This window comes from Neobacillus niacini (genome assembly GCF_031457145.1).
Classification (GTDB): Bacteria; Bacillota; Bacilli; order Bacillales; family Cytobacillaceae; genus Neobacillus; species Neobacillus niacini_J.
Genome location: NZ_JAVDVZ010000002.1, coordinates 288,358 through 346,028, shown reverse-complemented (window position 1 = coordinate 346,028; position 57,671 = coordinate 288,358). Strand labels below are relative to the sequence as shown.

Annotated in this window: 52 protein-coding genes (1 of these 52 running past the window's edge); all 52 read left to right on the top strand. The window is 37.8% G+C overall.

Features of this window, described 5'->3' with window-relative positions; all coding sequences use genetic code 11:
- Positions 1–902: the 3' portion of an FADH(2)-oxidizing methylenetetrahydrofolate--tRNA-(uracil(54)-C(5))-methyltransferase TrmFO gene (gene trmFO / locus J2Y03_RS06450; RefSeq protein WP_132086076.1), read on the top strand. The gene continues 406 nt to the left of window position 1, outside the view; only the last 902 of its 1,308 coding nucleotides appear in the window; its start codon lies off the left edge, out of view; the stop codon is at positions 900–902.
- Between the two features lie 349 nt (positions 903–1,251).
- Positions 1,252–1,794 carry an ATP-dependent protease subunit HslV gene (gene hslV, locus J2Y03_RS06445; protein WP_132086078.1) on the top strand — a complete coding sequence of 181 codons (543 nt, stop codon included), beginning with the start codon at positions 1,252–1,254 and terminating at the stop codon, positions 1,792–1,794.
- A gap of 16 nt (positions 1,795–1,810) precedes the next feature.
- Complete coding sequence (gene hslU, locus J2Y03_RS06440; RefSeq protein ID WP_132086080.1) at positions 1,811–3,214, top strand: HslU--HslV peptidase ATPase subunit; 1,404 nt, start codon at positions 1,811–1,813, stop codon at positions 3,212–3,214.
- A gap of 57 nt (positions 3,215–3,271) precedes the next feature.
- Positions 3,272–4,051: a GTP-sensing pleiotropic transcriptional regulator CodY gene (gene codY, locus J2Y03_RS06435; protein ID WP_310192055.1), complete on the top strand. Its 780-nt coding sequence runs from the start codon at positions 3,272–3,274 to the stop codon at positions 4,049–4,051.
- Positions 4,052–4,244: 193 nt separating this feature from the next.
- Entirely contained in the window at positions 4,245–4,949 is a 705-nt protein-coding gene (gene rpsB / locus J2Y03_RS06430; RefSeq protein WP_132086084.1) for a 30S ribosomal protein S2, read from the top strand.
- 124 nt (positions 4,950–5,073) lie between these two features.
- On the top strand, positions 5,074–5,955 hold the full coding sequence (gene tsf / locus J2Y03_RS06425; RefSeq protein ID WP_132086086.1) for a translation elongation factor Ts: 882 nt from the start codon (positions 5,074–5,076) through the stop codon (positions 5,953–5,955).
- A 104-nt stretch (positions 5,956–6,059) separates the two neighbouring features.
- Positions 6,060–6,785, top strand: a complete 726-nt coding sequence (gene pyrH / locus J2Y03_RS06420) for a UMP kinase (RefSeq protein WP_132086088.1) — start codon at positions 6,060–6,062, stop codon at positions 6,783–6,785.
- Positions 6,785–7,342, top strand: a complete 558-nt coding sequence (gene frr / locus J2Y03_RS06415) for a ribosome recycling factor (protein ID WP_310192050.1) — start codon at positions 6,785–6,787, stop codon at positions 7,340–7,342. Before pyrH ends, frr begins: the two co-directional genes overlap by 1 nt.
- A 247-nt stretch (positions 7,343–7,589) precedes the next feature.
- Positions 7,590–8,369, top strand: coding sequence for an isoprenyl transferase (locus J2Y03_RS06410; protein ID WP_132086092.1), 780 nt, complete (start codon positions 7,590–7,592; stop codon positions 8,367–8,369).
- Between the two features lie 230 nt (positions 8,370–8,599).
- Positions 8,600–9,388 carry a phosphatidate cytidylyltransferase gene (locus J2Y03_RS06405; protein WP_132086094.1) on the top strand — a complete coding sequence of 263 codons (789 nt, stop codon included), beginning with the start codon at positions 8,600–8,602 and terminating at the stop codon, positions 9,386–9,388.
- 30 nt (positions 9,389–9,418) lie between these two features.
- Entirely contained in the window at positions 9,419–10,561 is a 1,143-nt protein-coding gene (gene dxr / locus J2Y03_RS06400) for a 1-deoxy-D-xylulose-5-phosphate reductoisomerase (protein WP_310192041.1), read from the top strand.
- 18 nt (positions 10,562–10,579) lie between these two features.
- Positions 10,580–11,839 carry an RIP metalloprotease RseP gene (gene rseP, locus J2Y03_RS06395; protein ID WP_132086098.1) on the top strand — a complete coding sequence of 420 codons (1,260 nt, stop codon included), beginning with the start codon at positions 10,580–10,582 and terminating at the stop codon, positions 11,837–11,839.
- Positions 11,840–12,003: 164 nt separating this feature from the next.
- Entirely contained in the window at positions 12,004–16,326 is a 4,323-nt protein-coding gene (locus J2Y03_RS06390; protein ID WP_310192037.1) for a PolC-type DNA polymerase III, read from the top strand.
- A 212-nt stretch (positions 16,327–16,538) separates the two neighbouring features.
- The gene (rimP, locus tag J2Y03_RS06385) at positions 16,539–17,009 is read left to right on the top strand and encodes a ribosome maturation factor RimP (RefSeq protein ID WP_310192033.1); all 471 of its coding nucleotides are present in this window, start codon (positions 16,539–16,541) and stop codon (positions 17,007–17,009) included.
- 37 nt (positions 17,010–17,046) lie between these two features.
- Positions 17,047–18,168, top strand: coding sequence for a transcription termination factor NusA (gene nusA, locus J2Y03_RS06380; RefSeq protein WP_310192032.1), 1,122 nt, complete (start codon positions 17,047–17,049; stop codon positions 18,166–18,168).
- A 19-nt stretch (positions 18,169–18,187) separates the two neighbouring features.
- The gene (gene rnpM, locus J2Y03_RS06375; protein ID WP_132086106.1) at positions 18,188–18,472 is read left to right on the top strand and encodes an RNase P modulator RnpM; all 285 of its coding nucleotides are present in this window, start codon (positions 18,188–18,190) and stop codon (positions 18,470–18,472) included.
- On the top strand, positions 18,469–18,771 hold the full coding sequence (locus J2Y03_RS06370) for a YlxQ family RNA-binding protein (protein WP_132086108.1): 303 nt from the start codon (positions 18,469–18,471) through the stop codon (positions 18,769–18,771). The genes rnpM and J2Y03_RS06370 overlap by 4 nt, the downstream gene beginning before the upstream one ends.
- Before the next feature lie 19 nt (positions 18,772–18,790).
- Positions 18,791–21,061: a translation initiation factor IF-2 gene (infB, locus tag J2Y03_RS06365; protein ID WP_310192028.1), complete on the top strand. Its 2,271-nt coding sequence runs from the start codon at positions 18,791–18,793 to the stop codon at positions 21,059–21,061.
- A complete protein-coding gene (locus tag J2Y03_RS06360) occupies positions 21,058–21,339 on the top strand; it encodes a DUF503 domain-containing protein (RefSeq protein WP_132086112.1) in 282 nt (93 codons plus the stop codon). The genes infB and J2Y03_RS06360 overlap by 4 nt, the downstream gene beginning before the upstream one ends.
- A gap of 16 nt (positions 21,340–21,355) precedes the next feature.
- On the top strand, positions 21,356–21,727 hold the full coding sequence (gene rbfA, locus J2Y03_RS06355; RefSeq protein ID WP_132086114.1) for a 30S ribosome-binding factor RbfA: 372 nt from the start codon (positions 21,356–21,358) through the stop codon (positions 21,725–21,727).
- A gap of 58 nt (positions 21,728–21,785) precedes the next feature.
- Positions 21,786–22,706 (top strand): tRNA pseudouridine(55) synthase TruB, encoded by a 921-nt coding sequence (gene truB, locus J2Y03_RS06350; RefSeq protein WP_310192025.1) that lies wholly within the window; start codon positions 21,786–21,788, stop codon positions 22,704–22,706.
- Positions 22,707–22,738: 32 nt separating this feature from the next.
- On the top strand, positions 22,739–23,686 hold the full coding sequence (ribF, locus tag J2Y03_RS06345) for a bifunctional riboflavin kinase/FAD synthetase (protein WP_310192023.1): 948 nt from the start codon (positions 22,739–22,741) through the stop codon (positions 23,684–23,686).
- A 164-nt stretch (positions 23,687–23,850) separates the two neighbouring features.
- Complete coding sequence (gene rpsO, locus J2Y03_RS06340; protein WP_095247643.1) at positions 23,851–24,120, top strand: 30S ribosomal protein S15; 270 nt, start codon at positions 23,851–23,853, stop codon at positions 24,118–24,120.
- A 206-nt stretch (positions 24,121–24,326) separates the two neighbouring features.
- Positions 24,327–26,450 (top strand): polyribonucleotide nucleotidyltransferase, encoded by a 2,124-nt coding sequence (gene pnp, locus J2Y03_RS06335; RefSeq protein WP_132086118.1) that lies wholly within the window; start codon positions 24,327–24,329, stop codon positions 26,448–26,450.
- Positions 26,451–26,595: 145 nt separating this feature from the next.
- Positions 26,596–27,543, top strand: a complete 948-nt coding sequence (locus tag J2Y03_RS06330; protein ID WP_310192021.1) for a polysaccharide deacetylase family protein — start codon at positions 26,596–26,598, stop codon at positions 27,541–27,543.
- Positions 27,544–27,609: 66 nt separating this feature from the next.
- Positions 27,610–28,848, top strand: coding sequence for a M16 family metallopeptidase (locus tag J2Y03_RS06325; RefSeq protein WP_310192019.1), 1,239 nt, complete (start codon positions 27,610–27,612; stop codon positions 28,846–28,848).
- A 104-nt stretch (positions 28,849–28,952) separates the two neighbouring features.
- Positions 28,953–29,207 carry a YlmC/YmxH family sporulation protein gene (locus J2Y03_RS06320; RefSeq protein WP_132086124.1) on the top strand — a complete coding sequence of 85 codons (255 nt, stop codon included), beginning with the start codon at positions 28,953–28,955 and terminating at the stop codon, positions 29,205–29,207.
- Between the two features lie 165 nt (positions 29,208–29,372).
- Entirely contained in the window at positions 29,373–30,275 is a 903-nt protein-coding gene (gene dpaA / locus J2Y03_RS06315; protein WP_132086126.1) for a dipicolinic acid synthetase subunit A, read from the top strand.
- Positions 30,272–30,871: a dipicolinate synthase subunit B gene (dpaB, locus tag J2Y03_RS06310; protein ID WP_310192015.1), complete on the top strand. Its 600-nt coding sequence runs from the start codon at positions 30,272–30,274 to the stop codon at positions 30,869–30,871. The genes dpaA and dpaB overlap by 4 nt, the downstream gene beginning before the upstream one ends.
- 184 nt (positions 30,872–31,055) lie before the next feature.
- Entirely contained in the window at positions 31,056–32,114 is a 1,059-nt protein-coding gene (asd, locus tag J2Y03_RS06305) for an aspartate-semialdehyde dehydrogenase (protein WP_310192012.1), read from the top strand.
- Between the two features lie 32 nt (positions 32,115–32,146).
- On the top strand, positions 32,147–33,391 hold the full coding sequence (gene dapG / locus J2Y03_RS06300; RefSeq protein WP_310192009.1) for an aspartate kinase: 1,245 nt from the start codon (positions 32,147–32,149) through the stop codon (positions 33,389–33,391).
- Between the two features lie 81 nt (positions 33,392–33,472).
- Positions 33,473–34,348 (top strand): 4-hydroxy-tetrahydrodipicolinate synthase, encoded by an 876-nt coding sequence (dapA, locus tag J2Y03_RS06295; RefSeq protein WP_310192007.1) that lies wholly within the window; start codon positions 33,473–33,475, stop codon positions 34,346–34,348.
- A gap of 222 nt (positions 34,349–34,570) precedes the next feature.
- Positions 34,571–36,238 (top strand): ribonuclease J, encoded by a 1,668-nt coding sequence (locus tag J2Y03_RS06290; RefSeq protein ID WP_310192005.1) that lies wholly within the window; start codon positions 34,571–34,573, stop codon positions 36,236–36,238.
- Between the two features lie 120 nt (positions 36,239–36,358).
- Positions 36,359–37,114 (top strand): ClpP family protease, encoded by a 756-nt coding sequence (locus J2Y03_RS06285; protein ID WP_310192003.1) that lies wholly within the window; start codon positions 36,359–36,361, stop codon positions 37,112–37,114.
- Positions 37,111–37,350: a YlzJ-like family protein gene (locus tag J2Y03_RS06280; protein WP_132086139.1), complete on the top strand. Its 240-nt coding sequence runs from the start codon at positions 37,111–37,113 to the stop codon at positions 37,348–37,350. The genes J2Y03_RS06285 and J2Y03_RS06280 overlap by 4 nt, the downstream gene beginning before the upstream one ends.
- Before the next feature lie 153 nt (positions 37,351–37,503).
- Positions 37,504–39,855, top strand: coding sequence for an FtsK/SpoIIIE family DNA translocase (locus J2Y03_RS06275; RefSeq protein ID WP_310191997.1), 2,352 nt, complete (start codon positions 37,504–37,506; stop codon positions 39,853–39,855).
- 245 nt (positions 39,856–40,100) lie between these two features.
- The gene (locus J2Y03_RS06270; protein ID WP_310191994.1) at positions 40,101–40,826 is read left to right on the top strand and encodes a GntR family transcriptional regulator; all 726 of its coding nucleotides are present in this window, start codon (positions 40,101–40,103) and stop codon (positions 40,824–40,826) included.
- A gap of 86 nt (positions 40,827–40,912) precedes the next feature.
- A complete protein-coding gene (locus tag J2Y03_RS06265; RefSeq protein WP_310191991.1) occupies positions 40,913–42,013 on the top strand; it encodes a BMP family lipoprotein in 1,101 nt (366 codons plus the stop codon).
- A 214-nt stretch (positions 42,014–42,227) separates the two neighbouring features.
- Entirely contained in the window at positions 42,228–43,751 is a 1,524-nt protein-coding gene (locus tag J2Y03_RS06260) for an ABC transporter ATP-binding protein (RefSeq protein WP_310191987.1), read from the top strand.
- Positions 43,748–44,827: an ABC transporter permease gene (locus J2Y03_RS06255; RefSeq protein WP_132086146.1), complete on the top strand. Its 1,080-nt coding sequence runs from the start codon at positions 43,748–43,750 to the stop codon at positions 44,825–44,827. Before J2Y03_RS06260 ends, J2Y03_RS06255 begins: the two co-directional genes overlap by 4 nt.
- A 1-nt stretch (position 44,828) precedes the next feature.
- Positions 44,829–45,779, top strand: a complete 951-nt coding sequence (locus J2Y03_RS06250; RefSeq protein ID WP_132086148.1) for an ABC transporter permease — start codon at positions 44,829–44,831, stop codon at positions 45,777–45,779.
- A 197-nt stretch (positions 45,780–45,976) separates the two neighbouring features.
- The gene (gene yfmF / locus J2Y03_RS06245) at positions 45,977–47,257 is read left to right on the top strand and encodes an EF-P 5-aminopentanol modification-associated protein YfmF (RefSeq protein ID WP_310191978.1); all 1,281 of its coding nucleotides are present in this window, start codon (positions 45,977–45,979) and stop codon (positions 47,255–47,257) included.
- Positions 47,257–48,546: an EF-P 5-aminopentanol modification-associated protein YfmH gene (yfmH, locus tag J2Y03_RS06240; RefSeq protein WP_310191975.1), complete on the top strand. Its 1,290-nt coding sequence runs from the start codon at positions 47,257–47,259 to the stop codon at positions 48,544–48,546. The genes yfmF and yfmH overlap by 1 nt, the downstream gene beginning before the upstream one ends.
- A 74-nt stretch (positions 48,547–48,620) precedes the next feature.
- On the top strand, positions 48,621–49,343 hold the full coding sequence (gene ymfI, locus J2Y03_RS06235) for an elongation factor P 5-aminopentanone reductase (RefSeq protein ID WP_310191973.1): 723 nt from the start codon (positions 48,621–48,623) through the stop codon (positions 49,341–49,343).
- A 72-nt stretch (positions 49,344–49,415) separates the two neighbouring features.
- Positions 49,416–49,673, top strand: coding sequence for a DUF3243 domain-containing protein (locus J2Y03_RS06230; protein WP_179161182.1), 258 nt, complete (start codon positions 49,416–49,418; stop codon positions 49,671–49,673).
- Between the two features lie 156 nt (positions 49,674–49,829).
- Complete coding sequence (locus J2Y03_RS06225) at positions 49,830–50,621, top strand: YmfK family protein (RefSeq protein WP_132086158.1); 792 nt, start codon at positions 49,830–49,832, stop codon at positions 50,619–50,621.
- Between the two features lie 21 nt (positions 50,622–50,642).
- A complete protein-coding gene (locus tag J2Y03_RS06220) occupies positions 50,643–51,560 on the top strand; it encodes a helix-turn-helix domain-containing protein (protein ID WP_310191968.1) in 918 nt (305 codons plus the stop codon).
- Positions 51,561–51,610: 50 nt separating this feature from the next.
- On the top strand, positions 51,611–52,189 hold the full coding sequence (gene pgsA / locus J2Y03_RS06215) for a CDP-diacylglycerol--glycerol-3-phosphate 3-phosphatidyltransferase (protein WP_132086162.1): 579 nt from the start codon (positions 51,611–51,613) through the stop codon (positions 52,187–52,189).
- 17 nt (positions 52,190–52,206) lie between these two features.
- Entirely contained in the window at positions 52,207–53,457 is a 1,251-nt protein-coding gene (locus J2Y03_RS06210) for a competence/damage-inducible protein A (protein ID WP_310191964.1), read from the top strand.
- A gap of 266 nt (positions 53,458–53,723) precedes the next feature.
- The gene (gene recA / locus J2Y03_RS06205; protein ID WP_310191962.1) at positions 53,724–54,767 is read left to right on the top strand and encodes a recombinase RecA; all 1,044 of its coding nucleotides are present in this window, start codon (positions 53,724–53,726) and stop codon (positions 54,765–54,767) included.
- 319 nt (positions 54,768–55,086) lie between these two features.
- Positions 55,087–56,646, top strand: coding sequence for a ribonuclease Y (gene rny / locus J2Y03_RS06200; RefSeq protein WP_132086168.1), 1,560 nt, complete (start codon positions 55,087–55,089; stop codon positions 56,644–56,646).
- Positions 56,647–56,755: 109 nt separating this feature from the next.
- On the top strand, positions 56,756–57,553 hold the full coding sequence (locus J2Y03_RS06195) for a TIGR00282 family metallophosphoesterase (RefSeq protein WP_310193010.1): 798 nt from the start codon (positions 56,756–56,758) through the stop codon (positions 57,551–57,553).
- Positions 57,554–57,671 lie beyond the last annotated feature (118 nt).

The window sequence follows — 57,671 nt, the reverse complement described above, 5'->3', positions numbered from 1 at the left end:
GTCCATTAACAAGTCCAGAACTTTCCGCAAGCCTAAAATCATTAACAGGTGAGGATTACCTCTACTTTTATGATGCGGCAGCGCCTATTCTTGAGAAAGACAGTATTAACATGGATAAAGTTTACCTAAAATCACGTTATGATAAAGGAGAAGCGGCATATCTAAATTGTCCAATGACTGAGGAAGAGTTTGATCGGTTTTATGAGGCACTTATAGCAGCTGAAACAGTCCCATTAAAAGAATTTGAAAAAGAAATCTTCTTCGAGGGCTGTATGCCAATAGAAGTAATGGCTCAGCGAGGGAAAAAGACAATGTTATTTGGACCATTAAAACCCGTAGGTTTAGAAGATCCAAAAACAGGGAAAAGACCATATGCTGTTGTTCAGCTTCGACAAGACGACGCTGCAGGCACTCTTTATAATATTGTCGGTTTTCAAACACACCTAAAATGGGGGCCGCAAAAAGAAGTACTTCAGTTGATCCCAGGACTTGAAAATGTCGAGATTGTACGCTATGGGGTCATGCACAGAAATACCTTTATTAATTCACCCAAAGTTTTAAAAGCTACTTACCAATTCAGGGAACGGGAAAACTTGTTCTTTGCAGGGCAAATGACCGGTGTGGAAGGATACGTAGAATCGGCTGCTAGTGGACTAGCTGCCGGAATTAATGCCGCCAGATTGGCGATAGGAAATGAAACAGTAGAATTTCCTGCAGAAACTGCAATTGGAAGTATGGCACGTTACATTACTACGACAAATGCCAAAAATTTTCAACCGATGAATGCTAATTTTGGGTTGTTTCCTGAGTTATCTGAAAAAATCAAAGGAAAACAGGAACGAAATTTACAGCATGCCAATAGAGCGTTAGAAACAATTCAGAACTTTGTGAAAGTTTTGTAAATTTTATTGCAAGAGGTTAAGAAGTGTGTTACGCTTTAGTAGCCTTTGTGAGGTTGACATATTAATAAATGTGACTGTTTTGTAAATGTTAAGCAACAAATGTTTACAAATAGAGAAAACTAAATCACAATATAGAATTGGACAATCCCAATATGCTTAGCGTAAATTCTTTTTGTTCATGGGTGAACAAGCGAGGGCTTTCTCGATTCAGGTTGAAAAGTATATGCCCATACCAAAAAGGGTAAAATGAATAAAGTTTTCATACTATTCTAGTGTAATGCACTTGTCTTTTTATGACAATCTCTTGTTACATAGGTTTGCTAGTAAAAATGCAAGAGGAGGATTATTGATGAACCAATTTCATGCCACGACGATATTTGCAATTCAACATAATGGTCAATGTTCAATGTCTGGTGATGGCCAAGTCACATTTGGTAATGCGGTAGTGATGAAGCACACAGCAAAAAAGGTTAGAAAGATATTTAATGGAAAAGTATTGGCTGGTTTTGCCGGATCTGTTGCGGATGCATTTACCCTTTTTGAAATGTTTGAAGGGAAATTAGAGGAATATAACGGAAACCTCCAAAGAGCCGCTGTTGAGCTCGCTAAACAGTGGAGAAGTGATAAGGTACTTAGAAAGCTAGAAGCAATGTTAATTGTCATGAATCAAGATGATTTGCTTCTCGTATCAGGAACAGGAGAAGTCATTGAGCCAGACGATGGAATTTTAGCAATCGGATCAGGTGGTAATTATGCGCTAGCGGCTGGACGATCTCTAAAGAAATATGCAGGTGACCAGCTATCTGCAAAAGAAATCGCAAAGGCTTCTTTAGAAATTGCTGCTGAAATTTGTGTATATACCAACCATAACATTATCGTGGAAGAGCTCTAACGGGAGGGGACCAACAATGGCTAATAAAGACAACTTAACACCGCGCCAGATAGTTGAGAGACTTGATCAATATATTATTGGGCAGAAGGACGCAAAAAAAGCAGTTGCAGTTGCACTTAGAAATCGGTTTAGACGCGGTTTGTTAAACGAAAAACTCCGCGAAGAAATTATTCCTAAAAATATTTTAATGATTGGTCCAACGGGTGTTGGTAAAACAGAAATTGCCCGGAGAATTGCAAAGCTTGTAGGTGCACCTTTCGTTAAAGTAGAGGCTACTAAATTTACGGAAGTCGGTTATGTGGGTCGTGATGTAGAATCTATGGTTCGTGACCTCGTTGAAACATCTGTCAGATTAGTGAAAGAGGATAGAATGTTATCAGTGAAAGAACGTGCTGAGGAAAACGCAAATTCTAGGTTGGTTGATTTACTTGTTCCATCTGCGAAGAAGCAGCAAAATTACAAAAACCCGCTTGAAATGTTATTCGGTGGTGGAAATGCAACAGCGGAACCGGAAAATCATCAAGAAGATTACTCCATAACGGAAAAAAGAAAAATCGTGAAGGAAAAGTTAGCTCTTGGCCAATTAGAAGAAGAAATTGTTACGGTTGAAGTAGAAGAGCAATCACCTTCCATGTTTGATATGCTGCAAGGTTCTGGAATGGAACAAATGGGTATGAACATGCAGGATGCACTGAGCAGCTTTATGCCAAAGAAACGAAAGAAACGTAAATTAACAGTCCGTGAAGCGAGAAAAGTACTAACCAATGAAGAGGCAGCGAAATTGATTGATATGGATGAAGTTACAACTGAAGCCGTTTACCGTGCTGAACAAACAGGTATCATCTTTATTGATGAAATTGATAAAATTGCTAGTAAAAATTCTGGTGGCTCTTCAGCTGATGTGTCTCGTGAAGGGGTACAACGGGATATTCTACCTATCGTTGAAGGATCAACAGTTGTTACGAAATATGGTTCGATTAAAACGGATTATATATTATTTATTGCCGCTGGTGCTTTTCATATGTCAAAACCATCGGATCTAATACCAGAATTACAGGGTCGTTTACCGATTCGGGTTGAATTAACAAAATTAACTGTTGAGGATTTCTTCAGAATTTTGATTGAACCAGATAATGCATTGATTAAACAATATCAGGCATTATTGGAAACAGAAGGTATACAAATTGAATTTTCTGACGATGCTATTCGTAGAATAGCTGAGATTGCTTTTGAGGTAAATCAAAATACAGATAATATCGGGGCAAGAAGACTACACACTATTTTAGAAAAACTATTAGAAGACTTGTCATTTGAAGCACCTGATATTTCAATGGAGAAGATTACCATTACTCCTCAATACGTGGATGATAAGCTCGAAGCAATATCGAAAAATAAAGATTTAAGTCAATTTATCCTGTAATGGAATAAACAATAAAAAACTTAATAATGGTTGCAGTTAATTAGGAGGAAGAAACAGATGGATTTACTTACAAAAACAAGAAAAATTAATGTTTTATTGCAAAAGGCAGCAGGAAAGCCAGTAAACTTTAAGGAAATGTCTGAAACTCTAAGCGAAGTGATTGAAGCAAATATTTTTGTTGTCAGCCGTCGTGGAAAGCTTTTAGGCTTTGCGATTAATCAACAAATTGAAAATGAACGTATGTACAAAATGTTGGAAGATAGACAATTTCCTGAAGAATATACAAATAGTCTTTTTTCTATTCAAGAAACATCATCAAATCTTGATATTGATAGTGCATATACTGCATTCCCAGTTGAAAATAGAGATTTATTCCGTGAAGGGTTAACAACGATTGTTCCAATCATTGGCGGCGGTGAACGTCTTGGAACATTAATTCTTGCAAGATTGCAAGAAAAATTCCATGACGATGATTTAATCCTTGCTGAGTATGGCGCAACCGTTGTTGGTATGGAAATCTTACGCGAAAAATCAGAAGAGATTGAAGAAGAAGCAAGAAGCAAGGCGGTTGTTCAAATGGCAATCAGTTCATTGTCTTACAGTGAGCTTGAAGCGATTGAACATATTTTTGAAGAGTTAAATGGAAATGAAGGCTTGTTAGTTGCTTCGAAGATTGCTGACCGTGTAGGGATTACTCGTTCTGTAATTGTTAATGCTTTAAGAAAGCTTGAATCTGCTGGAGTTATCGAGTCTCGTTCACTTGGTATGAAAGGAACGTATATCAAAGTTCTAAATGATAAATTCCTAGTTGAGCTTGATAAATTAAGATCCAATTAATAAAGGTGGATCCCTGGTTACTCCGGGGATTTTTTTTGTGAAGTAAAAACTTGATTGTTTGAGGCACATATGCTATATTATTTAACGGTGTTATTACACACGCTTGTTGATTTAAGCAGCCGGTGCTGTATATACAGTTGCTGTTTAAAAATGAGACAAGCGGAGGAAAACGAAACCATAGGAGGAAAAAAACATGTCAGTAATTTCAATGAAGCAATTGCTTGAAGCTGGTGTACACTTTGGACACCAAACTCGCCGTTGGAACCCAAAAATGAAGAAATATATCTTCACAGAGCGTAACGGTATCTATATCATCGACCTACAAAAAACAGTTAAGAAAGTTGAAGAAGCTTATAACTGGGTGAAAGATCTTGCTGCAAACGGCGGAACGGTCCTTTTTGTTGGTACGAAGAAACAAGCTCAAGATTCTGTTAAAGAAGAAGCAGCTCGTTCTGGTATGTACTTTGTTAACCAACGTTGGTTGGGTGGTACACTTACAAACTTCGAAACAATTCAAAAACGTATTACACGTTTAAAAGATATTGAAAGAATGTCTGAAGACGGTACTTTCGAAGTATTACCTAAAAAAGAAGTAGTTATTTTAACAAAAGAACTTGATCGCCTTGAAAAATTCTTAGGCGGAATCAAAGATATGAAGAAGCTTCCAGATGCACTTTTCATCATCGACCCTCGTAAAGAGCGTATTGCTGTTGCAGAAGCTAAAAAATTGAACATTCCTATCGTTGGAATTGTTGATACTAACTGTGATCCAGATGAGATTGATGTAGTTATTCCTGCGAATGACGATGCAATCCGCGCAGTTAAGCTTTTAACAGGTAAAATGGCAGATGCGATTCTTGAAGCAAAACAAGGTGAAGAAGTAGCACAAGAAGCGTAAGTTAGTGACTTTTCAAAAGGTGATAAGAGGGAGCACCCTTTATCACCTTTTTTTAAAGGTTAATCTTAGTTCTCTATGGCTAAGCTAATAGTATGTACATATGTATTATAGGAGGTAATTAATCATGGCAGTTACTGCTCAAATGGTAAAAGAACTACGTGAAAAAACTGGCGCTGGAATGATGGATTGTAAAAAGGCGTTAACAGAAACAAATGGTGATATGGAAAAAGCAATCGACTTTCTACGTGAAAAAGGGATTGCTTCAGCTGCGAAAAAAGGTGACCGTATTGCTGCAGAAGGTTTAACATATGTTGTTGCTGAAGGAAACAATGCAGTTATTTTAGAAGTAAACTCTGAAACTGATTTCGTTGCAAAAAACGAAGCGTTCCAAAACCTTGTAAAAGAATTAGCTGCACACTTGCTTGCTAACAAGCCAGCAACAGTTGAAGAAGCTACTGCGCAAACTATTAATGGAGTGATTGTTGCAGACTATATCAATGCTGCAATTGCTAAAATTGGCGAAAAATTATCACTTCGCCGTTTCTCAGTAGTATCAAAAACTGATAATGATGCTTTTGGCGCATACCTTCACATGGGTGGTCGGATTAGTGTGTTAACCGTTCTTGAAGGAACTACTGACGCTGATTCAGCTAAAGATGTTTCTATGCACATCGCAGCTTTAAGACCTAAACATGTTTCACGTGACCAAGTATCTCAAGAAGAAGTTGAGCACGAGCGTCAAGTATTAACGACTCAAGCTCTTAACGAAGGTAAGCCGGAAAAAATCGTCGAAAAAATGGTTGAAGGCCGTCTTGGTAAGTATTTTGAAGATGTATGTCTTCTTGACCAAACTTTCGTTAAAAACCCTGATCAAAAAGTTCGTCAGTTTGTTGAATCAAAAGGTGCAACAGTACGCGAATTTGTTCGCTACGAGGTTGGCGAAGGTATTGAAAAGCGTGAAGATAACTTCGCTGAAGAAGTTATGAATCAAGTTAATAAAAAGTAAAAAGTCCTAAGGCGTCATTACAGAAATATGTTTTGAATAGGGAACACGATGTGTTCCCTATTTTTAAAGGTTTTTATTATAAAATACATACTAAGGAGGTTCATATGAGCGGTCCTAAATACAAACGAGTAGTACTAAAATTAAGCGGGGAAGCACTTGCAGGTGAATCAAGCTTCGGTATTAAACCATCTGTTATTAAATCAATCGCTGGACAAGTAAAAGAAATTGCTGAACTCGGTGTCGAGGTAGCAGTTGTTGTTGGCGGAGGTAATATTTGGCGTGGTAAAATAGGAAGTGAAATGGGGATGGACAGAGCAACTGCTGATTATATGGGCATGCTTGCGACTGTAATGAATTCCTTAGCACTTCAGGATAGTTTAGAACACTTGGGCATTGAATCTCGAGTACAAACTTCAATTGAAATGCGTCAGGTTGCAGAACCATATATCAGACGCCGCGCAATGAGACATTTAGAAAAACAGAGAGTCGTTATATTTGCTGCGGGCACGGGTAATCCGTATTTTTCTACCGATACCACTGCAGCCTTACGTGCAGCAGAAATCGATGCTGAAGTAATATTAATGGCGAAAAACAATGTAGATGGCGTATATTCGGCTGATCCGCGTATTGATCCTAATGCAACAAAATATGACGATCTCACTTTCCTTGATGTTATTAAAGAAGGATTGGCAGTCATGGATTCAACTGCGTCATCATTATGTATGGATAATGATATTCCGCTTATTGTCTTCTCTATCATGGAACAAGGTAATATTAAACGTGCTGTTATGGGTGAAAAGATTGGAACGATTGTTAGGGGGAAAAATTAATGCCAAAACAAGTGATTTCCACAATAAAAGAAAAAATGTTAAAAGCAATTCAGGCTTATACTCGTGAACTTGCAAGCATTCGGGCAGGGAGAGCCAGTGCTTCTTTATTAGATAGAATAACAATTGACTATTATGGAGCACCTACACCAGTGAATCAAATGGCGGGAATTTCAACACCTGAAGCTCGTCTTTTAGTCATTCAGCCTTATGATAAATCAATACTTGGTGCTATTGAAAAGGCAATTCTTAAATCTGACTTAGGTTTAAATCCGTCAAATGATGGTCAAGTCATTCGAATTGCCATTCCTCAATTAACAGAAGAGCGTCGAAAAGAGCTAGTAAAGTTAGTTAAGAAGGAATCTGAAGAGGCTAAAGTAGCGATCCGTAATATTCGTCGTGATGGGAACGATGAATTGAAGAAGTTAGAGAAAAACGGAGAAATTACCGAAGATGCACTTCGTGGTTACTCTGATGATGTTCAGAAACTTACTGACGATCATATTAGTAAGATTGACCAAATAACGAAAGACAAAGAAAAAGAAATCTTGGAAGTTTAATTATTTTGAAGAACCCTCTTTTTTAGGGGGTTTTTTCACTATTTTCTCCCTGATATCATTTTTAGATATATAAAACATCATTCTTATTTCTTGTACTAGTTCATAAGTTAGTAGAAGATATATTTTTACTTTTTTGGTATGATAAAAGCATGCAAAAATCAGCATTCTTCATATATATCAACACAGGCTCTGTGGGCATGGTCTATTATCGGAGGAAATGATTAACTTAATTTGGAGGAGCAATGTCATGTTTAATAAAATAAGGCTTTGGAAGAATCAAAATAATAACTCTTCCACACTCCGAGAAAATATAGAAAAGGTTAGAAAATTGCCGATACCGGAACATGTTGCGATTATTATGGATGGCAATGGACGTTGGGCTAAGAAAAGAGCTTTGCCGCGGATTGCCGGTCATCATGAAGGTATGAAGGTCGTGCGTAAAATAACGAAGTTAGCAAATACCCTTGGTATAAAAACACTAACGTTATATGCTTTTTCAACTGAAAATTGGAAGCGTCCAAAAAATGAAGTGGACTATTTAATGAAACTTCCAGAGGAATTTTTAGGGACATTTCTTCCTGAATTAATAGAAGAAAATGTTCAAGTAGCTATGATGGGGTATAAAGACCAACTTCCAGTACATACGTTAAATGCAATTGAAAAAGCTACCCGGGATACAAAGAACAATGATGGTCTGGTATTAAACTTTGCACTCAACTATGGAAGCCGATCTGAGATTATTGATGCAACCAAAAAAGTCTTAAATGACTATAAAAGTGGAATACTGAAAGAGAGCGAGTTAAACGAAGAGGTTTTTGCCTCCTATCTTATGACTTCCGGCCTCAATGACCCAGATTTATTAATCAGAACTAGTGGGGAAATACGGCTTAGTAATTTTATGTTATGGCAACTCGCATATTCTGAGTTTTGGTTTACCGATGTATTATGGCCAGATTTTAGAGAAAAACATTTAATTGAGGCCATTGAAGCCTATCAAAATCGCCAACGTCGATTTGGCGGTATTTAAAGGCTCTTTTCTTAAACTTTATTGCTTATTGGATAAAATTTAATGATTTTACTAAGTTCCGCAGATAATAAATAAAATTAATAAGAAAAGAGCCTGCAAACTAAATCTACTGCGCAAAAAACTATTTCCACGTTAAAATCGGCTTTAAGATTTTAACAACAATCATTACGAATACAGTCTATTTAAAATTTATCACTCGCTCAAGTACTATAAAGGTGTTGAAATCTTAGATGAAGCAAAGAATCATTACAGGAGTCGTAGCAGCTGCTTTATTTTTACCAATTGTTTTTTACGGTGGACTACCATTTGTACTTTTAACGTATTTTCTTGCAACTGTCGGTTTGTATGAATTATTAAAAATGAAAAAACTTAGTATTTTTTCTGTTCATGGGCTGCTAACTTCTTTATTTCTCTGGGTTATTCTTTACCCAGAGCAGTATAATGACCTTTTAAATACTTTTAATTATACAAAAACAGAAATAGGTATTGCTTTTATTCTATTGTTATTGGCCTATACAGTGATTACGAAAAATCGTTTTACCTTTGAAGATGCAGGGTTCTCGATTTTGTCAGCTATTTATGTGGGTATTGGATTTTATTTCTTTATAGAGACCCGTGATGCGGGTATCGTCTATATTTTCTATTCATTATTTATGATATGGGCAACTGATTCAGGTGCTTATTTTGTAGGGAAAGCTACAGGGAAAACCAAACTTTGGCCTGAAATTAGTCCGAATAAGACGGTAGAAGGGTCTTTAGGCGGAGTGGTAAGCGCCTTAATTGTTGCTGTCTTATTTGCTGTTTTTTCTGAAATCAACGCTACCATCCTTTATTTAATGGCTATTACTGTTGTCCTTTCAATCTTTGGACAAATTGGTGATCTTGTTCAATCAGCTTTTAAACGCCATTTTAAAGTTAAAGATTCAGGGAATATTTTACCAGGGCATGGTGGAATTCTAGACCGCTTTGATAGTTTATTATTTGTATTGCCACTATTAAACCTTTTTCATTTATGGTAGATTTTACTAAAGTTCGGAGTTGAAATATTTTTGAAAATGATTAGTATATTGGGAGCAACAGGTTCGATTGGCACCCAAACCTTAGATATTATTCGAGAACATCCGTCAGAATTTCAATTAGTTGCCATCTCGATTGGGAAAAATTTAGAATTAGCTAGAAAAATTATTCATGAATTTCGACCTGAGCTAGTCTCTGTACAAGATTACCATGACAGTAATACATTAAAAGGTGAATTTCCTAATACTAAATTCACCTTTGGTGAAGAGGGTCTCATAGAAGCTGCTGTATTTCCATCTGCAGATATACTTGTCAATGCAGTTATTGGGAGCGTAGGATTAAACCCAACCTTGCAAGCAATTGAAAGTGGCAAAACCATTGCGATTGCGAATAAAGAAACACTTGTGACTGCTGGTCATCTCGTCATCGAGGCAGCTGAGAAAAATGGAGTAGCATTACTTCCCGTCGACAGTGAACATTCAGCGATTTTTCAGTGCTTGCAGGGAGAACAGGATAAAAATATTGAAAGATTGATTTTGACTGCCTCTGGTGGCAGCTTCCGAGATCGTACCCGCAAAGAGTTAGAAGGGGTTACGGTTAGAGAGGCCTTGAATCACCCTAATTGGTCTATGGGTGCAAAAATAACAATCGATTCTGCAACTATGATGAATAAAGGGCTTGAGGTGATAGAGGCTCATTGGCTTTATAATATGCCGTATGAAAAAATTGATGTCCTTCTTCATAAAGAAAGCATTATTCATTCGATGGTAGAATTTCATGACAGTTCTGTGATAGCGCAGTTAGGGACACCTGATATGAGAGTGCCTATTCAATATGCGCTATCCTATCCTGATCGGTTGCCACTTCCTACATCACAGCGATTAAATTTAGCGCAAATCGGCAAATTGCATTTTCAAGAAATGGATGTAAACCGATTCCGCTGTATGCAATTTGCCTATGAGGCTGGAAAAAAAGGCGGAACATTGCCTACTGTTCTGAATGCCGCAAATGAAGTCGCAGTAGCTGCCTTTTTAAATGAAAAGATTCGTTTCTTGCAGATTGAGGATTTGATAGAGAAAGCACTAAGCAAGCATGATTTGATTAAAAATCCTGACTTATCCATTATTCAAGAAGTGGACAAAGAAACAAGACAATACGTGAATTCAATCCTATAAAAAAGGTGGTTTTTTAGTTTGACTACAGTTATTGCCTTTATTGTTATCTTTGGTGCTCTAGTCTTCTTCCATGAATTAGGCCATTTGGTTTTTGCAAAACGGGCGGGAATTTTATGCCGTGAATTTGCAATCGGATTTGGCCCAAAGGTTTTCTCACATAAAAAAGGAGAAACTATCTATACAATTAGGTTATTGCCAATAGGTGGTTTTGTTCGGATGGCTGGTGAGGACCCTGAAACGGTAGAGATTAAACCAGGTTACAGGATTGGGCTTTTGTTTGACAAGGATAATACCGTTAACAAGATTATTTTGAACAATAAAGAAAAATACCCTGATTGTCGGATTGTGGAAGTTGAGTATGCTGACATAGAACACAAGCTGGTTATTAAAGGTTACCCAGAGGACGAGGAAGAAAGCTTGCAAACATTTGTGGTTAGTCCGACGGCAGTTACTGTTGAAAATGGAATTGAATCACAATTAGCTCCATATGATCGTCAATTTGCTTCGAAAACCTTACCGCAAAGAACCATGGCAATTTTTGCCGGGCCAATGATGAATTTTGTACTTGCCTTCTTTTTGTTCATTATCATTGCGTTCTTACAAGGGGTTCCTACTAACGAACCTAAATTGGGCGAAATCACTACCGATGGTGCAGCAAATTCCGCTGGACTGATGGAGGGTGACATTGTACAGAGTATTAATGGCGCTGAAATTTCAAGTTGGTCTGATGTTGTAGAAATTATTAGGGAAAATCCAAATGAAAAACTAGATTTCTTCATAAGCCGTGAAGGTCAAGAAAAGGAAATCTCCGTTACACCAAAAGAGCAAACCGTCGAAGGTGAAAAAATCGGTCTGATTGGAGTATATAGCCCAATTGAGAAATCGCCAGTGAAAGCAATAACGGCTGGTTTTACGGAGACATATTTTTGGACAAAGCAAATTTTTGTCATGCTAGGGCAATTAGTTACTGGTCAGTTCTCCATTGACATGCTATCAGGTCCGGTAGGAATATATGCTTCAACGGATACAGTAGTACAGTCAGGCATTTACTATGTTATGAAATGGGCAGCTATTTTAAGTATTAACTTAGGAATCATGAACCTCCTACCTATTCCTGCACTTGATGGTGGAAGACTAATGTTTTTCGCAGTAGAAGCAGTAAGAGGAAAGCCAATTGACCGTCATAAGGAAGGGATGGTCCACTTTATAGGCTTTGCATTGCTCATGCTCCTGATGCTAGTTGTTACTTGGAACGATATTCAAAGATTTTTCTTATAAATAAATTGTTTACCTAAAAGGGTTCCAGAGTGAACCCTTTTTTTTTACTTTTTTGGTTTAATTTTTCTGTCGAAATCAGCCGAATGATTTTGTATCATATGATATAATTACTCTTTGACATAAGAAAATTTAAAGAAGATTTTATATAGATGGGAGAGGGAATGATGAGCGAACATGCCTCTGGCAAAAAAGAGCGATTCTTACTCTTGCTCCAGCAACTAGAATTAAAAGAGGACGCTGTAGTAGCACAATTTCAAAATGCTCAAATAGAAAGATTTATTGTTGAAAAAAAGGCACGAAAATGGCATTTTCAATTTTTACTAGAAAAAATTCTTCCTTTTAGTATGTACCTTCGCTTTACTACTCAATTAGAAAGAAAATTTTCAACTATTGCAAGTATCTCCTACGAAATTAAAGTAGAGGAACCAAGTTTCCAAACAGAACTACTGCTGGAGTATTGGAATTATAGCATTCAGCAAATTGATGGTATTTCACCTCCGATGTTAAAGCTATTAAATGAGCAGGTTCCAACCATTAGCGGGAATAAGGTAACTGTTTCTGTCCGAAATGAAACGGAGGGAATGGCATTAAAAAGGAAGTATGGATCCCTTATTACGGGACTATATGAATCGTATGGATTTCCGAGCTTAACAATCGAAACGGATATCAATAATGAGGAAAAAAGTGACGAATATCAACAATTTTTATTAGCAAAACAAAAAGAAGATCAAGAACGTGGACTCATGGCCTTAGCTGACTTACAAAAGAAAGAGGCTGAAAAAGAGGCAGGGGCTGCTGTTCATGAGGGACCACTTTCAATCGGACTTACGATTAAGGATGATTCCGACCTTCGAAATATGATTGAGATTGTCGATGAGGAAAGACGCATCACCGTTGAAGGGTTTATTTTTGATGCTGAGACTAGGGAATTAAGAAGCGGGCGGACCCTATTAACATTTAAGATTACTGATTACACAAGTTCGCTGATGGTTAAAATGTTCTCTCGTGATAAAGAAGACGCAGCCCTTTACCAGCTAGTTAAAAAAGGGATGTGGGTAAGAGTAAGAGGAAGCATTCAAAATGATACCTTTGTCCGTGATTTAGTCATGATTGGTAATGATATAAACGAAATTAAACCAGCTGGACGTAAGGATACGGCACCGGAAAAAGAAAAACGAGTAGAGCTGCATCTCCATACTCCAATGAGCCAAATGGATGCGGTAACTCCGGTTTCAGCGCTCATTTCTCAAGCAAGTAAGTGGGGGCATAAAGCAATTGCTGTGACCGACCATGCTGTTGCTCAATCGTTTCCGGAGGCGTATGGTGCTGGAAAGAAAAACGATATTAAAATCCTATATGGCGTAGAAGTAAATCTCGTGGATGATGGTGTTCCGATTACCTATAATGATGCCCATCGTTTATTAGCAGAAGATACATTTGTAGTATTTGACGTAGAAACGACAGGTCTTTCAGCTGTGTATGATACCATTATTGAACTTGCGGCGGTAAAAATTAAAAATGGGGAAATTATTGATCGTTTTGAATCCTTTGCAAATCCGCATCATAGGCTATCTGCAACAACGATTAACTTAACAGGAATTACCGATGATATGGTGCAAAATGCTCCAGAGGTCGGAGAAGTCATACAAAGGTTTCATGATTGGGTAGGAAACGATGTGCTAGTGGCACACAATGCCTCTTTCGATATGGGTTTCCTCAATGTAGGGTATAAAAACATTGGGCTTGAGAAAGCAAAAAACCCAGTCATTGATACTCTAGAATTAGGTAGATTTCTATATCCAGAAATGAAAAATCATCGTTTAAATACACTAACGAAGAAATTTGATATTGAATTAACTCAGCATCATAGAGCGATATATGATGCAGAAGCAACAGGGTATTTACTGTTGAAAATGCTAAAGGACGCGTCTGGAAAAGGAATTGAATACCATGATCAATTTAACGATAACATGGGGAAAGGAAATGCCTATCAGCGTGCACGTCCTTACCACTGTACGCTCCTTGCTCAAACGGAAGTAGGTTTAAAGAATTTATTTAAACTCGTCTCCATTTCTCATATTGAATATTTCTATCGAGTACCGAGATTGCCAAGGTCCGTTCTTCAAAAATACCGAGAAGGAATTCTGGTAGGCTCTGGCTGTAATAAAGGAGAAGTTTTTGAGGGGATGATGCAAAAGTCTCCTGATGAAGTGGAAGCTTTTGCACAGTTCTATGATTACCTTGAGGTAATGCCGAAGGAAGTAAATGCTCCATTATTAGAAATGGAATTAGTTCGCGACGAAAAGGCTTTAGAAGATATTATCGGTAATATCGTGAAGCTTGGTGATAAATTAGGCATTCCGGTTGTAGCAACGGGAAATGTCCATTATTTAAATGAAAACGACAAAATCTATCGTAAAATATTAGTTAACTCTCAAGGAGGGGCAAATCCACTAAACCGGCATAAACTTCCTGATGTCCATTTTAGAACTACGAATGAAATGCTAGATGCATTTTCCTTCTTAGGTAAAGAAAAGGCAAAGGAAATCGTCGTTACCAATACAAACAAAATTGCCGATATGATCGATGTCATAAAACCAATTAAAGACGATTTGTATACTCCTAAAATCGAAGGCGCCGATGAAGAAATGCGAGAAATGAGCTATACAATGGCAAAGAAGATTTACGGAGAACAACTTCCAGAAATCGTTGAAGCACGTCTTGAAAAAGAATTGAAGAGTATCATCGGACATGGTTTCGCCGTCATTTACTTGATTTCGCATAAGCTTGTAAAAAAATCGTTGGATGATGGCTACCTTGTTGGTTCTCGTGGTTCAGTTGGTTCTTCCTTAGTTGCCACTATGACAGAGATTACCGAGGTAAATCCTTTACCTCCTCATTATGTTTGTCCAACCTGTAAGCATTCAGAATTCTTCAATGATGGTTCAGTTGGTTCAGGCTTTGACTTACCTGATAAGGACTGCCCAGAGTGTGGCGGTAAATACCGCAAAGATGGACATGATATTCCGTTTGAAACCTTCCTTGGCTTTAAAGGGGACAAGGTTCCCGATATTGACTTGAATTTCTCTGGAGAGTATCAGCCGCGTGCGCATAACTATACGAAGGTCCTCTTTGGAGAGGACAAGGTTTTTAGAGCAGGTACGATTGGAACAGTAGCAGATAAAACGGCGTTTGGATATGTAAAGGCCTATCAGCAGGACAATAACTTACAATTACGCGGAGCAGAAATAGATAGACTTGTTTCCGGATGTACGGGCGTAAAACGAACAACCGGTCAGCATCCTGGCGGTATCATTGTTATTCCTGATTATATGGATGTTTATGATTTTTCACCGATTCAATTCCCTGCAGATGATAGGAATTCTGAGTGGAAGACAACACATTTTGATTTCCATTCCATTCATGATAATGTCCTAAAACTAGATATACTCGGTCACGATGATCCGACAGTAATCAGAATGCTTCAAGACTTAAGTGGAATGGATCCAAAAACAATACCTACTGATGATCCAGAAGTAATGAAAATCTTTAGTGGGACAGAATCACTAGGTGTAACCGAACAACAGATCATGTGTAAAACAGGTACCCTTGGGATACCCGAATTCGGTACACGATTTGTTCGTCAAATGCTTGAAGATACGAAACCAACGACTTTCTCTGAATTAGTTCAAATTTCAGGTTTATCGCATGGAACAGATGTATGGCTGGGAAATGCACAAGAATTGATTCATAACCGCACCTGTAATCTAAGCGAAGTTATTGGCTGCCGGGATGATATCATGGTATACCTTATTTATCAGGGACTAGATCCATCTTTTGCCTTTAAAATAATGGAATCGGTCCGTAAGGGTAAAGGTCTCACAGACGAAATGGAAGCTGAAATGCGTCGAAATGAAGTGCCTGAATGGTATATTGATTCTTGTAAAAAGATTAAATATATGTTTCCAAAGGCCCACGCAGCGGCTTATGTATTGATGGCAGTAAGGATTGCCTATTTCAAGGTTCATCTTCCACTTCTATATTACGCTGCCTATTTTACTGTTCGGGCAGAAGACTTCGATATTGAAGCGATGTCAAGAGGGTCAGAATCTATCCGGGCAAAAATTGAAGAAATTAATGCAAAGGGTCTTGAGGTGTCAAATAAAGAAAAAAACTTGCTTACAGTACTTGAACTAGCACTTGAAATGACAGAAAGAGGCTTTTCTTTCCAAAATTATGATTTATATAAATCAGACGCTTCAGAGTTTATCATAGAAGGAAATTCCTTGATCCCTCCATTTAATTCAATACCAGGGCTAGGAACAAATGCTGCTTATAATATTGTTAAATCAAGACAAGATGGAGAGTTTCTATCTAAAGAAGATTTACAGCAGCGTGGTAAAGTTTCAAAAACTATTTTAGAATATTTAGACAAACAAGGCTGCCTTGGATCTTTACCAGAACAAAATCAGCTATCCCTATTCTAAATAGTTAAAACCCTTCTATAAAGCGTTTCGGTTTGCATATAAAATTTGGTTATGGTATAGTTTTATTGGAAATACTAAGAAATACTCTCGTGTACAAGAGTGGGGAAACCCGCTCTTTCGTTTTTGTATAAAGCATTTTTTGTAGAGTAACTAATAAAACTTTCCGTGAAATACGTATAATATGGGTGAAATGTCGGTAAAGGAGGTTGAACATGAGCAAAGTAACGGAAGTAGTAGAAGAGCTTGCGCAACCAATTATTCAAGAGTTAGGATTAGAATTGGTGGAAATCGAGTTTGTAAAAGAAGGGAAAAACTGGTTTCTGCGCGTATATATTGATAAAGAAAACGGTGTTGATATAGAGGACTGTGGCATTGTCAGTGAACGGCTTAGTGAAAAACTCGATGAACTTGACCCGATTACCCAAAATTATTTCCTTGAGGTATCCTCTCCTGGTGCAGAACGACCGCTTAAAAAAGCAAAAGACTTTGAAAAGGCAATTGGCAAAAATGTATTTATAAAAACATATGAGCCAATCGACGGTGAAAAAGGATTTGAAGGAACATTGTTAGAGTATGACGGGCAAACAGTGAAAGTTGAAATGAAAATTAAGACCCGTAAAAAAGTCATCGAGATTCCTTTTGAAAAAGTGGCTAGTGCACGGCTGGCAGTTATTTTTTCATAATGAAAGAAATATATGAAGGATAGGGGGATACGATCAAATGAGCAGCGAACTATTAGATGCTCTTACAATACTAGAAAGAGAAAAGGGCATTTCTAGAGATGTAATAATTGATGCGATTGAAGCAGCACTTGTATCGGCATATCGCCGCAATTTTAATCAAGCCCAAAATGTTCGAATTGATTTTAATTTGCAAACAGGTACAATGCGAGTTTTTGCAAGAAAAGAAGTAGTGGATCAAGTTTTTGACCCTCGTCTTGAAATATCATTAGCAGATGCTAGGAACATTAATCCTAACTATGTTGTTGAAGATATTGTTGAAATGGAAGTAACACCTAAGGACTTTGGTAGAATTGCAGCTCAAACGGCAAAACAGGTTGTTACCCAGCGAGTTAGGGAAGCAGAAAGAGGCATTATTTATTCCGAGTTCATCGATCGTGAAGAAGATATCATGACTGGAATTGTTCAAAGACTTGATTCAAAATTCATTTATGTCAGCCTTGGTAAAATTGAAGCGTTGCTACCTGTAAACGAACAAATGCCAAATGAGCGTTATAAGCCTCATGACCGTATAAAGGTTTTTATTACGAAGGTAGAAAAGACAACGAAAGGCCCGCAAATTTTCGTATCACGGACACATCCGGGCCTGCTTAAACGATTGTTCGAAATTGAGGTTCCAGAAATATATGATGGTACGGTTGAAATAAAATCAGTCGCTCGTGAAGCTGGTGACCGTTCAAAAATTTCTGTTCATTCGGATAATAATGAAGTTGACCCAGTCGGCTCCTGTGTTGGTCCAAAAGGTACAAGAGTTCAAGCCGTTGTTAACGAGTTAAAAGGTGAAAAAATTGATATTGTTAAATGGTCAGATAATCCTGTTGTCTTTGTTGCTAATTCTTTAAGTCCATCTAAAGTTTTAGATGTAATGGTAAATGAATCTGAAAAAGCGACAACAGTAGTTGTACCAGATTATCAGCTTTCACTTGCTATTGGAAAGCGCGGACAAAACGCTCGTCTTGCAGCAAAGCTAACAGGCTGGAAAATAGATATCAAATCTGAAACAGATGCACGCGAACTAGGAATCTATCCACGTGAAGAAATGATACGACTTTTTGATGATCAGGTAGATGTTGAATTTAATGATGAAGAAGAAAAGGATTAATAAGTGAGGTGAGTGATGAGTGAACAATCGTAAAAAAGTTCCTATGCGTAAATGTGTCGCAACCGGTGAAATGAAACCGAAAAAAGAACTCGTTCGCATCGTTCGCTCAAAAGAAGGGGATGTATCTATCGACTTAACAGGGAAAAAGTCGGGCAGAGGTGCATATCTTTCTAAGGACAAGGAAGCGGTCCTACTAGCCAAGAAGAAAAACACTTTATCTAATCATTTACAAGTTTCCATAAATGAAACATTATATGAAGAATTATTGGAACTGATAGATAAGGAAAACAGGCAGTCTATATGAATACAAATCAATGGATGTCGTTACTTGGCTTAGCCAATCGAGCACGGAAAATCATATCGGGTGAGGAGCTTTCTGTTAAGGAGATACGAAACGGAAAAGCAAAACTCGTACTTTTATCGGCAGATGCATCTGCAAATACGACAAAAAAAATTACAGATAAATGTAAATCATACCAAGTTCCATATAAATTAGTGGAAGATCGCCACCTTCTTGGCCAAGCGATTGGCAAAGAAGCCCGCGTTGTTGTAGCTGTACTAGATGATGGATTTGCAAAAAAACTGATGACGTTGCTCGATTAATTCTAGCGGGGGTGAAAATATGAGTAAAATACGTGTTTATGAGTATGCAAAGAAACACAATATTTCAAGTAAAGATGTAATTACCAAACTCAAAGAAATGAATATAGAGGTTTCCAATCATATGGCAACAATAGAAGATGCTGCGGTTGTAAAGCTTGACGCAACATATAATAAAAACCAAAGCAATTCTGGACAAAAGCAGGCAAGACCTCAACAACAAAATCGCCAGAATCAGAATCCACAGCAGCAGGGAGTTAAACCACAAGTGCAAAGTAAAACAAGTCCAAAAGCTTTCGAGGATGATGACTCAAAAACTACTCCTAGCAAAGTAAAAGTGGTCTCACCACCAAAAACGGTTGACACTAAAAAGCAAAGTCAACAATTCCAATCTAAGGAAAATAAAGTATTCAGCCCTGGAAAAGGTACTAAAAAACCTTTTAATAATAATAACCAAAATCGCAATAATAATAACAACCGGAAAAAGAACCATACACCGGTGCAGCAAGCACTGCCACAAGTTAGGAAAGTGAAAGAGCTTCCAGCTAAAATTACTTTCAGTGATTCGTTAACGGTTGGAGAATTTGCTAAAAAAATCTACCGTGAACCTTCCGAAATAATCAAGAAACTCTTTTTATTAGGAGTTATGGCGACCATTAATCAGGTCTTAGACAAGGACGCCATCGAATTGATTGCTAGTGAATATGGGGTTGAGGTTGAAGAGGAAATAAAAATCGATGCCACAGACCTTGAAGTTTATTTTACAGAAGATGCACCTGAAGAGCTTGTAGAAAGACCTTCAGTTGTTACTATTATGGGTCACGTTGACCATGGGAAAACAACATTGCTTGATTCCATTCGTCACACTAAGGTAACCGAAGGTGAAGCGGGTGGAATTACCCAGCATATTGGTGCCTACCAAGTTGTTGAAAATGGTAAGAAGATAACATTCCTTGATACACCGGGACATGCTGCCTTCACAACGATGCGTGCTCGTGGTGCAAAAATTACGGATATCACAATCCTAGTGGTAGCGGCTGATGACGGCGTTATGCCTCAAACGGTTGAAGCTATTAACCATGCTAAGGCTGCAGAAGTTCCAATAATCGTTGCAGTTAATAAGATGGATAAGGAAGCTGCAAATCCTGATCGTGTGATGCAAGAACTTACCGAGCATGGGTTAGTTTCCGAAGCATGGGGCGGAGATACGATTTTTGTTCCAATTTCTGCGAAAAATGGCGATGGGATAGATACTTTGCTCGAAATGGTTCTACTTGTTGGTGAAGTGGAAGAATGGAAAGCAAACCCTAATCGTAAAGCAGTTGGAACCGTTATTGAAGCACAATTAGATAAAGGCCGTGGATCAGTGGCTACCTTGCTCGTTCAGAATGGTACACTGAAAATAGGTGACCCTATTGTTGTAGGAAACACTTATGGTCGTGTTCGTGCAATGGTAAATGACCTAGGACGCCGTGTGAAAGAAGCTGGACCGTCTACACCTGTTGAAATTACAGGTTTAAGTGATGTTCCACAAGCTGGTGACCGTTTCGTTGTATTAGACGATGAGAAAACAGCTCGTCAAGTGGGTGAAGCACGTGCACAGCAAGCATTGGCAGCACAGCGTGGTGAAAAAACAATCGTCAGCCTAGATAATTTATTTGAACAGTTGAAGCAAGGAGAGATGAAGGATCTAAACATCATTCTGAAAGCTGATGTTCAAGGTTCAGCTGAAGCTGTGGCAGCTTCACTTCAAAAAATTGATGTTGAAGGTGTTAATATCAGAATTATTCATAGTGGTGCAGGTGCCATTAATGAGTCGGATATTACCCTTGCCTCCGCTTCTAATGCGATTGTGATTGGCTTTAACGTTCGTCCTGATGTGAATGCGAAACGCGCAGCTGAGCAAGAAAAGGTCGATGTTCGACTTCACAGTATTATTTACAAAGTTATTGAAGAAATTGAATTCGCGATGAAAGGTATGCTGGATCCTGAATTTAAGGAAAAAGTAATTGGTCAAGCAGAAATTCGCCAAACCTTTAAAGTTTCAAAGGTTGGGACCATTGCTGGTTCTTATGTGACAGACGGGAAAATTACTCGTGATAGCGGAATTCGTTTAATTCGTAATGGTGTTGTCATCTTTGAAGGAAATATCGATGCATTAAAACGTTTTAAAGATGATGCCAAAGAGGTTGCACAAGGTTATGAATGTGGTATTACCATTAAAAACTTCAATGATGTTAAAGAAGGAGATATTATTGAAGCTTACGTAATGGAAGAAATTGAGCGTAAATGATTGTAGGTTTGGCAGTTTGTGAATGCATCATATACGATGCTCATTCTTTAAAAGAGAAACGTGCAGTTTTGCAGCGAATTCTCACTAGGTTAAAACAAAAATTTAATGTATCTGTTTCGGAGGTTGGCTATCAGGATGTGTGGCAGAGAACAAAAATAGCTATCGCAGCGGTGACATCCAACCGAGTAATGACTGAAATGGAGCTGCAAAATGCACTTAAGTTAATTGATTCTTTTCCTGAAATAGAAAGAACGATCACCGATATAGAATGGCTTTAAGTTAAGAGGTGAAGTAATGAGTCACAGAGCAAATCGTGTTGGAGAGCAAATGAAGAAAGAACTAAGTGACATCATTGGCCGGAAAATTAAAGATCCCCGGATCGGCTTTGTTACGGTTACTGAAGTTCAAGTGACAGGCGATCTCCAACAAGCAAAAGTATATATTTCTGTTTTGGGCGATGATGAGCAAAGGGAAAACACTCTAAAGGGTCTTGCAAAGGCGAAGGGGTTCATCAGAACCGAAATAGGCCATCGTATTCGCTTGCGTAAAACACCGGAAATCCTTTTTGAATGGGATGAATCTATGGAGTACGGTAATCGAATTAATTCACTCATTCATCAATTGCACCATGACGATAATAGCATGGAAAAAAATGAAGAAGAATAATTGGATAGACAAATGTCTATCCTTTTTTTTCGATAAAAATGAAATTGGGGTGATTGCGATGGAAGGAATCTTACCATTATATAAACCGGCCGGGATGACGTCGCATGATTGTGTATTTAGACTGAGAAAAATATTAAGAACGAAAAAAGTGGGACATACAGGTACTCTAGACCCTGATGTAACCGGAGTTCTTCCTATTTGTATAGGGAAAGCAACAAAAGTAGCTGAATACATAACGGACGCAGGAAAAAGTTATGAAGGGGAAGTAACACTTGGGTTCTCAACAACAACTGAAGATGCCTCTGGTGAAAAGGTTGTAGAGAAGAAAGTAGAACGAACCATAAGCAGGAAAGAAATCATTCAAGTGCTTGATTCTTTTAGCGGTGAGATAGAACAAACTCCACCAATGTTTTCTGCTGTAAAAGTTGGCGGTACTCGGCTATATGAGTATGCACGCAAAGGTATTGAAGTGGAACGACCGACTAGAAAGGTAACCATTTATTCAATTGAGTTGCTTGATGATCGAGAAGAGTTTTCAGGAGAAACGATTTCTTTTCGTTTTAGAGTAGGCTGCAGTAAGGGAACCTATATCAGGACATTAGCTGTCATGATAGGTGAAAGTCTCGACTACCCTGCACATATGTCAAATTTAATCAGGGTCCAATCGGCAGCTTTTACACTTGATGATTGTCTGACCTTTGAAGAAATTGAAAAGTTAATGGAAACGGGCACCATTTCCACTTGTTTAAGACCTTTAGAAATGGCACTTTCTCATTTGCCGAAATACATAATAAATGATAAAGTAGCAGAGAAAGTGAAAAATGGCGCACTTTTACAAATACCAGAGTATTTAAAAAATAGTAACGGACCAATTATCGCTGAAACGGAAGAAGGAAAAGCTCTTGCCATTTATTCGGTACACCCGAACAAGCCAGGGCTTTTAAAACCGGTTAAAGTTTTGCGTAATGATCAAGGTTAAAAAGGTTACGGTCTAGAAAAGGTGAGTTTCATATGGAAGTAATAAAGTTAAATTTCCCATTAAATATAGATAAATCTGTATTACCACCATTATCTATGGCACTTGGCTATTTTGACGGTGTACATCGTGGTCATCAAAAAGTTATTCTCGAAGCAAAGAAACAAGCAGAGCAAAAAAGACTTCATTCCGGAGTAATGACCTTTGACCCTCATCCATCTGTAGTGTTAAGGAAAAGTGAAAAGCGTGTTCAATATATAACACCCTTAGAAGCGAAAATAAAAATTATTGAGGAATTGGGCATTGATTATCTTTTTGTTGTCCATTTTACTACAGATTTTGCTAATCTGCTGCCACAAGAATTTATCGATCAATATGTCATTGATCTTAATGTAAAACATGTGGTTGCTGGATTTGATTTTTCTTATGGCCGTATGGGAAAAGGAACGATGGAAACATTGCCATTCCATTCAAGAGAAATATTTACTTTCTCGGTAGTAGAAAAATTCACCTGTGGAAATGAAAAAGTGAGTTCAACCCGAATCCGACAATACATCTCAGATGGAAGAACAGCAGAGTTGCCTGACCTGCTCGGCAGGTTCTATCGGACAGAAGGTATAGTTGGCCATGGAGATAAAAGAGGCAGGACGATTGGATTTCCTACCGCAAATGTTGAGACAAAGGATGAATATATTTTACCGCCACTTGGTGTTTATGCGGTAAAAATCAATGTTGGTGAAAATTGGTATGATGGTGTATGCAATGTAGGCTATAAACCAACCTTTAATAAAGAAGCTTTAAGGGTATCAGTTGAAGTAAATGTATTTAATTTTGACCAAGATATTTATGGTGAACTTGTAACGGTTGAATGGCATCAATATCTTCGCAAAGAACAAAAATTCTCCGGAATTGACGAACTCGTTGCTCAAATTGAAAGAGATAAGCAAAATGCTATACAATACTTTAATAATATCGACAAATAGTAACCAAATAATTGCAAAAAATAGCCTTTTCTTAGGTTTGAACTTGCTTTTTGCCGTGAAACGTTGTATTCTTATTAACGTATTAAAAATAACCTTTGCTTGGCAAGTCGAGTCACCGACGCTTGCTCAGTAACAGGGGATAGTAAATTTAGGAGGTGAATAGGATGGCAATCACACAAGAACGTAAAAACGAACTTATCGCTGAGTATAAAACTCATGATAACGACACTGGATCTGCAGAGGTTCAAATCGCTGTCCTTACTGAATCAATCAACAATTTGAATGAGCACTTACGTACTCATAAGAAGGACCACCACTCACGTCGCGGTCTGTTGAAAATGGTTGGTAAGCGTCGTAATCTTTTAACGTACCTGCGTAATAAAGATGTTCAACGTTACCGTGTATTAATCACTAAGCTTGGACTTCGTCGATAATCAAAAGAAGCGGGATTTTTCCCGCTTTTTTGTTAGGTTTAAAAACGAAAAAATCTCTTATACATATTTTAAGTCGCAGAATTTTGTGCATACTATAAGTATATTTGTATTAATAACATAGGCTAAAAGCTTTTTATATTAGATGATTAGAGCGATACAATTTCGCATTATCCTCTAGTGTGATTTGGATAGAGAGGGGTAATAAAATGGAACAAACGAAACATGAGTATTCCATGGATTGGGCTGGACGTAAATTAACCGTTGAAATTGGCCAATTAGCCAAACAAGCTAATGGAGCGGTAATGGTCCGTTATGGAGATACAGCAGTTTTAAGTACAGCTACAGCTTCAAAAGAACCAAAAAACTTAGATTTTTTTCCATTAACATGTAACTACGAAGAAAGATTATATGCTGTGGGGAAAATACCTGGCGGCTTTATTAAACGTGAAGGTCGTCCTAGTGAAAAAGCAATTTTAGCAAGCCGATTGATTGACCGCCCGATTCGTCCGCTTTTTGCTGATGGATTTCGTAATGATGTACAAGTTATCAGTATTGTTATGAGTGTTGATCAAGATTGTTCATCAGAGATGGCTGCGATGTTTGGTTCTTCGTTAGCACTTTCTACATCTGACATACCGTTCGAGGGGCCGATTGCTGGTGTTATAGTTGGTCGTGTAGACGGAGAGTTTGTTATTAACCCAACAGTTGAACAAGCTGAAAAAAGCGACATTCATTTAACGGTTGCCGGGACTAAAGATGCGATTAACATGGTTGAAGCTGGCGCAGATGAGGTTTCTGAGGAAATTATGCTTGAGGCAATCATGCATGGACATGAACATATTAAAAGACTAATCGAATTCCAAGAAAAGATTGTAGCTGAAGCAGGCAAAGAAAAAAGAGCTGTTTCCTTATACGAACTCGATAAAGAGCTTGAAACTGAAGTTAGAGAAATGTGCGAAGCTGAAATGGTAACTGCCATTCAGGTTCAAGAAAAGCATGCACGTGAGGATGCCATTAAAGAAGTGAAAAATCGGGTTATTGCTAAGTTCGTAGAGAACGAAGCAACTGACGATGACTTGAAGCAAGTTAAACAAATATTGGATAAAATTGTTAAAGGTGAAGTTCGCCGTTTAATAACCGTTGAAAAGATTCGTCCTGATGGTCGGAAAATCGACGAAATACGTCCTTTATCTTCGCAAATAGGTATTTTACCACGTACGCATGGATCCGGATTATTTACCCGTGGACAAACTCAGGCATTAAGTATTTGTACATTAGGAGCAATGGGAGATGTTCAAATTCTCGATGGATTGGGAATCGAAGAAGAGAAGCGTTTCATGCACCATTACAACTTCCCTTTATTTAGTGTTGGTGAAACAGGACCAATCCGTGGACCAGGTCGTCGTGAAATCGGACATGGGGCGCTTGGTGAACGGGCACTAGAACCAATCGTACCATCTGAAAAGGATTTCCCATATACAATTCGTCTTGTTTCTGAAGTACTTGAATCAAACGGTTCTACTTCACAAGCAAGTATATGTGCAAGTACACTCGCGATGATGGATGCTGGTGTTCCAATTAAAGCTCCAGTTGCTGGTATTGCAATGGGACTTGTAAAATCAGGTGAATATTACACTGTTTTATCTGACATTCAAGGAATGGAAGACCACCTTGGAGATATGGATTTCAAAGTGGCAGGAACGGCTAAGGGTGTAACTGCTCTGCAAATGGATATTAAGATTAAAGGACTTTCTCGTGAAATCCTAGAAGAGGCACTTCAACAGGCTAAAAAGGGTAGAATGCACATTCTTGATTCAATGCTTGCTACCATTGGAGAGCCTAGAACTGAGCTTTCAAAATTTGCACCAAAAATCTTAACAATGAAAATTAACCCAGATAAAATCCGTGATGTTATTGGACCAAGTGGTAAGCAAATCAATAAAATTATTGAAGAAACTGGCGTTAAGATTGATATTGAACAAGATGGTACAGTATTCATTGCTTCAACTGATCAAGAAATGAATCAGAAAGCAAAGAAAATTATTGAAGATATCGTTCGTGAGGTTGTAGTCGGCGAAATGTACCTTGGCAAAGTCAAACGTGTTGAAAAATTTGGTGCGTTTGTAGAAATATTTGCTGGAAAAGATGGACTTGTCCATATTTCTGAATTGGCTGAAGAGCGAGTTGGAAAAGTGGAGGATGTCGTTAAAATTGGTGACGAATTTTTAGTAAAAGTTACTGAAATTGATAAGCAAGGACGTGTAAACCTATCACGTAAGGCAATATTAAAGGAACAACGTGAAAAGGCTGAAGCAGAGAAACAACAATAATGCATTCTCTTTAAAAGTGAAATAGAAAGGTCAGGGGGAACCCTGACTTTTTCCATGTTAGTTCTATCTAGTTTAGCTGCGCTTCCGCTTTTAGTTCTACCTTGTCCCTCTTATTCATATAGTTTGTATGAAGGGGGGAAGGAAGATGAAGAAGTTAAGGATGATCGTTTTCTTAGTAATTGCTACTTGGTTTTCTGTAAACAATCCACTAGTTGATACATATGTGTCTTCACTTAAGGGTAACGCGCTAACCGTTGGCAAGCAAGAAGATCCGCTTTATCAAAGTATTGTAAAAAATGCTTCTACATATGAAATACTACCTTCCGATGCAAAAATCGATAGAGTGTGGAAAGCAATCCCAGGCTATAATGGGATAACTGTCGATATTGAAGCTTCATATAAAAATATGAAGAAAAATGGAACTTTTGATGAAAAAAAATTGGTATATAAACAGATAGAACCTTCTGTCCATCTTAAAGATTTGCCGCCATCACCTATTTATCGTGGACATCCCGAAAAGCCGATGGTCAGCTTCATCATTAATGTAGCATGGGGAAATGAATATTTGCCCTCAATGCTTGCAACTCTAAAAAACCATCAGATATCAGCTAGTTTTTTTCTTGAAGGAAACTGGGTAAAAAATAATCCTGATTTAGCAAAAATGATTGTAAGTGCGGGTCATGAGGTAGGAAACCATTCCTATACGCATCCGGATATGAAAACGTTAACAGCATCCCAAACAAGGGATCAACTTATAAGAACAAATGAAGTAATTAAGGCAGCAACTGGGAAGAAAAGTGAATGGTTTGGTCCTCCAAGTGGCAGTTATCGAGATGAAACAGTTAAAATAGCAGCGGAATTAAATATGAAGACAGTCATGTGGACAGTAGATACGATTGATTGGCAAAAGCCTTCACCTGACCAACTAATCAATCGTGTTATCTCGAAAATTGATAATGGTTCAATGGTCCTTATGCATCCAACGGAACCCACTGCAAAATCACTAGATCGATTGATTAAACTGATTGAAGAAAAGGGATTAAACATAGCGACTGTAAGTGAGTTAATGAGTGAAGAAAGAATTATGAAATAAAATGAACTGAGAAACCAGATAATAAAGGAAAATAAGTTTCCGTTTTTTATAGATAGGAGGATTTTGATGATAAACAGATTTTCTTGCAAAAATGGTGTAAGAATTGTATTAGAAAATATTCCAACAGTGAGATCTGTTGCCATTGGAGTATGGATTGGCACTGGATCAAGAAATGAAAATCCCCAAACAAATGGTATTTCGCACTTTTTAGAGCATATGTTCTTCAAGGGGACGACGACGCGTTCAGCGAAAGAAATAGCTGAATCCTTCGATAGTATTGGTGGTCAAGTAAATGCTTTTACCTCAAAGGAGTACACATGCTACTATGCAAAAGTACTGGATACACATGCACAATTCGCTTTAGATGTTTTAGCTGATATGTTCTTTAATTCAACCTTTGTCGAAGAAGAATTAAATAAAGAAAGAAATGTAGTTCTGGAAGAAATCAAAATGTATGATGATACTCCAGATGATATTGTTCATGATTTACTTAGCCGAGCTATTTATGGAGACCATCCACTTGGATATCCTATTTTAGGAACAGAGGAAACACTGAAAACGTTTACTGGTAATACTCTTAAAGAATATATTCACAATCACTACACACCCGAAAATGTGGTTATTTCAATAGCTGGAAATGTTTCTGAAAGTTTTATTAAAGAAGTTGAAAAGTATTTTGGATCGTATGAAGGTGGAAAAAGTGCGATCACTGAAAATATTCCGACATTCCATTCTAATCAATTATCTCGTAAGAAAGAAACAGAACAAGCACATCTCTGTATCGGATTCGAAGGACTAAAGATTGGTCACGAGGATGTCTACAGTTTAATTATTTTAAATAATATTTTAGGCGGCAGTATGAGCAGCAGGCTTTTCCAAGAAGTTCGTGAACAGCGAGGCCTAGCTTATTCTGTTTTCTCCTATCATTCTGCTTATCAAGATAACGGAGTTGTGACCGTATATGGTGGGACTGGGGCAAAGCAGCTTGATGTGTTATTCGAAACGATTCAGGAAACACTTGAAAAATTAAAACAAGATGGAATTACCGCAAAAGAACTAATCAATAGTAAAGAACAGTTAAAAGGAAGTTTAATGTTAAGCTTAGAGAGTACAAATAGCAGGATGAGCCGTAATGGAAAAAACGAACTACTCTTAAAGCGTCATCGTTCACTTGATGAGATAATTGAGCAAATTGATCAAGTAACCAAACAAAGTGTAGATGGCATGGCAACTTCTGTCTTTACAGACAAGTACTCTGTTTCCTTAATCAGCCCTGATGGTGAATTACCAAAAAATTTATTATAAAATGAGGAAAAACAGTTCACTTTTGAACTGTTTTTTCTTTAGTCTAAAATTGGACTTCCATCGATAAACATATAGTAAAGATGTTGAGGGAGGGGGCCAATAAGATGAGGTTAAGTGAATTAAGCGGTAAAGAAATTGTAGATGTAAAAAAGGCAGAGCGGTTGGGAGTTCTGGGTCAAACAGATCTTGAAATCAATGAAAGTACAGGACAAATTCAAGCTTTACTGATTCCATCTTCCTTAAAGTGGTTTGGATTTAGAAAGCAGGGCGGAGAAATTAGAGTTCCATGGCAGCATATAAAAAAAATAGGATCTGACATGATCATTATTGATGTACAAGAAGAAGAGGAAGTTGAATAATGATGAGAAAACATAAAGGCTCAAGCAAAATAAATTTTGCTTGGGCTTTTTTTATTTATCTGTATCTGAAAAACTCACAGATTCATTCGCCCTTACATAATATGTTGAAGTGATAAGAAGAAAAGACTTCTGTTTGGATTTTTTGAAAAGAAGGTGAATGATTTCATGCTGACAGGGATGCAGATAGCCGTGATCGGTGGAGATGCAAGACAGCTGGAAATTATCCGGAAGTTAACCGAGTTAGATGCCAGATTATCTTTAATTGGCTTTGAGCAGCTTGACCACGCGTTCACAGGCGCTGTTAAGGAAAAGTTGGATGAAGTCGATTTTTTAAATATGGATGCTTTAATCTTACCGGTACCCGGTACAAATTTAGAAGGGCATGTTGAAACAATCTTTTCGAATGAAAAGGTAATATTAACAGCCGAAATGCTTTTGAAAACACCAGAACATTGTACCATTTACTCCGGAATTAGTAATGCTTATTTAAACGGTATTACGAAGGAAGCAAATCGTCCGCTTGTACAGCTTTTTGAAAGGGACGATGTGGCTATTTACAATTCTATTCCGACTGTAGAAGGAACAATCATGATGGCCATCCAGCATACTGATTTCACGATTCATGGCTCAAATATTACGGTATTAGGCTTAGGAAGAGTTGGGATGAGTGTAGCAAGAACGTTCCATGCGCTTGGAGCAAAAATAAAGGTTGGTGCCAGGAAAACTGAACATCTTGCAAGAATTACGGAAATGGGTTTAACGCCATTTCATTTAAACGAAATAGAACAGCAGGTGAAGGATACAGATATCTTAATCAATACTATCCCGTTATTAATTGTAACTGCATCAGTTATTTCCAAAATGCCTGCTCATACTCTGATTATTGATCTAGCTTCAAAGCCAGGTGGAACTGATTTTAGATATGCAGAGAAAAGAGGCATAAAAGCACTACTTGCACCAGGATTACCTGGAATAGTCGCGCCAAAAACAGCTGGTCAAATACTAGCCAACGTTCTGGCCCAATTGCTTCAAGATAATTTAAGCAAGCGAAAGGGGAAAATAAAATGAGTTTAAAAGGAAAAAAAATAGGCTTTGGGTTAACAGGTTCCCATTGTACGTATGATGCTGTATTTCCTGAAATTGAGAAGTTAGTTCAAGCGGGTGCCGAAGTATTACCTGTAGTAACATTTACGGTACAAAATACAGAAACCCGTTTTGGAAAAGGTGAGGATTGGATTCAAAGGATTGAGGATTTAACTGGTAACAGAGCAATAGATTCAATCGTTAAAGCAGAGCCATTAGGTCCAAAAATCCCTTTAGATTGTATGGTAGTTGCTCCTTTAACAGGTGTTTCAATGAGTAAATTCGCGAATGCGATGAATGATAGTCCAGTATTAATGGCTGCAAAAGCTACACTGAGAAATCTAAAACCTGTGGTACTAGGAATTTCGACAAATGACGCTTTGGGGCTCAATGGAGTAAACTTAATGAGATTAATGGCAACAAAAAATATATATTTTATTCCATATGGTCAGGATGACCCTGTTAAAAAACCTAATTCTATGGTGGCAAGAATGCCTATGTTAATGGAAACAGTTGAAGCTGCAATTGAAGGAAGACAAATTCAACCAGTTTTAGTAGAAAGATACATGGATGTAGACTAATTCTAACTCCTTTCATCAAATATGGTTTTTTCTTTCAAGGAATATGTTAATATATTTATAATTCAATCATCAGTGGGACCAATTATCTCACTGATGAGAATTTATATTAACCATTTCTGATTCTTTTTAAATTGAAACAGAAAAGACCAATAAATAGATGAAAGATTGAAAGGGGTACTAGAAAATGAATCAAACTAGTGGTTATCATGTTGCGGTAGTAGGGGCAACAGGTGCGGTGGGTCAACAAATGATCCAAACGTTAGTTAAACAAAAATTCCCAATTAAACAATTAACCTTATTATCTTCTGCACGTTCAGCCGGTAAGAAAGTTATGATAGATGGGGTAGAGCATACGATTCAAGAAGCTAAGCCTGAAAGCTTTGCTGGAGTCGATATTGCTTTATTCTCAGCTGGCGGCGATATATCAAAAGAGCTTGCCCCGGAAGCTGTAAAACACGGAGCGATTGTAGTAGACAACACAAGTGCTTTTAGAATGGCGCAGGATATTCCTCTCGTTGTTCCTGAGGTAAATGAACATGATTTGAACAATCATAATGGCATCATTGCTAACCCTAATTGTTCTACTATCCAAATGGTAGTTGCCTTAGAACCAGTTAGACAAAAATATGGACTGAAGAAAGTGATCGTTTCCACCTATCAAGCAGTGTCAGGTGCTGGAGCTGTTGCGATTGAGGAATTACAGAATCAAACAAAAGCTATAATTGATGGTGAGGCAGTAGAACCAAAAATCTTACCTGTAAAAGGTGACAAGAACCACTATCAAATAGCCTTTAATGCTATACCACAAATAGATAAATTTACAGAAAACGGCTACACATATGAAGAAATGAAAATGATCAATGAAACGAAAAAGATTATGCATCTGCCAGAACTTCCTGTAGCGGCCACTTGTGTAAGATTACCTGTCGCAGTGGGTCACTCTGAATCTGTTTATTTTGAAATTGAAGAAGATGGAGTCAGTGCAAATGAGATAAAGGAATTGTTAAAAACAGCTCCAGGTGTTGTTTTACAAGATGACCCTGAGAATCAATTATATCCGATGCCAGCGAATTGTGTAGGAAGTAATGATGTGTTTGTAGGACGAATCCGTAACGACCTTAATGATAGTCGTGGCTTCCATATGTGGGTTGTTTCTGATAATTTACTCAAGGGTGCTGCCTGGAATTCAGTTCAAATTGCAGAAAGCTTAATAAAATTAGGATTAATCAAAGAAAAAAAATAAAGGTCTGATAAAAAGGCAGGTTTAAATGTCATATGAAAATAATAGTTCAAAAATTTGGCGGGACATCTGTCAGGGATCAAGCTAGCAGGCAGCATGCTAGGAAACATATCGAAAATGCATTAGATGATGGATATAAGGTTGTAGTAGTGGTATCAGCAATGGGGCGTAGTGGTGAGCCCTATGCAACCGATACACTCCTCTCTTTAATCGGGGGTAATCAAAGTAAGGTCAATAAACGCGAACATGATCTGCTTTTATCCTGTGGGGAAATCATCTCTAGTGTAGTTTTTGCAAATATGCTAAAGGACAATGGCATTAACGCGATTGCTTTGACAGGGGCCCAGGCAGGATTTAGAACGAATAATGAACATTCACAGGCAAAGATTGTAGAAATGAAATGTGATCGATTGCTGCGAGAACTTGAACATAATGATGTTGTGGTTGTTGCTGGATTCCAAGGAGCTGCAAAGAACGGTGACGTCACAACAATTGGACGAGGTGGCAGTGATACTTCGGCAGCTGCTTTAGGGGCAGCACTAAATGCAGAATGGATTGATATTTTTACCGACGTAGAAGGAATTATGACAGCAGACCCAAGAATAGCAGAAAATGCTAGACGGCTTTCTGTTGTAACCTATACTGAATTATGTAACATGGCCTATCAGGGTGCGAAGGTTATTCATCCAAGAGCAGTTGAAATAGCTATGCAGGCGAAGGTTCCTATTCGCATTCGCTCTACCTATTCTGATAATTTAGGTACATTGGTCACATCAATCTCGAAGGAATCACGAGGCAGTGATATTAAAGAAAGAACGGTAACGGGTATCGCACATGTTTCGAAAGTGACTCAAATAAAGGTTTATGCAAAAAAAGACCAATACTATCTACAATCAGAAGTTTTTAAAGCAATGGCAAATGAAAAAATTAGTGTGGATTTCATCAATATTTCACCGAATAGTGTTGTATACACGGTGACGGAGGAAATGACTGAAAGAGCCATTACGGTCTTAAAAGAAATAGGGAATGATCCTGTAGTAGAACGTCATTGTGCAAAGGTATCGGTCGTTGGAGCTGGAATTGCCGGAGTTCCTGGAGTTACATCTAAAATAGTTACTGCTCTTTCCGAGAAAGGGATTCGTATCTTACAATCCGCTGATAGTCATACCACGATTTGGGTACTTGTGAAGCAAGACGATTTGGTTAAATCAGTGAATGCATTGCATGACGCCTTTCATCTAGAAGAAGAAACACTGGAAACAAAGCTTGCGGATATCTAATGAAGTATGGAATCGATAATGGCAGTTTGTTTTCAAATTGTCATTGTCCCATTGATTTTCGTAATTGAAAGGAGTAGTAAAATGGTTCATTTTGGACGGGTTTCAACTGCCATGGTTACCCCTTTTGATAAAAAAGGACATATAGATTTTTCTAAGACCACCCAATTAGTTAATTATCTAATCGATAATGGAACGGAATCCCTTGTGGTTGCGGGGACAACTGGTGAATCGCCAACCTTGTCAAAGGAAGAAAAATTGGCATTATTTAATCATGTTGTAAAGATTGTTGGAAAAAGAATTCCTGTTATAGCTGGCACAGGCAGTAATAATACCTACGCATCGGTGGAACTGACTAAAAAAGCAGAACAGGTTGGTGTCGACGCAATTATGCTGGTGGCTCCCTATTATAATAAACCGAATCAGGAGGGCTTGTATCAACATATTAAAACAGTTGCTGAAGCTACCTCTTTGCCTATAATGGTTTATAATATCCCAGGAAGGTCAGCAGTAAATATTCATCCTGATACCATTATTAGGCTGTCGAAAATTTCGAATATCGTAGCTGTTAAAGAGGCAAGCGGGGACTTAAATGCTATGACTCACATTATTTCAAATACCGATAGTGACTTCGCTCTCTACAGTGGTGATGATGCTTTAACGGTTCCGGTTCTTTCCATTGGTGGTGCAGGAGTTGTTTCTGTTGCCTCACATGTGATTGGAAAAGAAATGCAAGAGATGGTAACGGCTTTTTTAGATGGAGAAAATGAAAAGTCAGCAAAGCTGCACCAACGGCTCCTTCCACTTATGCAGGGACTATTTGCAGCTCCAAATCCTGCACCTGTAAAAACAGCTCTCCAAGTTAAAGGACTCGATGTAGGATCAGTGCGACTGCCGCTTGTTCCATTAACTGAACTAGAACGCAGCACTTTAATTCAATTAATTAAATTACTAAAGTAGTGTTAAAAATGCCAATTTATTTCATTGATTGGCATTTTTATTTTGGTTCAAGGAACGTCCTTTTCGTTGATACTAAATCCTCCTTTTGGAAAATGGTTGTAAAGGTTTTCAGATATCAAGTATAATAGTCATAACTGATTTCGATCGGGCAATATTGAAATGTCGAAGACCTTTAGTGAAAGAGTGCTTGAGCTAGACAATCAACATAGGAGGAAACAGAAATTGATAAATAGAAAAAATAGTTCCATTAAGATCATCTCGCTTGGTGGTATTGGAGAAATCGGGAAAAACATGTACCTTGTCGAGGTGGACAAGGACATCTTTATTATTGATGCCGGGTTAATGTTCCCCGAGGATGAAATGCTTGGCATTGATATCGTTATTCCAGACATCAGTTATTTAACAGAAAATAAAGAAAGGGTAAAGGCGGTATTCCTTACACATGGTCATGAAGATCATATCGGTGCCCTTTCTTATCTTCTCCGTCAATTGGATGTCCCTGTATACGGAACAAGACTTACGTTAGCTCTTGCTAACGCAAAGCTAAAGGAGCAGGAATATAGCGGGAAGACTAATTTTATTGAAGTAACATCCGATACGATTGTTCAATTGGATTCTGTCGATGTTAGCTTCTTTCGAACAAATCACAGTATTCCTGATTCAGTTGGTGTTTGTGTCCATACTTCAGAAGGTATCATCGTCTATACGGGTGATTTCAAATTTGATCAGGCAGCATCTAACCTTTATAAGCCAGATATAGGGAAAATGGCGGCGATTGGAGAAAAAGGTGTATTGTGTTTACTATCAGACAGTACAGAAGCTGAAAAACCTGGATACACTACTTCCGAAGCAATCGTTGAACGTGAATTATCAACAGCATTATATAATACTCGAGGAAGAATGATTGCTGCTTGCTTCGCATCTGATATTAACAGGATTCAGCATATTTTTAACGCTGCTAGGGACAATGGTCGTAAAGTAGCTGTAGTTGGGAAAAGTCTAGAAAGAATTTATCATATTGCCCTTGATTTAGGTTACTTAGAGGTGGAAGAAGATCTTATTGTCCCTCTTAGTGAAATAAATAATTATGAAGACAAGGAAATCTTAGTCTTAATGACGGGAAGCCAAGGAGAGCCAATTGAGGCACTTCAAAAAATGGCAAAGCAAACGGCTAAGTATGTAAATATTCAACCAGGAGATACTGTATTAATTGCAGCTTCCCCGCTTAGAGGCAGTGAATTATTAATATCGAGAACTGTGGATATGCTTTTTAGAGCCGGAGCAAATGTAATTTCAGGAAAAAGGACGGTACATGTGTCCAGCCATGGCAGTCAAGAAGAATTAAAATTTATGATTAACTTAATGAAGCCTCAATACTTTATTCCAGTCCATGGGGAGTATCGTATGTTGAAGGCACATCGGAAATTGGCGCTTGATTGTGGAATCAGTGATGAGAATATTATTATTCCAGACCGTGGAGATATAGTAGAATTTAAGGATGACAGGTTAAATATCTTGGGTAAAGTTCCTTCCGGAAATGTTTTAATTGATGGTATTGGTGTTGGAGATGTTGGAAATATTGTATTACGGGATCGAAGGCTCTTATCTCAAGATGGTATTTTAATCGTAGTGGTTACCTTAACACGGCAGGATAAGAGAATAGCTGCGGGTCCTGAAATTATCTCACGTGGTTTTGTCTATGTACGTGAATCGGAAAAATTAATGGATGAATCTACAAAATTGGTTCGAGACATCGTGCAAAAGAACATTTCCAAAGAATCTTTTGAATGGGCAAGCACAAAGCAGGATATAAGAGATGGCTTAAACAGGTATTTGTTTGAAAAAACAAAGAGAAGACCGATGATACTTCCTATTATTATGGAGGTATAAAATGATGAAGGCATTGGAACTCCAATGCCTTTTTATTATTACATATGTTAATTCCACCTATCTAAGAATGAAATTGTTTCATAGGTCAATACTAACGGTATCATGCGTGAAGGGAGACTTATGATGAATAACGATTTACAAAAAAGCGAATCGGAAAAACAAGAAGGGCAAGAACCTCAGAAAGAGGATAAGCCATCATCTTTAATGGAAAAAATTCAGCAGCTAGGACAAACAAATGTACCTCAACTATCCTCCGATTCAAGAATCCATTGTTTGACGATTATTGGACAAATTGAGGGCCATTTAGCTCTGCCTCCACAAAATAAAACGACTAAATATGAACACTTAATTCCTCAATTAGTGGCAATTGAACAAAATCCAAAAATAGAAGGAGTTTTAATCATATTAAATACAGTTGGCGGAGATGTCGAGGCAGGACTTGCCATATCCGAGATGCTAGCTACGTTATCAAAACCAACTGTATCGATTGTCTTAGGTGGCGGGCATTCCATTGGTGTACCAATAGCGGTATCTTGTGATCACTCCTTTATTGCCGGGACAGCAACGATGACAATCCATCCAATTCGTTTAACCGGTCTAGTTATCGGAGTACCTGCAACCTTCGAATATTTAGATAAAATGCAGGATAGAGTGGTCAATTTTGTAACGAAACACTCGAATATTTCTGAAGAAAAATTTAAAGACTTAATGTTTGCTAAAGGAAATCTTACTCGTGACATAGGGACAAATGTAGTTGGTCCTGACGCAGTGGAATATGGATTAATAGATGAAGTAGGTGGGCTAGGTCAAGCGATGAAGAAGCTTAACCAATTAATTGATCAGTCCAAAGTGACAAACGAGGGGTTGGTTCAATGATTCTGTATACTACTATGCCGCAAGAATATATTTTTCCAACTGATTCAGAATCCTTTACGAAACAACAAACTGTAACCTATCAAGGAGTATCACTATTAGTAGAACAATCTGATTCACAAAATGTACAAGTGGTACGTGTATTAAGTAGTGATCCACAGCATTATCTTGACGAGCGGATATGTCCTGGAGCTAAAATTTCTTGTGCCAGCATTCTAGGATTGTCCGCCAACTTTTAAGTTCTTATGGTATAATCAGGATACGAAGCTTAAGCAGCCATTCAGGCTGCTTTCTTCCTTTTGTGGGTTATTTTTACTATAGCATTATATCTATGTTTGATAATGCAAAAGGTTGATAATGCTAGTACTACACTTATATAGACAGGTGATTAAATGGCTAAAAGAAAGAGAAGAACTACAAAAAAGAGGGATAATCATTTAAAAGAAACACTTAAATTTGAACTATCGGCGCTTGTCCTTTTAGCACTTGCTATTATTGCTATAGCAAAATTAGGAGCTGTTGGTGAAGCCTTAGTATTATTTTTCCGCTTCTGGATGGGTGAATGGTATATGCTAAGCTTGATAGGTCTAGTTATTTTGAGTGTGTATTTAATGTGGAAACGGACCATACCTTTTTTCTTTCATATTAAATTAACTGGAATTTATTTTATTGTATCTGCCATTCTCCTTTTAAGCCACGTAACCCTTTTTCATTTACTAACAAATGATGGAAACTTTAAAAACCCTAGTGTGATTAGTAATACATGGGAAATTTTCATGATGGAAATCAAAGGGGAAACAAGTACAATTGATCTTGGCGGAGGAATGATAGGTGCCGTTCTTTTCGCAATGTTTCATTATTTATTTGCTGAAACTGGAACTAAGATTATTGCATTTATCTTTATTCTTATTGGATTTATTTTACTAACAGGAAAATCGTTTGGAGAATTTATTGCAAAAATTGGTATCACAATTATTGAATTTTCAAAAGGACAGTGGAGTGCCTTCCAATTAGATATGGAAGAATGGAAACAGAAAAAGCAGGAAAAACGAGAAGAAAAACGGATACAGCAGCAACGAGAACGTGAAAACCGTGCAGCTTCTACTGCTGCTCAACCAGACATCATCACACCTTTACAAAATACCCAAGATGAAATCATCACACCAGAACCTCTTATTTCAAGCTTTGCAGATCGTGCTTATCCAGATGAGGAACCACCAAAAGCTAAACGAAGGAAAGAGGAAACAAAAAATAATGCAAATGAACAAAAAATAGAAGATGATTCAACGCCACCGATTACTTTTACAGAAGTAGAAAATGTGGCTTATGAATTGCCGCCATTAAGACTTCTTAAGCTTCCAAAGAAAACAGACCAGAGTGGAGAATATGAATTAATCCATGCTAACGCAGCTAAGCTTGAGAGGACCTTCCAGAGCTTTGGTGTTAAGGCTCGGGTAACCCAGGTACATCTCGGTCCCGCAGTTACCAAATACGAAGTACACCCAGATGTTGGAGTTAAAGTAAGTAAGATTGTCAGTTTAAGTGATGATTTAGCACTAGCACTTGCTGCTAAAGATATTCGAATTGAAGCTCCAATTCCAGGGAAGTCAGCAATTGGAATCGAAGTACCTAATTCTGAGGTTGCGGTTGTTTCCTTAAGAGAGGTACTAGAAGCCACACAAAATAATAAACCAGAAGCAAAGCTTTTGATTGGTCTTGGCAGAGATATTACTGGTGAAGCAGTGCTCGCCGAATTAAATAAAATGCCCCATCTACTCGTAGCTGGTTCTACAGGAAGCGGGAAGAGTGTTTGTATCAACGGTATTATTACGAGTATTTTAATGAGAGCTAAACCTCATGAGGTAAAATTAATGATGATTGACCCGAAAATGGTCGAGTTAAATGTCTATAATGGTGTACCGCACTTATTAGCACCGGTCGTAACAGAACCTAAAAAAGCTTCTCAGGCGCTGAAAAAGGTTGTAAGTGAAATGGAGAGACGTTATGAACTGTTCTCTCATTCTGGAACTCGTAATATTGAAGGGTATAACGATCATATAAAAAGACATAACCTAGAAGAAAATGACAAGCAGCCACTTTTGCCCTATATTGTTGTGATTGTAGATGAGCTTGCTGATTTAATGATGGTGGCCTCTTCTGATGTAGAGGATTCGATTACTAGACTTGCACAGATGGCTCGAGCAGCAGGAATCCACTTGATTATTGCTACTCAGCGGCCATCAGTAGATGTAATAACTGGAGTAATTAAAGCCAATATTCCTTCAAGAATTGCTTTTGCAGTTTCGAGTGCTACGGATTCAAGAACGATTTTGGATATGGGCGGTGCTGAAAAACTGTTGGGCAGGGGAGATATGTTATTTTTACCTGTTGGTGCATCAAAGCCTGTTCGTGTCCAAGGGGCATTTTTATCTGATAATGAAGTGGAAGATACCGTTAATTTTGTAATTGGACAGCAAAAGGCACAATATCAAGAAGAGATGATTCCAGATGACACCCCAGATGTAGCTGGTGAAGTGGATGATGAACTATACTCTGAAGCGGTAGATTTAGTGATAGAAATGCAAACGGCTTCTGTGTCAATGTTACAACGTCGATTTAGAATTGGTTATACTAGAGCGGCACGATTAATCGATGAAATGGAAGCACGTGGAATTGTAGGAGCTTATGAAGGCAGTAAACCAAGAACCGTTTTACATGCAAAATCAAATGAAGAAGTTAATTAAAAAAGAGCCTTTGGCTCTTTTTTTGCGATAATACAGATAACCGTAGCAGACAATAATAAATTATAGCAGATAGTTAAGCAAAAAGAATTATTCCATTAGACAATTTTCGACAAGGTGGGCTTTTTTCGACAAAATATTGAAATACTATTTCCATATGCCTTGAAAAATGGTATATTATTGTCGATTAGTAGGAATGATTATACATCAGATGTCTGATGTCTTAGGAATGAGCTGGAGGTACCTGTATGTCTATTAAGCTAGATAACCGACATTTATACCTGCAAGTTATCGATCGGTTAAAGCAAGATATCGACCAAGGAGTATATAAAGAAAAGGAAAAGTTACCTTCTGAATTCGATCTTGCCAAACATCTTGGAGTTAGCAGAGCCACACTTCGAGAAGCATTGCGAATACTCGAGGAAGAAAACGTTATTATTCGCCGCCATGGAGTTGGCACGTTTGTTAATGCTAAGCCGCTGTTTACCTCAGGGATTGAACAACTTAATAGTGTTACTGACATGATATTACAAGCAGGGATGAAACCAGGCACCATCTTTTTAAGTTCATCAACAGTTGGAGCCACAGAAGAGGATATTCGTCGATTCTCATGTTCATTAAATGAAGGAATTGTAATCATGGAGCGGGTTAGAACTGCAAACGGGGAACCTGTTGTGTACTGTATCGACAAGGTACCTGAAAAAATCTTGCCTGAGACATTTTCCCATGGAGTGGGATCCATTTTTTCCATTTTGGAAGATGAGGCAAACCGAAAAATTACATATGCGGTCGCTCAAATTGAACCAATTGGTTATCATGAGAAAATTTCCCCAATTCTAGAATGTGAACCAGAAACAGCTTTGCTTGTTTTAAAGCAAATGCATTTCGATGAAATGGATGAACCCATCCTTTTTTCGGTAAACTACTTTAAAGCAGACAAATTTAGTTTTCGGGTTTTGCGAAAAAGATTTTAAATCTTTTTGATGACTTGAAAACGCAAATAAGTTGCTTTTTGAAAGTTCCTACTAAATCAAACATTAAATATAGGGGGTCAATTGCCTTGAAAAAACGTAAATTTGGCTTGGCTATGTCATTGATTTTAGCTGCAGGCACAATATTAGGAGCTTGTGGTGGCGCTGACAAAGATACTGGTAATAAAGATAACGGTAAGAATGCAGTTAAAATAGGTATGGTTACTGACGCTGGTACAATTGATGACAAATCCTTTAACCAAGGTACTTGGGAAGGTATTCTGCAAGCAAAAGAAGAACTTGGAATCCAAGAGAAATACCTTAAGCCAGCTGGTACTACAGAGGCAGAATACCTAAAGGAAATGGGCAATTTATACGATGCAGGTTATAAGTTTATCGTAGCGCCTGGATTCAAGTTTGAAACTGCCATTTTCCATGCACAAGATAAATATAAAGATGCGAAATTTGTAATTCTTGATGGTGCCCCACATTCTGGAGACTTCAAGCCTGTTGTTAAGGATAACACAGTTGCGATTTTCTTCTCAGAGCATGAATCAGGTTTCATAGCTGGTGTAGCTACTGCAGTTGAAATTAAAGAAGGCGAAGCAGGCTTTATCGGTGGTATGGAAATTCCAGCTGTTCAAAAGTTTAACTGGGGCTTTCAACAAGGTGTAAAATATGCTAATGATAACTTAGGTACAAATATTACCATTAAAGCTGAGAACGTAGTTTATCAAGGATCTTTTGATAATGTAGCTGCTGGTGGACAAATTGCTGCTCAAATGTATGACCGTGGAGTAGATGTCATCTTCGCTGCTGCAGGCGGTGTTGGTGTAGGGGCTATCAATGAAGCAAAAACTCGTAAGAAAGCTGGAGAGAAAATTTGGATCGTTGGTGTTGACTCAGACCAATATGCAGATGGAATTTATGAGGGTGAAAAATCTGCTGTCTTAACATCAGCAATGAAGAAATTGGATGTTGTAACGCTTGACATAATTAAACGTGAATTAGATGGTAATTTCCCTGGCGGCGAAACATTAACGTATGATGCTAAAAACGACGGTATTGGACTGCCAGAAGAAAATCCTAACTTGAGTGATGAAGCAATTGCTAAGGCAAAAGAAGCATTTGATAAGATTAAATCTGATGAGATTAAAGTTTCAGGTGAACAAGGAAGTTTATTCAAGTAAAAAGAACATAAAAGAGACGGTTTTCCCCGTCTCTTTTATACTTATGTATGTTTATTCAACCCAATAAGCATATTACTATAGGAAACAAATAGTGTTTTAGTAGAAAGATTATGTAAAAATTTGCTTTTTCAATATCCTTCAGTTTTTGATGTTGTGATAGGGGGCTCCCTATTTTCTAAGAAACCCTAGTCTAAATAAAAAGGTGAGTGCTACTATGAGTTATGTGGTTGAAATGCTCAATATTAGGAAAGAGTTCCCTGGTATTGTAGCAAATGATAATATTACCCTAACATTAAAAAAAGGGGAAATACATGCCTTATTAGGTGAAAACGGTGCCGGTAAATCAACATTAATGGGCGTATTGTTCGGTATGTACCAACCTGAACAAGGGATCATTAAAATCCGGGAGAAGGAAGTAAAAATTACCAATCCTAATGTTGCCAATCATCTCGGTATTGGTATGGTTCATCAGCATTTTAAATTAGTTGAGAATTTTACAGTAACTGAAAATATTATTCTTGGCAGTGAGCCGCTAAAAGGGATAGTTTTAGATATTGATAAGGCTGCAAAAAGAATTTCGGAATTGTCTAAGCATTATGGTTTAAACGTTGATCCACATGCGAAAATTGAAGATATTTCTGTAGGAATGCAACAAAGAGTAGAAATAATGAAAATGCTTTATCGTGAAGCCGAGGTTCTCATTTTTGATGAACCAACTGCGGTCCTTACCCCTAATGAAATAGAAGAACTAATGAAAATCATGCGAAACCTTATTAATGAAGGAAAATCAATAATTATTATTACACATAAATTAAAGGAAATTAAAGCTGTCGCTGATCGTTGTACTGTTATTCGACGTGGAAAAGGAATTGGAACGGTTAACGTGAAAGAGACTAGTGAAGCAAGTCTTGCGGAAATGATGGTTGGCCGTCATGTTAACTTTAAAGTGGATAAGAAAGCTAGTACACCTGGTGATGTTGTACTTCAAATAGATTCTTTATCAGCAAAGAATAACCGGAAAGTAATGGGACTTAAGAATTTCTCTATTGAAGTTAGAAAAGGAGAAATAGTCGGTATCGCTGGAGTAGAAGGTAACGGTCAATCGGAGCTTGTGGAAACGATTACAGGGCTTCGTAAGGTTGAATCCGGTAAGATACTTCTAAATGGAAAAGAAGTAACACATATTCCAATTCGTGAAAGAATTGAAAGTGGTATTGGCCATATTCCTGAAGACAGGCAAAAAAGAGGACTAGTTCTTGATTATACGTTAGAAAACAACATGGTTTTAGAAGTTTATAATAAAAAGCCATTCGCAAATTATGGCCTAATGAATGGCGCTGCAATTAAGAACTATGCTAAAAAAATCCTAGAGAACTTCGATGTTCGTTCAGGAGAAGGCGGAGTATCCATTGCCAGAACGCTTTCAGGTGGGAACCAGCAAAAGGCAATTATCGGGAGAGAAATGGAATTAGATCCAGATTTGCTCATTGCAGTGCAGCCTACACGTGGATTGGATGTAGGTTCCATTGAATATATCCACAAAAGATTGATTGAGCATCGTGATAAAGGAAAAGCCGTTCTTCTAGTTTCTTTAGAGCTTGATGAAATTCTTCAGCTTTCAGACCGAATTGCCATCGTTAACAATGGAGAACTTATTGGAACTGTTAATGCTTCTGAAACGAATGAAAATGAGGTAGGGCTGATGATGGCTGGAGTGAATAAGGAGAGAAATATATGAGAAACACCATCGTATCTTTAATTTCAATTGTTTTAGGTCTAATAGCTGGTGGCTTGTTAATGCTCTTTATAGGGGCTAGCCCGATTGAAGGTTACACCTATTTATTCCAAGGTGCATTAAAAAATATAGCCCGTATTGGTGATACTCTTGCAACAGCAACACCTCTCATTTTTACTGGACTTGCTGTAGCCTTTGCTTTTCGTACTGGTCTTTTCAATATTGGTGTATCAGGACAAATGCTGATTGGCGGCCTTGCTGCCACTGCTGTTGGGTTATCGTTTGATTTTTCAAGACCGATTTTAATTCTTTTAATGATACTTGCTGGTATTATTGGTGGAGGACTTTGGGCATTTATCCCAGGCTTTTTAAAAGCTAGATTTAATGTGCATGAGGTAGTAGCAACGATTATGATGAACTGGATTGCTTATTGGACCGTTTATTATATCGTTCCTGGTTATTTTAAAGGTGAATTCTTAGAAACTGAATCACGAAAGCTTGCAGAAGGAAATACGCTAAGAACACCTTGGTTGACTGAAATGTTTCAGGGTTCGTATATTAATTTAGGGCTCTTCTTTGCGGTAATTGCTGTAATTATTGTGGCATTTATCATTAATAAAACAACCTTAGGATTCGAATTAAAAGCTGTAGGTTTCAATCGCCATGCAGCAGAATATGCAGGTATGAAAGTTAATCGCAATATTATCTTATCTATGCTAATTTCAGGTGCCCTTGCAGGTCTTGGAGGGGTAGCATTATACACTGGTAATGCTTCCAGCATGCAAATCGGTATTTTACCATCACAAGGATATGATGGCATTGCGGTTGCATTACTTGGAGCTAACTCACCAGTTGGCGTATTCTTTGCAGCACTCCTTTTTGGTATTCTTTATTCAGGGACAGGCTTTATGAATGCGATGATCGAGATTCCACCAGAACTTGCTAATACCATCATTGCCATTATCATTTATTTTGCTGCAACCAGTGTGCTGATTCACCGACTATTAAACAAATTCCGTAAGACTCGTTCAAATGCAAATGATGTAAATGGACCTGTTGGCAAGAAGGGAGAAGCTTAAAATGTGGACCATTATTGAACAAATATTCCCTTATGCAATCATCTTTACCATCCCGCTTTTGATAACGGCATTAGGTGGTCTATTCAGTGAAAGAAGCGGAATCGTAAATATCGGTTTAGAAGGCTTAATGATTTCAGGAGCATTTGCGAGTGCACTAACAGTTAACTTTTTGCAGGATAAAATGCAAGGATCAACTATACTATGGATTGGATTATTAGTAGCGGCGGTAGTCGGTATTTTATTTTCCCTATTACATGCCTTTGCCAGCATTAATTTAAGCGCTGATCAAGTCATCAGTGGAACAGCGATTAATATGATTGCAATGGCTTTAACTGTATTCTTGGCTAGAAATATAACTGGTAGTGGTAATATTCGTATTACCAGCGGTTTCACTCCATTTGATGTGCCGATATTATCTAAAATTCCAATAATTGGAGATTTATTGTTTACAAAAACATATGCGACAACTTGGTTTATTTTATTAGTTCTAATTATTAGTGCGTTTATTCTAAATAAAACAAAGTTTGGCTTAAGATTAAAGTCTTGTGGTGAGTTTCCACAGGCTGCTCAAGCAGCAGGGATCAATGTAGTAGGAATCCGTTATATCGGTGTTATGCTTTCGGGTGCTTTATCAGGATTAGGCGGAGGAATCATTATTTTAACATACGCAGGAGAATTTACTGGATCCGTTTCAGGTCTCGGATTCTTAGCACTTGCTTCCTTAATTTTTGGTCAATGGAGACCGCTCGGGATCTTAGGTGCAACATTATTCTTCGGATTTGCCAGCACTATCGCTAACGTATCTCAAGTTATCCCTGAATTGGCTGTTATTCCGCCAATCATTCTAAAAATTTTCCCATATGTAGTGACGTTAATTGCTTTAGTTATCTTTTCTAAATCTTCACAAGCACCTAAAGCAGCGGGAGAACCATTCGATCCAGGAAAACGATAATAATAAGGTAAACAGGGCTGACATATTGTCAGCCTTGTTTTGTTTTGTAACTATTCAGTGGTTTAAGCTTGTAAAAAGCAAGCCTGGCAAATTATAGTAAGAATAAGCGTTTAATACAATGGAAAAGATGTAAAATAACCGGATGAATGTTTACATATATAATAAGAAGGATTTTGAAATCTGAAGGAGGTTATGAGATGGACGCAACTGCTGAAAAAATCACCAATATGCAAGGATACAAACTCCATGTCATTGAAACAGATAAATACAAAACGAATACATTTGTTTGGAAAATGAAAGCACCTTTAATAAAAGAAGATGTAACGAAGAGAGCACTGCTTCCTCAGGTATTACAAAGCAGCTCCGCTAAGTACCCAACAACAACAGCTTTAAGGTCTTATTTAGATGAATTATATGGAGCTACGCTGTTTATCGATTTAGCCAAAAAAGGTGAGTACCATATTGTCAGTTTCACCCTTGAAATTGCCAATGAAAAATTTTTAAGTGACTCTACTCCATTATTAAAAAAAGGCTTTGAACTACTTGCAGAGGTGTTAACCAAGCCTAATATATCTGAAAATGCATTTGATCAGGAAACAGTGAACAAAGAAAAACGTACACAAAAACAGCGAATCCAATCAGTATATGATGATAAAATGCGGTATTCAAATGTCCGTCTGCTTCAGGAAATGTGTAAAGGGGAGCCTTATGCTTTGCAAGTGAATGGGGAAGCAGAGGATGTTGAGGGGATTACACCAGAAAATTTATACGAATATTATAAAAAGGCGTTTTTAGAAGATGAAATGGACCTTTATGTGATTGGTGATGTAAAGGAAGAAATCGTAAAAAGCATTGCTGCAGAACTTTTGACATTTGAAGACCGCTCACCAAAAAAACTTAATTCAATGGAATTAAATAAAAAAGAACAAGTTCAAGAAATAAAAGAAGAGCAGGATGTTAAGCAAGGAAAATTAAATATTGGTTATCGTACTAATATCGTCTATGGAGATTCAGATTATTTTGCGCTCCAATTGTTCAATGGTATATTTGGCGGTTTTTCGCACTCAAAGTTGTTTATCAATGTCCGTGAAAAGGCCAGTTTAGCCTATTATGTCTCAAGCAGACTAGAAAGCCATAAAGGTCTAATGATGGTCATGTCAGGGATAGATCTAAAGAATTACGACCAGGCTGTGGGAATTATTCGTGATCAGTTAGAAGCAATGAAACAAGGCGACTTTACGGATCAGGAATTTAATCAAACAAAAGCAGTTATAAGGAATCAAATTCTAGAGACCATAGATACTTCCCGTGGATTAACAGAGATTCTATACCATAATATAGTTTCCGGCAAGGACATTAAACTTGCTCAGTGGATCAATGATATGGAAAAAACAACTAAGGAAGAAATTATAGCTGTTGCCAAGAAGATTGAACTTGATACCATCTACTTCTTAACAGGAATGGAGGCGGTAAAATAATGGAGAAAATAACTTTTGACCAAATTCAAGAAGAACTTTATCATGAAAAGTTATCAAATGGGTTAAATGTTTATATTTTACCAAAAAAGGGCTTTAATAAGACATTTGCTACTTTTACGACCAAGTATGGATCTATTGATAATCATTTTGCGCCATTAGGTAAAGAGGAATATGTAAAGGTCCCGGATGGAATTGCTCATTTTCTCGAGCACAAGTTATTTGAAAAGGAAGATGGAGACGTTTTTCAACAATTTAGCAGGCAAGGAGCTTCTGCCAATGCTTTTACATCCTTTACCCGAACTGCATATTTATTTTCGAGTACTTCAGATGTAGAAAAGAACCTTGAAACATTAATTGATTTTGTCCAAGAACCATATTTTTCGGAAAAAACCGTTGAAAAAGAAAAAGGGATTATTGGTCAAGAAATCACGATGTATGACGATAATCCAGATTGGCGCTTGTATTTTGGGCTGATTCAAAATCTTTATCAAAATCATCCCGTAAAAATAGATATCGCAGGTACGATAGAGTCTATCTCACATATTAACAAGGATTTGCTCTATGAGTGCTACAATACCTTCTACCATCCGAGCAACATGTTACTGTTTATCGTAGGGCCAGTGGATCCAAATCAATTCATGGATCAAGTCAGAGAAAATCAATCCAAAAAGGTTTATAAAGACATGCCTGAGATTAAGCGTAACTTTGAAGAAGAACCAGCTCAAGCAGCTAAGCAGAAACAAGTACTAGAAATGAATGTTCAAACCTCAAAATGTTTAATCGGGATGAAAGCACTTCATGTTGATCAAACGGGGTCTGAATTATTAAAAAATGAGTTAACGATGAATGTGTTCTTGGATTTACTATTTGGGAAAAGCTCGGAAAATTATAATAAGCTATATAACGAAGGTCTAATTGATGAAACCTTCTCTTATGATTATACACAGGAACAGGGATTCGGTTTTGCCATGGTAGGCGGAGACACGGAAAAACCGGATAAACTTGCAGACCAGCTCAAAGATATGCTATTCCAAGCCAAAAACGGAACCACATTTACAGAAGAACAGTTAGAACGAGCGAAAAAGAAGAAAATTGGCGGATTTTTACGTGCTGTAAATTCCCCTGAGTATATTGCGAATCAATTTACAAGATATGCGTTTAATGATATGAATTTATTCGATGTCGTTCCTACACTAGAGAAAATAACTTTAAATGATGTTAAAACATTAGCATCAGAAGTTATATCCGAAGAACGGTTCTCTGTTTGCCAAGTAATACCTAAAAAATAAGAGGAAGCGTCGTAGTCGGCGCTTTTCTTTTCGGTTAAAATGAGGAGAGTAGTTAAAAGAGAAAGAGTGAAGACATGAAAAAATATGCACTTATTACGGGAGCAAGCGGCGGTATCGGACAAGCTGTAGCATTTAAATTAGCCTCTCTGGGATATCATTTATATTTACACTTTAATCAAAATAAAAAAACAATAAAGGAATTGCTGAGAAGCCTTGAACCATTTGGGGGTGAATACACAACCATTCAGGCTAATTTAGAAGATCCTGACGGATATAAAAAGATATGCTCACAAATTTTCTCCCTTGATGCCATTATTCACTGCAGTGGTAATAGCCAATATGGTCTCCTAGTTGATTTAAAACAGGAAGAAATGGAATCACTCATGCGGGTGCATGTGATGAACCCAGTAATGATAACGAAAGAACTCTTACCAAAACTGATAAAAAAACGTTCGGGTAACGTAATCCTTATCTCATCGATTTGGGGTCAAACAGGTGCTGCTTGTGAAGTGGTCTATTCAACAGCAAAAGGAGCACAAATTTCGTTTGTTAAAGCATTAAGCAAGGAGATAGCATTGAGTGGGATACGTGTGAATGCCATTGCCCCTGGTGCTGTTGAAACCGCGATGATGGGCCAATTTACAGAGGAGGATAAACAACTTCTTCAATACGAAATCCCGATGGGAAGGCTTGGTCTTCCTGAAGAAATAGCAAATGGGGTGAAATTCTTACTTTCAGAAGAGTCTTCTTATATTACGGGACAAGTCCTATCGATAAATGGCGGTTGGTATACTTAAAATTTTTTTCGTGAATAATTTCCTCCTTACCATAGCAAAATAACACTGTACAATAAAAAAGGAGGGTTTCATATGTCAGTTTTAGATAACTGGAAACAATGGGAAGATTTTCTTGCTGATCGTCTTCATCAAGCACAAAATGAAGGGATGAGCGAAGGTGCTATAAGTGCTCTTGCATTACAAATTGGGGATTATTTATCAGAGCAGGTTGAACCTAAAAACGAGCAAGAAAGAATCCTTTCTGACCTATGGTCCGTTGCTGATAAAGAAGAACAGCAAGCAATTGCAAATATTATGGTAAAATTAGTTCAAAATAATGGTAGTCGTTAAAAGAGAGGGTAATCCTCTCTTTTTTGCTTTTTAAAGAAAAAAACACTTAAATACGCATTAGATTGGTTTTTGCTTTCATCTTCAATCAAAATCATATATTATTATGGATAGATGAAAATATGAAAAATTTGTCGTTTACGCTGTAGGAGGGTTTTTATGGAGAAGAAAGAGTGGTATTTAGAATATGAGATTCAAAAAAACCGTCCTGGTTTGCTGGGCGACATCTCCTCTTTACTTGGAATGCTGTCAATAAATATTGTTACCATTAACGGAGTCGATGAAGGAAGACGCGGTTTATTGATGTTAGTAAAAGATGATAATCAAATTAAACGGTTAGAGTCAATTTTAAATACAATGGACACAATAAAAGTAATTAAGATTAGGGAACCAAAACTCCGTGATCGGCTGGCAGTTCGCCACGGAAGATACATACAGCGTGATGCAGATGATAAAAAGACATTCCGCTTTATTAGGAATGAACTTGGTGTATTAGTTGATTTTATGGCTGAATTGTTCAAGCAAGAAGGGCACAAACTGATAGGGATACGCGGGATGCCAAGGGTAGGTAAAACTGAGTCTGTAGTAGCGGCCAGTGTTTGTGCAAATAAAAGGTGGTTATTTGTATCTTCCACTCTCTTAAAGCAAACGATACGGAACCAGCTGATTCAAGATGAATACAACGAAAACAATTTATTCATTCTTGATGGGATTGTTTCCACAAAACGTGCAAGTGAACGTCATTGGCAGCTCGTACGTGAAATCATGCGCTTACCGGCAGTAAAAGTGGTCGAACATCCTGATATTTTTGTGCAAAATTCCGAGTATACGCTTGATGATTTTGATTATATTATAGAGTTGAGAAACCACGCAGATGAAGAAATTACATATGACATTGTTGACCAAAATAATTTATTCTCTGGTTCTGATTTTGGAGATTTTGGATTTTAATTAATTGGAAGGTGTTAATAGGTGACAGAATTAGGTAATCGACTAAAAGAAGCGCGATTAGCCAAAGGATTAAGCTTAGAGGATTTACAGTCTATCACTAAGATTCAAAAGCGGTATTTGATAGGCATCGAAGAAGGCAATTATTCTAGCATGCCAGGAAATTTTTATGTCCGTGCTTTTGTTAAGCAATATGCAGAAGCGCTTCAGCTTAATCCAGATGAAATTTTTGAAACATATAAGAACGAAATACCAGCAACTCATAATGAGGATTTACCTGAACAATTATCGAGAGTAAAATCGCGTAAAACAGTAACAGAAGGATCTTCAAAAATTTTCGATATTATCCCAAAAGTCTTAATTGGGGTCTTTGTTATTGGCGCTGCGGGGTTATTATATTACTTCTTTGTTAATTACGACGGTGGCGATGCGAATAACGCAATAAATAAAGAAAATGAGCCAGTAAAATTTGTACGCTCCGAAAATCTAGAAAAAGCGGATGAGACCGAAAAAGATACAGAAAAAGAAAATGACAAAGAACAAAACAATGACGAACAGCAGAATGAAGAACAAAATGCGGTTGAGGAAACTCCAGTAGAAACGCCGAAACAGGAATTAACAGCTGTTCAAAACAGTGGAAAAAACTCTACTTATGATTTGAAAAATGCAGATAAATTTATTGTGAAACTTGTTTCAACAGGGCAAACATGGGTAAATGTTAAAAATAGCAGTAATCAATCCAAGTTCCAGGGGTTATTATCAACTACTGGTACACAAAGTACAGAAGTAGATTTAACAGGCGAAACCAAAGCAGTCATTGTTGTTGGTAGAACGGTCGATACAGAGATTTACGTAAATGACCAAAAGCTCGAGTATGCAATCGCACCTGCTGATGTGGTTCAACAGAACATTACGATTCAATATGTTCCGAAGAACGAATAGTCATCGAGTGATGACTATTTTTCGTTCTAATATAATCTGGAGGCAATAATATGAATGTACCAAATAAAATAACAGTATCAAGAATACTCTTAATACCTCTATTCTTGATCATTATGCTTGTACCTTTTGATTGGGGGATTATGCATCTACTGGGAGCTGATCTTCCGGTAACCCATTTTGTTGGAGCATTAATCTTTATTTTTGCTGCTTCTACAGATTGGGTAGATGGCTACTACGCCAGAAAATATAATCTTGTTACAAATATGGGGAAATTCCTCGACCCACTCGCCGATAAATTACTTGTTTCTGCAGCTCTAGTGGTTCTTGTTGAGCTTGGCTTTGCAGCCTCTTGGATTGTTATCGCAATCATTAGCAGGGAATTTGCCGTTACGGGTCTCCGTCTCTTGCTTGTAGAGGGTGGAGAAGTGGTAGCTGCCAATATGCTTGGAAAAATCAAAACATGGGCACAAATAGTCGCGATCTCAGCACTTTTATTACATAATATTATTTTTGAAATGATTGGATTTCCATTTGCTGACATAGCATTATGGGTGGCATTAATTTTCACTATTTGGTCTGGCTGGGATTATTTTGCAAAAAACATGCATGTTTTTAAGAATTCTAAATAGAATTTGGGGTAACGGATATGAATGCAGAAATTATTGCTGTTGGTTCTGAATTACTACTAGGTCAAATTGTTAATAGTAATGCTCGATTTATATCGCAACAACTGGCGGGAATAGGCATTAATGTTTATTTTCACACTGTAGTTGGCGATAATCCTGACAGATTAAGGTCTGCAATTGAGATTGCGGAAAAGCGCTCAAATTTGATTATTTTTACTGGCGGGCTTGGACCGACAAAAGATGATTTAACGAAAGAAACGATTGCACGGCATATAGGGAAAAAACTCGTAATGGACCAAGAGGCATTAGAATCTATTGAACTCTATTTTAAAAAGGGAAATAGGGTAATGACTGAAAATAATAAAAAGCAGGCCCTTGTTTTAGAGGGTTCAATGATTCTGCCAAACCATCATGGGATGGCACCGGGTATGATGGTCGAGAATGGTAATTGTATATATATGCTTTTGCCTGGTCCACCGAAAGAAATGGAGCCAATGTTTTTGCAATTTGGTACAGCAGCTTTATCAAAACAAGTAAAAGAAGATGAAAAAATTGTTTCTAGAGTATTAAGATACTTTGGAATTGGCGAGGCGTCATTAGAAACTGAAATCGATGATTTAATAGAGCAACAAACAAATCCAACCATTGCACCACTTGCAGCGGATGGAGAGTGTACATTACGTTTAACGGCAAAACATCAAGATATTATGGTCGCAAACTCGATGATTGATGAAATCGAGCAAAAGATCAATTCTCGTGTAGGTCAGTTTTGTTATGGTTATGATAATACTTCCCTGATGGCAGAGTTAATGAAAGTATTGAATGAAAAACAATTAACTGTTTCTGCTGCTGAGAGTTTAACCGGAGGGTTATTTCAGCAGGAAATAACTAGTTTTCCTGGTACCAGCTCAGTATATAAGGGGGGGGTTGTTTGCTACACCAACGAGGTAAAGAAAGAAGTCTTAAAGGTAAAAGAGGAAACAATTGAAAAGTATGGTGTAGTAAGTGTAGAGTGTGCGAAAGAGCTTGCAGAAAATGTTGCATCGTTAGTTTCAACTGATATAGGGATTAGTTTTACTGGTGTTGCTGGACCAACTGAGCTTGAAGGGAAGCCTGTAGGGACCGTTTTTATAGGTATTTCTATTAAGGGTAAACAAACGGTTGTTCATGAGCTACTACTTGGTGGGACAAGAGAAGCGAATCGGACCCGATCTGTAAAATATGGATGTTATTATTTAATAGAACTATTACAAGAATCGCAGAAGGCTTAAAATGGCTTTCTGTGATTTTTTTATTGAAATAGAAAAAGTCTGAAAAAGGTAGAAAAAGTAATTTAGGGTATAAAATCTGATTCATAAAGGCTAAATGTATGGGGGAATTACCTATTTTTACATGACTTTTTGTTTCAAAAAAGTCGAATGAATGTTCGATTTTTTCCTCGACAAATAGCCCAAAAGAGGTTATATTATTAATAGGATTTAAAACAAATAGATTTTGGCTATTAACTTTTTGGTTTATATATAAGGGAGGAACTATAGTGAGTGATCGTAAAGCGGCCTTAGAAATGGCGCTAAAACAGATAGAAAAGCAATTTGGTAAAGGCTCCATTATGAAAATGGGAGAGAAAACAGATACAAGGATTTTAACAAGTCCAAGTGGCTCGCTGGCAGTTGATGCTGCACTTGGAGTAGGTGGTTATCCAAAAGGAAGAATCATCGAAATTTATGGCCCTGAGAGCTCAGGTAAAACAACTGTTGCCTTACATGCAATCGCTGAAGTGCAAGCAGCGGGCGGACAAGCAGCGTTTATCGACGCCGAGCATGCCCTAGATCCTGCATATGCACAAAAACTTGGAGTAAACATTGATGAGTTACTGTTATCCCAGCCTGATACAGGAGAGCAAGCTCTTGAAATCGCTGAGGCACTTGTTCGAAGCGGAGCAATTGATATTCTTGTTGTCGACTCCGTGGCAGCATTAGTTCCAAAGGCGGAAATTGAAGGTGAAATGGGAGATTCTCACATGGGCCTTCAAGCGCGTTTAATGTCGCAAGCACTCAGAAAACTATCTGGTGTAATCAATAAATCAAAGACAATTGCTATCTTTATTAACCAGGTTCGTGAAAAAATTGGGGTCATGTTTGGAAATCCCGAGACAACTCCAGGTGGACGCGCATTGAAATTCTATTCGACTGTACGTATTGAAGTACGTCGTGGAGAAGCACTAAAGCAAGGTACTGAAATAGTTGGAAACAAAACGAAGATTAAGATTGTTAAGAATAAGGTTGCCCCTCCATTCCGTACGGCTGAAGTGGATATTATGTATGGTGAAGGAATTTCTAAAGTGGGTGAGCTCGTTGACATCGGCTCTGAATTAGATATTGTTCAAAAGAGTGGTTCTTGGTATTCATATAATGAAGAAAGAATCGGCCAAGGGCGCGAAAATGCAAAGACATTCCTAAAAGAAAATCCAAGTATTGCTCTTGAAATTCAGCAGAAAATTCGGGAACATTTCGGATTAGACGGGGAAAAAGTCGTGACTGAAACCACTGATGATGATGAGCAGTTTGAATTGATAGATTAAAAATTGAGAGCAAAGCCTGTTTAGGTTTTGCTTTTTATCCTAAAATGCATAATTATTAGTAGTTCTGCGTTTTTATACATACTATCCAAGATTTTTAATTGTTAAAATATGAACAAAGTCTAAATATTTCAAAAAGCTGGCAGGAGTTACCCTTGACAATGATTATACACACATTTACAATTAACATGTATATTTTACATTTTTGTTAATATTACAATGAAAACCCTAGTGCATGCTGTATATTGAACCTGACCAAATGTACATGCCGACACTTAAAAAAAGTGTAACAAAAAAGTTCATAGCAAGAGGAGGTGTAACGATGGAACCTATTACTATCATCTCCATTTTGCTTGGCATTATCGTCGGTGCCGTTGTTGGCTATTTTGTTCGTAAATCCATTGCTGAGGCAAAAATAGCAGGAGCAAAGAATGCTGCAGAGCAGATTCTTGAAGATGCAAAGCGTGATGCTGATTCATTGAAAAAAGAAGCTTTGCTAGAAGCAAAGGATGAAATTCACAAGCTTCGTACAGAGACCGAACGTGAGGTTCGTGAACGAAGAAATGAACTGCAAAAACAAGAAAACCGTTTACTGCAAAGAGAAGAGAATTTAGATCGAAAGGATGAATCGTTAAATAAACGAGAAATTCTATTAGAAAAGAAGGATGATTCTCTAAACCAAAGACAACAGCATATTGAACAGATGGAAAGCAAAGTGGACGAGCTGGTACGAACACAACAAACAGAACTCGAACGTATTTCGAGTTTGACGCGTGAGGAAGCTAAAGCGATTATTATTGACAAGTTGGAGCAGGAACTAACCTATGAGACAGCGATAATGATCAAGGATAGCGAAAACCGAGTGAAAGAGGAATCAGATAAGAAAGCGAAGGAAATTTTATCGCTAGCAATCCAGCGTTGCGCTGCTGACCATGTTGCGGAAACGACTGTATCTGTAGTCAACCTTCCAAATGATGAAATGAAAGGTCGCATTATTGGCCGTGAAGGAAGAAATATCCGTACTCTAGAGACATTAACGGGAATAGACTTAATTATCGATGATACTCCTGAGGCTGTTATTCTATCTGGCTTCGACCCAATTCGTCGAGAAACAGCCCGATTGGCGCTTGAAAAGTTAGTCCAAGATGGACGTATCCATCCTGCACGTATTGAGGAAATGGTTGAGAAATCTCGTCGTGAAGTGGATGAATATATCCGTGAAGTGGGTGAACAAACGACCTTTGAAGTCGGAGTTCACGGATTGCATCCGGACCTTATTAAAATTCTTGGACGTTTAAAGTTCCGTACAAGTTATGGTCAAAATGTCTTAAAACACTCAATAGAGGTTGCACAGCTTTCGGGCTTACTAGCAGCTGAACTTGGTGAGGATGAAACGCTGGCACGTCGTGCAGGTCTCTTGCACGATATCGGTAAAGCCATTGATCATGAAGTGGAAGGCAGCCATGTTGAAATTGGAGTTGAACTTGCGACTAAATACAAGGAACACCCAGTTGTTATCAACAGTATTGCCTCACATCATGGTGATACGGAACCAACATCAGTTATTGCTGTTCTAGTTGCTGCTGCTGACGCATTATCAGCTGCAAGACCCGGAGCACGCAGTGAGACACTAGAAAACTATATCCGCCGTTTAGAAAAGCTAGAGGAAATTTCTGAGTCCTATGATGGAGTGGAAAAATCCTTTGCGATTCAGGCTGGTCGTGAGGTACGGATCATTGTAAGACCTGATGCGGTTGATGATTTAGCTGCACATCGTTTGGCAAGAGATATTCGGAAACGAATCGAAGAAGAGCTTGATTATCCAGGACATATTAAAGTAACAGTCATCCGTGAAACACGGGCTGTGGAATACGCAAAATAGAGCGGTGCGAAAGCACTGCTTTATTTTTTTTGTAAGTTAACCAGCGGTTAAATCAAATAAAAGTGTGATACAATTTATAGTAAATAAATGCTTTATGAAAGGAACACAAATGAACTTATTATTTATTGGAGATGTTGTCGGCTCACCAGGCCGAGATATGGTAAAAGAGTATGTACCAAAAATTAAAGAAAAATATCGACCTAATTTTACAATCATTAATGGTGAAAATGCAGCAGGTGGTCGAGGGATTACCGAAAAGATTTACCGAGAGTTTTTGGGGGCAGGCGCTCAGGCTATAACCCTTGGTAATCACGCTTGGGATAACAAAGAGATTTTTGATTTTATCGATTCGGCAAAGAATCTGGTGCGTCCGGCTAATTTCCCTGAAGGAACACCTGGTAAAGGACTCGTATTTTTTAAAGTAAATGACATCGAAGTAGCCGTAATAAATCTACAAGGTCGGACCTTTATGCCTCCTTTAGATTGTCCTTTTCAGAAGGCAGACGAACTTGTGGAGTTAGCACAAGAGAGAACACCGTTTATCTTTGTTGATTTTCATGCAGAAGCAACAAGTGAAAAACAGGCAATGGGTTGGTATTTGGATGGAAAGGTTTCTGCTGTCGTAGGAACGCATACACACGTTCAAACCGCAGATAGCCGTGTTCTGCCAAATGGGACGGGCTATTTAACCGATGTAGGGATGACAGGTCCATATGATGGAATTCTAGGTATGGAGAGGGAAGCAGTCATCACTAAGTTTCTGACAAGCCTGCCAGTACGATTTGAAGTTCCAAAATCGGGTCGGAGCCAGCTAAGTGGAGTTTATATGGAACTTGATAGGAAAACTGGAAAATGCAAAAAAATGGAAAGAATTTTAATAAATGAAGATAATCCTTGGTACTCATAACTCTCCAATCCTGGAGAGTTATTCTTTTTTTTAGCCAAATCCCCACTTTTTTTGTCCAAGCCGGAATATGTCATTTGTAGATTGAATATAGTAGCAGTGGAAACTTATATACCTGATT

Coding starts and splice junctions, on each gene's coding strand:
- hslV (WP_132086078.1), top strand. CDS start 1,252: ATGAACCAATTTCATGCCACGACGATATTTGCAATTCAACATAATGGT.
- hslU (WP_132086080.1), top strand. CDS start 1,811: ATGGCTAATAAAGACAACTTAACACCGCGCCAGATAGTTGAGAGACTT.
- codY (WP_310192055.1), top strand. CDS start 3,272: ATGGATTTACTTACAAAAACAAGAAAAATTAATGTTTTATTGCAAAAG.
- rpsB (WP_132086084.1), top strand. CDS start 4,245: ATGTCAGTAATTTCAATGAAGCAATTGCTTGAAGCTGGTGTACACTTT.
- tsf (WP_132086086.1), top strand. CDS start 5,074: ATGGCAGTTACTGCTCAAATGGTAAAAGAACTACGTGAAAAAACTGGC.
- pyrH (WP_132086088.1), top strand. CDS start 6,060: ATGAGCGGTCCTAAATACAAACGAGTAGTACTAAAATTAAGCGGGGAA.
- frr (WP_310192050.1), top strand. CDS start 6,785: ATGCCAAAACAAGTGATTTCCACAATAAAAGAAAAAATGTTAAAAGCA.
- J2Y03_RS06410 (WP_132086092.1), top strand. CDS start 7,590: ATGTTTAATAAAATAAGGCTTTGGAAGAATCAAAATAATAACTCTTCC.
- J2Y03_RS06405 (WP_132086094.1), top strand. CDS start 8,600: ATGAAGCAAAGAATCATTACAGGAGTCGTAGCAGCTGCTTTATTTTTA.
- J2Y03_RS06390 (WP_310192037.1), top strand. CDS start 12,004: ATGAGCGAACATGCCTCTGGCAAAAAAGAGCGATTCTTACTCTTGCTC.
- rimP (WP_310192033.1), top strand. CDS start 16,539: ATGAGCAAAGTAACGGAAGTAGTAGAAGAGCTTGCGCAACCAATTATT.
- nusA (WP_310192032.1), top strand. CDS start 17,047: ATGAGCAGCGAACTATTAGATGCTCTTACAATACTAGAAAGAGAAAAG.
- J2Y03_RS06370 (WP_132086108.1), top strand. CDS start 18,469: ATGAATACAAATCAATGGATGTCGTTACTTGGCTTAGCCAATCGAGCA.
- infB (WP_310192028.1), top strand. CDS start 18,791: ATGAGTAAAATACGTGTTTATGAGTATGCAAAGAAACACAATATTTCA.
- J2Y03_RS06360 (WP_132086112.1), top strand. CDS start 21,058: ATGATTGTAGGTTTGGCAGTTTGTGAATGCATCATATACGATGCTCAT.
- rbfA (WP_132086114.1), top strand. CDS start 21,356: ATGAGTCACAGAGCAAATCGTGTTGGAGAGCAAATGAAGAAAGAACTA.
- truB (WP_310192025.1), top strand. CDS start 21,786: ATGGAAGGAATCTTACCATTATATAAACCGGCCGGGATGACGTCGCAT.
- ribF (WP_310192023.1), top strand. CDS start 22,739: ATGGAAGTAATAAAGTTAAATTTCCCATTAAATATAGATAAATCTGTA.
- rpsO (WP_095247643.1), top strand. CDS start 23,851: ATGGCAATCACACAAGAACGTAAAAACGAACTTATCGCTGAGTATAAA.
- pnp (WP_132086118.1), top strand. CDS start 24,327: ATGGAACAAACGAAACATGAGTATTCCATGGATTGGGCTGGACGTAAA.
- J2Y03_RS06330 (WP_310192021.1), top strand. CDS start 26,596: ATGAAGAAGTTAAGGATGATCGTTTTCTTAGTAATTGCTACTTGGTTT.
- J2Y03_RS06325 (WP_310192019.1), top strand. CDS start 27,610: ATGATAAACAGATTTTCTTGCAAAAATGGTGTAAGAATTGTATTAGAA.
- J2Y03_RS06320 (WP_132086124.1), top strand. CDS start 28,953: ATGAGGTTAAGTGAATTAAGCGGTAAAGAAATTGTAGATGTAAAAAAG.
- dpaA (WP_132086126.1), top strand. CDS start 29,373: ATGCTGACAGGGATGCAGATAGCCGTGATCGGTGGAGATGCAAGACAG.
- dpaB (WP_310192015.1), top strand. CDS start 30,272: ATGAGTTTAAAAGGAAAAAAAATAGGCTTTGGGTTAACAGGTTCCCAT.
- asd (WP_310192012.1), top strand. CDS start 31,056: ATGAATCAAACTAGTGGTTATCATGTTGCGGTAGTAGGGGCAACAGGT.
- dapG (WP_310192009.1), top strand. CDS start 32,147: ATGAAAATAATAGTTCAAAAATTTGGCGGGACATCTGTCAGGGATCAA.
- dapA (WP_310192007.1), top strand. CDS start 33,473: ATGGTTCATTTTGGACGGGTTTCAACTGCCATGGTTACCCCTTTTGAT.
- J2Y03_RS06285 (WP_310192003.1), top strand. CDS start 36,359: ATGATGAATAACGATTTACAAAAAAGCGAATCGGAAAAACAAGAAGGG.
- J2Y03_RS06280 (WP_132086139.1), top strand. CDS start 37,111: ATGATTCTGTATACTACTATGCCGCAAGAATATATTTTTCCAACTGAT.
- J2Y03_RS06275 (WP_310191997.1), top strand. CDS start 37,504: ATGGCTAAAAGAAAGAGAAGAACTACAAAAAAGAGGGATAATCATTTA.
- J2Y03_RS06270 (WP_310191994.1), top strand. CDS start 40,101: ATGTCTATTAAGCTAGATAACCGACATTTATACCTGCAAGTTATCGAT.
- J2Y03_RS06260 (WP_310191987.1), top strand. CDS start 42,228: ATGAGTTATGTGGTTGAAATGCTCAATATTAGGAAAGAGTTCCCTGGT.
- J2Y03_RS06255 (WP_132086146.1), top strand. CDS start 43,748: ATGAGAAACACCATCGTATCTTTAATTTCAATTGTTTTAGGTCTAATA.
- J2Y03_RS06250 (WP_132086148.1), top strand. CDS start 44,829: ATGTGGACCATTATTGAACAAATATTCCCTTATGCAATCATCTTTACC.
- yfmF (WP_310191978.1), top strand. CDS start 45,977: ATGGACGCAACTGCTGAAAAAATCACCAATATGCAAGGATACAAACTC.
- yfmH (WP_310191975.1), top strand. CDS start 47,257: ATGGAGAAAATAACTTTTGACCAAATTCAAGAAGAACTTTATCATGAA.
- ymfI (WP_310191973.1), top strand. CDS start 48,621: ATGAAAAAATATGCACTTATTACGGGAGCAAGCGGCGGTATCGGACAA.
- J2Y03_RS06230 (WP_179161182.1), top strand. CDS start 49,416: ATGTCAGTTTTAGATAACTGGAAACAATGGGAAGATTTTCTTGCTGAT.
- J2Y03_RS06225 (WP_132086158.1), top strand. CDS start 49,830: ATGGAGAAGAAAGAGTGGTATTTAGAATATGAGATTCAAAAAAACCGT.
- pgsA (WP_132086162.1), top strand. CDS start 51,611: ATGAATGTACCAAATAAAATAACAGTATCAAGAATACTCTTAATACCT.
- J2Y03_RS06210 (WP_310191964.1), top strand. CDS start 52,207: ATGAATGCAGAAATTATTGCTGTTGGTTCTGAATTACTACTAGGTCAA.
- rny (WP_132086168.1), top strand. CDS start 55,087: ATGGAACCTATTACTATCATCTCCATTTTGCTTGGCATTATCGTCGGT.
- J2Y03_RS06195 (WP_310193010.1), top strand. CDS start 56,756: ATGAACTTATTATTTATTGGAGATGTTGTCGGCTCACCAGGCCGAGAT.